68 protein-coding genes (2 of these 68 cut by a window edge) are annotated in these 52,397 nt (G+C 66.6%); 27 read left to right on the top strand and 41 right to left on the bottom strand.

Translation table 11 applies throughout. The annotated features are described in order from the left end of the window. The 3 genes in view from U5N23_RS07865 to U5N23_RS07855 are tightly spaced (at most 57 nt apart) and all read right to left on the bottom strand, a layout consistent with a single transcriptional unit that may run on beyond the window. A protein-coding gene (locus tag U5N23_RS07865; protein WP_322592247.1) for a ZIP family metal transporter crosses the window boundary here: on the bottom strand, nt 1-735 show its 5' portion. 198 nt of this gene lie to the left of the window's left edge; only the first 735 of its 933 coding nucleotides appear in the window; the start codon lies at nt 733-735; its stop codon lies off the left edge, out of view. A 57-nt stretch (nt 736-792) separates the two neighbouring features. Further along, complete coding sequence (locus U5N23_RS07860; RefSeq protein ID WP_322592246.1) at nt 793-1,416, bottom strand: superoxide dismutase; 624 nt, start codon at nt 1,414-1,416, stop codon at nt 793-795. A 36-nt stretch (nt 1,417-1,452) separates the two neighbouring features. Continuing rightward, nucleotides 1,453-1,953 carry a hypothetical protein gene (locus U5N23_RS07855; RefSeq protein WP_322592245.1) on the bottom strand — a complete coding sequence of 167 codons (501 nt, stop codon included), beginning with the start codon at nt 1,951-1,953 and terminating at the stop codon, nt 1,453-1,455. Nucleotides 1,954-2,162: 209 nt separating this feature from the next. Here U5N23_RS07855 and U5N23_RS07850 point away from each other — a divergent pair, with 209 nt between their 5' ends. Beyond that, nucleotides 2,163-2,609, top strand: coding sequence for a hypothetical protein (locus tag U5N23_RS07850; RefSeq protein WP_322592244.1), 447 nt, complete (start codon nt 2,163-2,165; stop codon nt 2,607-2,609). 289 nt (nt 2,610-2,898) lie between these two features. Here U5N23_RS07850 and U5N23_RS07845 read toward each other — a convergent pair whose 3' ends face one another. From U5N23_RS07845 to U5N23_RS07750, 20 genes are all read right to left on the bottom strand, one after another. Continuing rightward, the gene (locus tag U5N23_RS07845; protein ID WP_322592243.1) at nt 2,899-3,693 is read right to left on the bottom strand and encodes a DNA adenine methylase; all 795 of its coding nucleotides are present in this window, start codon (nt 3,691-3,693) and stop codon (nt 2,899-2,901) included. Then, on the bottom strand, nt 3,611-3,847 hold the full coding sequence (locus U5N23_RS07840; RefSeq protein WP_322592242.1) for a Com family DNA-binding transcriptional regulator: 237 nt from the start codon (nt 3,845-3,847) through the stop codon (nt 3,611-3,613). The genes U5N23_RS07845 and U5N23_RS07840 overlap by 83 nt, the downstream gene beginning before the upstream one ends. Before the next feature lie 146 nt (nt 3,848-3,993). Further along, the gene (locus tag U5N23_RS07835; RefSeq protein WP_322592241.1) at nt 3,994-4,563 is read right to left on the bottom strand and encodes a hypothetical protein; all 570 of its coding nucleotides are present in this window, start codon (nt 4,561-4,563) and stop codon (nt 3,994-3,996) included. Beyond that, a complete protein-coding gene (locus U5N23_RS07830; protein ID WP_322592240.1) occupies nt 4,563-5,090 on the bottom strand; it encodes a hypothetical protein in 528 nt (175 codons plus the stop codon). Before U5N23_RS07830 ends, U5N23_RS07835 begins: the two co-directional genes overlap by 1 nt. 10 nt (nt 5,091-5,100) lie before the next feature. Beyond that, nucleotides 5,101-6,702: a hypothetical protein gene (locus tag U5N23_RS07825; RefSeq protein WP_322592239.1), complete on the bottom strand. Its 1,602-nt coding sequence runs from the start codon at nt 6,700-6,702 to the stop codon at nt 5,101-5,103. A gap of 5 nt (nt 6,703-6,707) precedes the next feature. Then, the gene (locus U5N23_RS07820; protein ID WP_322592238.1) at nt 6,708-7,016 is read right to left on the bottom strand and encodes a hypothetical protein; all 309 of its coding nucleotides are present in this window, start codon (nt 7,014-7,016) and stop codon (nt 6,708-6,710) included. A gap of 3 nt (nt 7,017-7,019) precedes the next feature. Further along, nucleotides 7,020-7,595 carry a hypothetical protein gene (locus tag U5N23_RS07815; RefSeq protein WP_322592237.1) on the bottom strand — a complete coding sequence of 192 codons (576 nt, stop codon included), beginning with the start codon at nt 7,593-7,595 and terminating at the stop codon, nt 7,020-7,022. Between the two features lie 2 nt (nt 7,596-7,597). Beyond that, nucleotides 7,598-8,521, bottom strand: a complete 924-nt coding sequence (locus U5N23_RS07810; protein WP_322592236.1) for a hypothetical protein — start codon at nt 8,519-8,521, stop codon at nt 7,598-7,600. Beyond that, entirely contained in the window at nt 8,518-14,298 is a 5,781-nt protein-coding gene (locus tag U5N23_RS07805; RefSeq protein ID WP_322592235.1) for a phage tail length tape measure family protein, read from the bottom strand. The genes U5N23_RS07810 and U5N23_RS07805 overlap by 4 nt, the downstream gene beginning before the upstream one ends. A gap of 14 nt (nt 14,299-14,312) precedes the next feature. Then, a complete protein-coding gene (locus U5N23_RS07800) occupies nt 14,313-14,636 on the bottom strand; it encodes a DUF1799 domain-containing protein (protein ID WP_322592234.1) in 324 nt (107 codons plus the stop codon). 35 nt (nt 14,637-14,671) lie between these two features. Continuing rightward, the gene (locus U5N23_RS07795) at nt 14,672-15,124 is read right to left on the bottom strand and encodes a hypothetical protein (RefSeq protein ID WP_322592233.1); all 453 of its coding nucleotides are present in this window, start codon (nt 15,122-15,124) and stop codon (nt 14,672-14,674) included. Nucleotides 15,125-15,194: 70 nt separating this feature from the next. After that, nucleotides 15,195-16,124, bottom strand: a complete 930-nt coding sequence (locus tag U5N23_RS07790; RefSeq protein WP_322592232.1) for a hypothetical protein — start codon at nt 16,122-16,124, stop codon at nt 15,195-15,197. Continuing rightward, on the bottom strand, nt 16,117-16,371 hold the full coding sequence (locus tag U5N23_RS07785; protein ID WP_322592231.1) for a hypothetical protein: 255 nt from the start codon (nt 16,369-16,371) through the stop codon (nt 16,117-16,119). Before U5N23_RS07785 ends, U5N23_RS07790 begins: the two co-directional genes overlap by 8 nt. Further along, nucleotides 16,368-16,784: a hypothetical protein gene (locus U5N23_RS07780; protein ID WP_322592230.1), complete on the bottom strand. Its 417-nt coding sequence runs from the start codon at nt 16,782-16,784 to the stop codon at nt 16,368-16,370. The genes U5N23_RS07785 and U5N23_RS07780 overlap by 4 nt, the downstream gene beginning before the upstream one ends. 9 nt (nt 16,785-16,793) lie before the next feature. Then, nucleotides 16,794-17,333 (bottom strand): DUF1320 domain-containing protein, encoded by a 540-nt coding sequence (locus U5N23_RS07775; protein WP_322592229.1) that lies wholly within the window; start codon nt 17,331-17,333, stop codon nt 16,794-16,796. Between the two features lie 8 nt (nt 17,334-17,341). Next, nucleotides 17,342-17,515, bottom strand: coding sequence for a hypothetical protein (locus U5N23_RS07770; protein ID WP_322592228.1), 174 nt, complete (start codon nt 17,513-17,515; stop codon nt 17,342-17,344). A 124-nt stretch (nt 17,516-17,639) separates the two neighbouring features. Next, a complete protein-coding gene (locus U5N23_RS07765; protein ID WP_322592227.1) occupies nt 17,640-17,918 on the bottom strand; it encodes a hypothetical protein in 279 nt (92 codons plus the stop codon). Between the two features lie 53 nt (nt 17,919-17,971). Further along, on the bottom strand, nt 17,972-18,862 hold the full coding sequence (locus U5N23_RS07760) for a Mu-like prophage major head subunit gpT family protein (protein WP_322592226.1): 891 nt from the start codon (nt 18,860-18,862) through the stop codon (nt 17,972-17,974). A 37-nt stretch (nt 18,863-18,899) separates the two neighbouring features. Beyond that, nucleotides 18,900-19,310 carry a hypothetical protein gene (locus tag U5N23_RS07755; RefSeq protein WP_322592225.1) on the bottom strand — a complete coding sequence of 137 codons (411 nt, stop codon included), beginning with the start codon at nt 19,308-19,310 and terminating at the stop codon, nt 18,900-18,902. A 39-nt stretch (nt 19,311-19,349) separates the two neighbouring features. After that, on the bottom strand, nt 19,350-20,552 hold the full coding sequence (locus U5N23_RS07750; RefSeq protein WP_322592224.1) for a phage protease: 1,203 nt from the start codon (nt 20,550-20,552) through the stop codon (nt 19,350-19,352). Between the two features lie 109 nt (nt 20,553-20,661). Here U5N23_RS07750 and U5N23_RS07745 point away from each other — a divergent pair, with 109 nt between their 5' ends. After that, nucleotides 20,662-21,372 carry a DUF5677 domain-containing protein gene (locus U5N23_RS07745; RefSeq protein WP_322592223.1) on the top strand — a complete coding sequence of 237 codons (711 nt, stop codon included), beginning with the start codon at nt 20,662-20,664 and terminating at the stop codon, nt 21,370-21,372. Here U5N23_RS07745 and U5N23_RS07740 read toward each other — a convergent pair. The 14 genes from U5N23_RS07740 to U5N23_RS07675 all read right to left on the bottom strand — a co-directional run bounded on the left by U5N23_RS07740 (nt 21,329) and on the right by U5N23_RS07675 (nt 32,099). Next, nucleotides 21,329-21,895: a phage virion morphogenesis protein gene (locus U5N23_RS07740; RefSeq protein WP_322592222.1), complete on the bottom strand. Its 567-nt coding sequence runs from the start codon at nt 21,893-21,895 to the stop codon at nt 21,329-21,331. The two genes, U5N23_RS07745 and U5N23_RS07740, sit on opposite strands and share 44 nt — an antisense overlap. Nucleotides 21,896-22,009: 114 nt before the next feature. Next, nucleotides 22,010-23,251 carry a PBECR2 nuclease fold domain-containing protein gene (locus U5N23_RS07735; RefSeq protein ID WP_322592221.1) on the bottom strand — a complete coding sequence of 414 codons (1,242 nt, stop codon included), beginning with the start codon at nt 23,249-23,251 and terminating at the stop codon, nt 22,010-22,012. Between the two features lie 258 nt (nt 23,252-23,509). Continuing rightward, on the bottom strand, nt 23,510-25,129 hold the full coding sequence (locus tag U5N23_RS07730) for a DUF935 domain-containing protein (protein WP_322592220.1): 1,620 nt from the start codon (nt 25,127-25,129) through the stop codon (nt 23,510-23,512). 6 nt (nt 25,130-25,135) lie between these two features. After that, a complete protein-coding gene (locus tag U5N23_RS07725) occupies nt 25,136-26,800 on the bottom strand; it encodes a hypothetical protein (RefSeq protein ID WP_322592219.1) in 1,665 nt (554 codons plus the stop codon). Then, entirely contained in the window at nt 26,800-27,402 is a 603-nt protein-coding gene (locus U5N23_RS07720) for a phage protein Gp27 family protein (RefSeq protein WP_322592218.1), read from the bottom strand. Before U5N23_RS07720 ends, U5N23_RS07725 begins: the two co-directional genes overlap by 1 nt. Nucleotides 27,403-27,405: 3 nt before the next feature. Continuing rightward, the gene (locus U5N23_RS07715) at nt 27,406-27,726 is read right to left on the bottom strand and encodes a hypothetical protein (protein WP_322592217.1); all 321 of its coding nucleotides are present in this window, start codon (nt 27,724-27,726) and stop codon (nt 27,406-27,408) included. After that, nucleotides 27,719-28,063 (bottom strand): hypothetical protein, encoded by a 345-nt coding sequence (locus U5N23_RS07710; RefSeq protein WP_322592216.1) that lies wholly within the window; start codon nt 28,061-28,063, stop codon nt 27,719-27,721. The genes U5N23_RS07715 and U5N23_RS07710 overlap by 8 nt, the downstream gene beginning before the upstream one ends. Next, nucleotides 28,060-28,173, bottom strand: a complete 114-nt coding sequence (locus tag U5N23_RS07705) for a TraR/DksA C4-type zinc finger protein (protein WP_322592352.1) — start codon at nt 28,171-28,173, stop codon at nt 28,060-28,062. Before U5N23_RS07705 ends, U5N23_RS07710 begins: the two co-directional genes overlap by 4 nt. 103 nt (nt 28,174-28,276) lie before the next feature. Beyond that, nucleotides 28,277-28,798 carry a hypothetical protein gene (locus U5N23_RS07700; protein WP_322592215.1) on the bottom strand — a complete coding sequence of 174 codons (522 nt, stop codon included), beginning with the start codon at nt 28,796-28,798 and terminating at the stop codon, nt 28,277-28,279. Further along, a complete protein-coding gene (locus U5N23_RS07695; RefSeq protein ID WP_322592214.1) occupies nt 28,795-29,427 on the bottom strand; it encodes a transglycosylase SLT domain-containing protein in 633 nt (210 codons plus the stop codon). The genes U5N23_RS07700 and U5N23_RS07695 overlap by 4 nt, the downstream gene beginning before the upstream one ends. A gap of 1 nt (nt 29,428) precedes the next feature. Further along, entirely contained in the window at nt 29,429-29,794 is a 366-nt protein-coding gene (locus U5N23_RS07690) for a putative holin (protein ID WP_322592213.1), read from the bottom strand. 95 nt (nt 29,795-29,889) lie between these two features. Further along, nucleotides 29,890-30,507, bottom strand: a complete 618-nt coding sequence (locus U5N23_RS07685) for a hypothetical protein (protein WP_322592212.1) — start codon at nt 30,505-30,507, stop codon at nt 29,890-29,892. A 303-nt stretch (nt 30,508-30,810) separates the two neighbouring features. Then, nucleotides 30,811-31,335: a hypothetical protein gene (locus U5N23_RS07680; RefSeq protein ID WP_322592211.1), complete on the bottom strand. Its 525-nt coding sequence runs from the start codon at nt 31,333-31,335 to the stop codon at nt 30,811-30,813. Nucleotides 31,336-31,655: 320 nt separating this feature from the next. After that, nucleotides 31,656-32,099 carry a helix-turn-helix transcriptional regulator gene (locus U5N23_RS07675; RefSeq protein ID WP_322592210.1) on the bottom strand — a complete coding sequence of 148 codons (444 nt, stop codon included), beginning with the start codon at nt 32,097-32,099 and terminating at the stop codon, nt 31,656-31,658. A 91-nt stretch (nt 32,100-32,190) separates the two neighbouring features. Here U5N23_RS07675 and U5N23_RS07670 point away from each other — a divergent pair, with 91 nt between their 5' ends. Beyond that, nucleotides 32,191-32,463, top strand: a complete 273-nt coding sequence (locus U5N23_RS07670; protein WP_322592209.1) for a DNA-binding protein — start codon at nt 32,191-32,193, stop codon at nt 32,461-32,463. 243 nt (nt 32,464-32,706) lie between these two features. On the opposite strand, the gene U5N23_RS07665 is transcribed toward U5N23_RS07670, so the two are convergent. Next, nucleotides 32,707-33,141, bottom strand: a complete 435-nt coding sequence (locus U5N23_RS07665) for a hypothetical protein (protein WP_322592208.1) — start codon at nt 33,139-33,141, stop codon at nt 32,707-32,709. Nucleotides 33,142-33,245: 104 nt separating this feature from the next. Here U5N23_RS07665 and U5N23_RS07660 point away from each other — a divergent pair, with 104 nt between their 5' ends. The 19 genes from U5N23_RS07660 (at nt 33,246) to U5N23_RS07570 (ending at nt 44,111) form a co-directional block, all read left to right on the top strand. Next, nucleotides 33,246-33,722 carry a hypothetical protein gene (locus U5N23_RS07660; RefSeq protein WP_322592207.1) on the top strand — a complete coding sequence of 159 codons (477 nt, stop codon included), beginning with the start codon at nt 33,246-33,248 and terminating at the stop codon, nt 33,720-33,722. A 1-nt stretch (nt 33,723) separates the two neighbouring features. Further along, nucleotides 33,724-33,930, top strand: a complete 207-nt coding sequence (locus U5N23_RS07655) for a hypothetical protein (protein ID WP_322592206.1) — start codon at nt 33,724-33,726, stop codon at nt 33,928-33,930. Then, nucleotides 33,927-34,238 carry a hypothetical protein gene (locus U5N23_RS07650; RefSeq protein ID WP_322592205.1) on the top strand — a complete coding sequence of 104 codons (312 nt, stop codon included), beginning with the start codon at nt 33,927-33,929 and terminating at the stop codon, nt 34,236-34,238. Before U5N23_RS07655 ends, U5N23_RS07650 begins: the two co-directional genes overlap by 4 nt. 30 nt (nt 34,239-34,268) lie before the next feature. Next, nucleotides 34,269-35,237, top strand: coding sequence for a hypothetical protein (locus U5N23_RS07645; protein WP_322592204.1), 969 nt, complete (start codon nt 34,269-34,271; stop codon nt 35,235-35,237). A gap of 22 nt (nt 35,238-35,259) precedes the next feature. Beyond that, nucleotides 35,260-37,044, top strand: coding sequence for an integrase (locus U5N23_RS07640; RefSeq protein WP_322592203.1), 1,785 nt, complete (start codon nt 35,260-35,262; stop codon nt 37,042-37,044). An 8-nt stretch (nt 37,045-37,052) separates the two neighbouring features. After that, the gene (locus U5N23_RS07635) at nt 37,053-38,285 is read left to right on the top strand and encodes an ExeA family protein (RefSeq protein ID WP_322592202.1); all 1,233 of its coding nucleotides are present in this window, start codon (nt 37,053-37,055) and stop codon (nt 38,283-38,285) included. Further along, nucleotides 38,285-38,437, top strand: coding sequence for a hypothetical protein (locus U5N23_RS07630; protein ID WP_322592201.1), 153 nt, complete (start codon nt 38,285-38,287; stop codon nt 38,435-38,437). The genes U5N23_RS07635 and U5N23_RS07630 overlap by 1 nt, the downstream gene beginning before the upstream one ends. Beyond that, nucleotides 38,434-38,610, top strand: a complete 177-nt coding sequence (locus tag U5N23_RS07625; protein WP_322592200.1) for a hypothetical protein — start codon at nt 38,434-38,436, stop codon at nt 38,608-38,610. The genes U5N23_RS07630 and U5N23_RS07625 overlap by 4 nt, the downstream gene beginning before the upstream one ends. Before the next feature lie 145 nt (nt 38,611-38,755). Next, nucleotides 38,756-39,250 carry a hypothetical protein gene (locus U5N23_RS07620; RefSeq protein WP_322592199.1) on the top strand — a complete coding sequence of 165 codons (495 nt, stop codon included), beginning with the start codon at nt 38,756-38,758 and terminating at the stop codon, nt 39,248-39,250. Beyond that, entirely contained in the window at nt 39,247-39,462 is a 216-nt protein-coding gene (locus U5N23_RS07615) for a hypothetical protein (RefSeq protein WP_322592198.1), read from the top strand. Before U5N23_RS07620 ends, U5N23_RS07615 begins: the two co-directional genes overlap by 4 nt. Beyond that, entirely contained in the window at nt 39,459-39,650 is a 192-nt protein-coding gene (locus tag U5N23_RS07610; RefSeq protein ID WP_322592197.1) for a hypothetical protein, read from the top strand. The genes U5N23_RS07615 and U5N23_RS07610 overlap by 4 nt, the downstream gene beginning before the upstream one ends. Nucleotides 39,651-39,663: 13 nt before the next feature. Further along, entirely contained in the window at nt 39,664-39,939 is a 276-nt protein-coding gene (locus U5N23_RS07605; RefSeq protein WP_322592196.1) for a hypothetical protein, read from the top strand. Nucleotides 39,940-39,953: 14 nt separating this feature from the next. Beyond that, the gene (locus U5N23_RS07600; RefSeq protein WP_322592195.1) at nt 39,954-40,571 is read left to right on the top strand and encodes a DUF3164 family protein; all 618 of its coding nucleotides are present in this window, start codon (nt 39,954-39,956) and stop codon (nt 40,569-40,571) included. After that, nucleotides 40,568-41,203 (top strand): hypothetical protein, encoded by a 636-nt coding sequence (locus tag U5N23_RS07595; RefSeq protein WP_322592194.1) that lies wholly within the window; start codon nt 40,568-40,570, stop codon nt 41,201-41,203. Before U5N23_RS07600 ends, U5N23_RS07595 begins: the two co-directional genes overlap by 4 nt. Beyond that, nucleotides 41,200-41,559, top strand: a complete 360-nt coding sequence (locus U5N23_RS07590) for a hypothetical protein (RefSeq protein ID WP_322592193.1) — start codon at nt 41,200-41,202, stop codon at nt 41,557-41,559. The genes U5N23_RS07595 and U5N23_RS07590 overlap by 4 nt, the downstream gene beginning before the upstream one ends. A gap of 193 nt (nt 41,560-41,752) precedes the next feature. Beyond that, nucleotides 41,753-42,037 (top strand): HU family DNA-binding protein, encoded by a 285-nt coding sequence (locus tag U5N23_RS07585; protein WP_322592351.1) that lies wholly within the window; start codon nt 41,753-41,755, stop codon nt 42,035-42,037. A gap of 62 nt (nt 42,038-42,099) precedes the next feature. Continuing rightward, on the top strand, nt 42,100-42,759 hold the full coding sequence (locus U5N23_RS07580) for a regulatory protein GemA (protein WP_322592192.1): 660 nt from the start codon (nt 42,100-42,102) through the stop codon (nt 42,757-42,759). Beyond that, on the top strand, nt 42,756-43,127 hold the full coding sequence (locus tag U5N23_RS07575; RefSeq protein WP_322592191.1) for a Mor transcription activator family protein: 372 nt from the start codon (nt 42,756-42,758) through the stop codon (nt 43,125-43,127). The genes U5N23_RS07580 and U5N23_RS07575 overlap by 4 nt, the downstream gene beginning before the upstream one ends. A 246-nt stretch (nt 43,128-43,373) precedes the next feature. Next, nucleotides 43,374-44,111 carry an HAD family hydrolase gene (locus U5N23_RS07570; RefSeq protein ID WP_322592190.1) on the top strand — a complete coding sequence of 246 codons (738 nt, stop codon included), beginning with the start codon at nt 43,374-43,376 and terminating at the stop codon, nt 44,109-44,111. Nucleotides 44,112-44,124: 13 nt separating this feature from the next. Here the strand turns inward: U5N23_RS07570 and U5N23_RS07565 are convergent, their stop codons facing one another. Then, a complete protein-coding gene (locus tag U5N23_RS07565; protein WP_322592189.1) occupies nt 44,125-44,655 on the bottom strand; it encodes a hypothetical protein in 531 nt (176 codons plus the stop codon). A gap of 236 nt (nt 44,656-44,891) precedes the next feature. On the opposite strand from U5N23_RS07565, the gene U5N23_RS07560 reads away from it, so the two are divergent. Then, nucleotides 44,892-46,451 (top strand): EAL domain-containing protein, encoded by a 1,560-nt coding sequence (locus U5N23_RS07560; RefSeq protein WP_322592188.1) that lies wholly within the window; start codon nt 44,892-44,894, stop codon nt 46,449-46,451. 6 nt (nt 46,452-46,457) lie between these two features. Here U5N23_RS07560 and U5N23_RS07555 read toward each other — a convergent pair whose 3' ends face one another. Continuing rightward, nucleotides 46,458-47,111 (bottom strand): TetR/AcrR family transcriptional regulator, encoded by a 654-nt coding sequence (locus U5N23_RS07555; RefSeq protein WP_322592187.1) that lies wholly within the window; start codon nt 47,109-47,111, stop codon nt 46,458-46,460. Nucleotides 47,112-47,205: 94 nt separating this feature from the next. Between U5N23_RS07555 and U5N23_RS07550 the strand changes: the two genes are divergently transcribed. After that, entirely contained in the window at nt 47,206-47,655 is a 450-nt protein-coding gene (locus tag U5N23_RS07550) for a VOC family protein (RefSeq protein ID WP_322592186.1), read from the top strand. 2 nt (nt 47,656-47,657) lie between these two features. After that, nucleotides 47,658-49,031 (top strand): MATE family efflux transporter, encoded by a 1,374-nt coding sequence (locus U5N23_RS07545; RefSeq protein ID WP_322592185.1) that lies wholly within the window; start codon nt 47,658-47,660, stop codon nt 49,029-49,031. Here the strand turns inward: U5N23_RS07545 and U5N23_RS07540 are convergent. Continuing rightward, nucleotides 49,006-50,346 (bottom strand): protein kinase domain-containing protein, encoded by a 1,341-nt coding sequence (locus U5N23_RS07540; RefSeq protein WP_322592184.1) that lies wholly within the window; start codon nt 50,344-50,346, stop codon nt 49,006-49,008. The genes U5N23_RS07545 and U5N23_RS07540 overlap by 26 nt on opposite strands. 322 nt (nt 50,347-50,668) lie before the next feature. On the opposite strand from U5N23_RS07540, the gene adh reads away from it, so the two are divergent. Together adh and U5N23_RS07530 are read left to right on the top strand one after the other, a co-directional pair. Beyond that, nucleotides 50,669-52,189 (top strand): aldehyde dehydrogenase, encoded by a 1,521-nt coding sequence (adh, locus tag U5N23_RS07535; protein WP_322592183.1) that lies wholly within the window; start codon nt 50,669-50,671, stop codon nt 52,187-52,189. A gap of 11 nt (nt 52,190-52,200) precedes the next feature. Then, nucleotides 52,201-52,397, top strand: the 5' end (the start) of a protein-coding gene (locus U5N23_RS07530) for a DUF779 domain-containing protein (RefSeq protein WP_322592182.1). Its footprint extends 211 nt past the window's final position; 197 of the gene's 408 nt are visible here — the first part of the coding sequence; the start codon lies at nt 52,201-52,203; its stop codon lies off the right edge, out of view.

Here is a 52,397-nt window from a genome sequence, read left to right as displayed (position 1 = left end):
CGCGCCGATGGGCTCCACCAGGCCCGAGGCCATGCCCAGCCCCACGGCCAGCCAGCGCTTGTAACCCGCGGCCAGCAGCGCCACGGCCACCACCAGGCCCTCGGGCACGTCCTGGATGGCGATGCCCGTGGCCAGGGCGCCGGCCCGCATGGTGTCGCCGCTCGCATAGCCCACGCCGATGGCCAGGCCCTCGGGCAGGTTGTGCAGGGCAATGGCGAACACGAACAGCCAGGTGCGCCGCAAGGTGCGCGAGGTCTGGCCCTCCACGCCCTTGATGAAATGCTCGTGCGGCAGCAGGCGCTCCATCAGCAGCAGCACCAGCGCACCCAGCAAAATGGCGGCGCCCATGGTGCCGCCCGCCTCCCAAGCCCCTCCCCCGGCCGCGCGCGAGGCATGGATGCCCGGGATGATCAGCGAGAACGAACAGGCCGCGAGCATCACGCCGGCGCCAAAACCGAACAGCGTGTCCTGCGTGCGCTCGGAGATGCGCTGCGACAGCATCACCGGCAAGGTGCCCAAGGCCGTGGCCAGGGCGGCAACGCTGCCGCCCAGCAGGGCCGACAGCACCACCGGCTGGCCGGCAATCCACTGCCAGATCTGCCAGGTGCCGACCACGCCCCCGGTGACCACGATGGCCAGCCCGATCCACTGGCGCCAGTGCAAAGGCTGGCGGGGCGTCTCGGTCAGGCGGTTGGGCAAGGCGGCGTTGTCGGGTGACGGCGAGGGAACGGGCATGGTGTCGGCTCCGGAAGGCATCTGTTCAGGGTGCGAGGCGCAGCAGTGCGGATCGATTCAGCCGCGCGCCAGGGCGTAGCGGCGGGCCACCTCGGCCCAGTCCACTACGTTATAGAACGCCGCGATGTACTCGGGGCGGCGGTTTTGGTACTGCAGGTAGTAGGCGTGTTCCCACACGTCCAGGCCCAGGATGGGGGTGTTGCCCGACAGCAGGCCGGCCATCAGCGGGCTGTCCTGGTTGCCCGAACTCTCCACCACCAGTTGGCCGGCGCTGGTCACCGACAGCCAGGCCCAGCCGCTGCCAAAGCGCGTGAGCGCCGCCTTGGTGAAGGCCTCCTTGAACGCTTCGAAGCCGCCCAGCTCGGTGGCAATGGCCGCCGCCAGTTCGCCCTGCGGCTCGCCGCCGCCGGTGGGGGACATCACGGTCCAGAACAGGCTGTGGTTGGCATGGCCGCCGCCGTTGTTGCGCACGGGGCCCTGCAGGTTCTCGGGCAGTTGCACCAGGCCCGCCACCAGCTCGTCGATCGGCAGGCCGGCATGGGGCGTGCCTTCCAGCGCGGCGTTCAGGTTGTTGATGTAGGTCTGGTGGTGCTTGGTGTGGTGGATCTCCATCGTGCGGGCATCGATATGGGGTTCCAGCGCATCGTAGGCATAGGGCAAGGCGGGCAGCGAATAGGGCATGGGTTCCTTTCAGGGTGGGGAAGAAGAAGAAAAAACTCAGTGGGCCGCGCCTTGCAACACGCCCGAAGCAGCGGCCAGCACGGCGCTGATGTCGGGGTGCGCGCCATGCGCCTGCACATGGCGCAACAAGGCGGCGTGGGTTTCACGGCTGTGGCGCCATGCGGCCTGCTGCAGCGCAGCGCCCCGGCTGCCATCGGCCATCAGGCCCAGCAGCGTGGCGTGTACGCTGCACAGCAGTTGCGTGCATTCCTCCAGTGCGCCCGCCTCGGCCTGCAGGTCGGCCATGTTCAGGTGCGAGACCACCAGGGCGGCAATGCAATCGTCTTCGCGGCCGGCCGGGGGATCCTGGGCGATGCGCAGGGCTATGACCAGAGCCTGCTGCTGGTAAGCCAGCGCCATCACCGGCTGGTCCATGCGCAGGGCGGCATTGGCGCGCTGCAGCGTGCGCTCCCAATGGGCCAGTGTGGCGGGCTCGGGCGCCAGGGCGTCGCGGGCGGTGTTGGCGGTCGAAAGGCTGGCTGCGTGGCGCAGGTCCATGGCAATGCTCCTGGTGGGAGCCTTTTGCGGTGGACGAGGCGTAGCGTACTCAGGCAATTAAATGATACTCATTCTCATTCGCATTGTCTAGTGAGGGGGCTTTGGTGAAGCGCGCCGCGAAAACTTGACCCCTTCCGCTGCGATAAATCTTCCAGCGCTCCGTTTCAGCCCACGTAATGGAATTACGGTGGATGTAGTAGCCTTCGGCGATGAACGACCTACCGGGCCAGATACTCCAATCCTCTGGGGCTCCAGGGAGCCAGGCTGACATCCAGGCCCGACTGGATGGCGCCTGGCAAGGGCTTGTGCTGCGGCTTCGCTATGCCGGCGTCTACATGCCGGTGCAGATCCTTCGTGACCGACCTGTGGCCCGTGGGTACGTGGTGAGCCTCCAGTTCGACCGGGCCTGGTTCAGCAAGGTCTATGCGTCCGATGGGAAGGCCGAGCTGCTGAGGCAGCTCATGGACCCGGTGGTAAGGAAGAAGCGCGCCGATGGGTGCCTGCTGGTCGACGGCAAGGAGTGGGACGAGGGATACCTGCAGCAATGGGAGCAGACCTGGCTGTTGGCACCCACCCCTCAACTGATGCAAAGGGCTCTGAGCGGCATGGAGAGCTGGCTGAGGGCGAGATACACCGGCAAGCTTCACATGCCTTGAACTCGCGCGAGCCGGTGCTGCTTACTCGCGGGGCAACAGGCCCTTGGCATTGTGGTCTGGAATATCCCAGCGTTGTGCGTGCAGAATGCTCGTCAGTTTGAGCCCGATATGAGGGAGCCAGCCATCGGGGTTGGCCTCCCAGCATGAATTGCAGCACGGGAGCCCGCAGTAGAGTTCGAGCATGCGCCCATGGCGGTGACCCGTTTCAAAGCGGAAGTCTTCGCCGCAAATCGTGCACTTAAAAACCTTCGGTATGGCCATCACTGTCACCCCCTAATTCGTGGCCTGGCTAGAAGAGTCCAGCCGGTTCTGCCTGTCGGTCCCAACTGTATATGACCAGCTCGCCTCGCTCAACCCGGTTGGCGCCGCCGCCCACGGTGTAGTCGATGCGCAGCTCCTCCATCTCGTAGGCGGCGAAGCACTGGCGGATGGCTGGGTGGTCATTGATGCTGATCACGGCCTTGCCTTTGATTGCTTTGAGCTTGGCGGCCATCAGTTCGTACTGGGCCCAAGGGAACGGCACGCCATAGCCCTCGGTTTCCCAGTACGGGGGGTCGAGGTAAAACAGGGTGTGGGGGCGGTCGTAGCGGTCGACGCAGGCGGCCCAGTCGAGCTGCTCGATGTAGACGCCGTTGGCCAGGCGCAGGTGGGCGGCGCTGAGGTTCTCTTCGATGCGCAGCAGGTTGATGCTGGGGGCCGTGGTGGCGGTGCCCCAGGTCTGGCCGGAGACGCGGCCGCCGAAGCTCTCCTGCTGGAGGTAGAAGAACCTGGCCGCGCGCTGGACGTCGGTGAGGGTCTCGGGGCGGGTCTCCTGCATCCATTTGAAGATCTGGCGGCTGGAGAGGGCCCATTTGAACTGGCGGACGAACTCCTCCAGGTGGTGGGTGACGACGCGGTAGAGGTTGACCAGGTCGCCGTTGACGTCGTTGAGCACCTCGACCTCGGCAGGGTGCCGGGTGAAGAACACGGCCGCGCCACCGGCGAAGACCTCGACGTAGCAGCTATGGGCGGGGAAGCGGCTGAGCAGCAGCTCGGCCAGGCGGCGTTTGCCGCCGATCCAGGGAATGATGGGACTGGGGGCCATGAGAGGGTCCGTTTGGCGCTCTGTGGCGCTCGGATGGGGGGCTCATGGCCCTCAGGGTGTTGACGGCCCCGCAGCGGGGGCATTTGATGATGAGGACGGTGTATTCGCCCTCGCCGAGCTTCTTGCGGCAGGCGCCGCACCTTATTTCAGTCATTGCAAGCCAGTTTCTACGGTTGAAACGTCCGGTAGACTCGCCGCACTCTGATCAGGGTGGCGGGCCTTGCCGGGCTTGCAGGGTATCTCTGCAGGTTGGGGGCTCGGGCTGGTGTTAGCGCACCAGCACGGGTCGCCCGTCTTTTTTCAGTAGGGGATGTCCTCCCCTGCGGCCGCCAGCCATTGCAACGAGCTGCGGTAGCGGTCTTCTGCGGCTGCTGACTCGTGCAGGGTGCAGGGGTCCACGCGCCAGCCTTCGCGCTGGCCGCCCGCCTCGGCGCACAGCTCGGAGCATGTGCTGCGGGATGCCTTCTGGGGGATCACCCAGGCCACGAACCCCAGGATCAGCTGCCAGTCGTAGAGCGAGCCTTCCAGGCGCTTGACGTGCTCGGCGGCCGCGAGCGGGTCGCGGTGGTAGCGAACGACATCCCAGTGGGCCGGATCGAGCGCGATGCGCTTGAAGCGCACGCCGCCCTTGCGGCCGGCCCGGCGTGGAGAGTGTGCCGGCAGGCGCTCGGCGGCCACGCTGCTGGCGCACCACAGGGCTCCCGAGGCGTCGGGCTGGCAGGTGCCGTCGGGCATGAGGTGGTCTACCCCGTCCCCGGGCTCGAACACCACTTCGTTGTGGCTGTAGATGCCGGCGAGGCGCCAGCGGATGATGCGGTTGGCGATGCCCTGCAGGCCGGGCCTGGTGGACTTGTACGAAGCGAGCAGCATCACGCGCCTCCCACGCCGAGCTGTGAACGCACAGCGGCGACAAAACCCGCCCAGGTGGCCATCACAGCGGCCAGGCCGGCTGGGCCCAGGGCAGCGCGGGCTTGTTCCTTGCGCAGCAGACGTTGCGCGCGGATGGTCTCCTGTGCGCCGCGCCAGATGGCGGCCTGCTGCAGTACGTCGTCGGCCGCCACCTGGGCGGTCCAGCCCTTGGCCGCCGCCCAGCTCTGCACCATGCCTGGCACTGGCCCTTCATAGGCGGCATCGGCAAAGGCCTTCGCCTGGCGCTCGGCCATCTCGTACTCGGCCTGGCGCAGGCCGATGGCAGAGCCATAGATCGCGTCGACGTCGGCATCGATGCGCGCAATGGCCACCGCGATCTCTGCCGGCCAGTCGTCGTAGGTCCAGGTGCTGTGAGGGTCGCCGTAGAGCAGGTCACCGCTGACCCACCCCCGGCGCTCTGGACTGTAGGTGCAGGCCCCGGTGCCCTGCGCCATCACCTCGCCTTGATCATTCTTGAGGGTCCACATAGATCGCACCTCAACCGTTGATGCCGTTGAGCACTGCGTTATTGCCCAGCGTCATGCCCTTGGTCCCTGGCGGGGTCGAGGCACGACGGTCGAAGGCAGGCGAGGTCAGTGTCTGATTCATGGTCAGCTTGCCTGCAGTGGCTACCTTGACCTGCTGGCCCAGCGCTACGGCATTCTGGGCTACACCCAAGACAGAGGCGCCTCCTGGGAATGCAAGGTGGTGATACTGGCCCACAGTGGAGGACACACACCAGGTTGAGAGAATCAGACCCGAGGCCAGCGGCTCTAGCCAGTAGGACGAAATCGCGTTGCTACCCAGGTTGAAAATCACCAGTGATCCGGGTTCGATCACCAGGTTCGCCTGCAGCGAGTACATGGTCATGGAGGAGCTTGGAGTACCAGGGATGAAGCTGGTAGTTGCCACAACAGGTCCATTCCCAGGACGGTCAATGATGCGCGTGCCGGATGAAAAACCCTGAGTGCTCACGCGCAGCAATTGGCCAGCGTTGTTGTACTCCCGAAGGTAGTAGGCGGTGGCACCGACTGCACCGATCCCGCAGAGATAGAAGCCGCCGCCGTACTTCGCCGTCAGCTGAATGTTGTCCTGATTCGTGGCGATACCTGTGCCGGTGCTCACCGTAAGCAGCAGGGTCAGAGTGGAGTCATAGACCTTGAAGCCTTGTGCAGTAGCGGAAGAAATATCAGTCGAGACGATGTTGCCGTTGGCAAGCTCGATCAGTTTGCCCTCCATGGCCCCAGCGTAGTAGGTAGTGCCGGCCCCGTCGTAGGCATCCGCACCACTGCTGATACCCACTACCGCGCCCTGCAGCACGCCCGCTGCGTTGAAGCGGGCCATCCGGTTGCCCTGGGTCGCGGTGGTCTTGGCCCAACGGATGATGAAGCCGCCAGCGGCCAGGGGCAGCACGGTGATGAACTTCGGCGTCTGCGTAGCCTCTGCCTGCGTCTCCACGCCCTGCAGCACACCAGACGCATTGAAGCGCTTGAACACCATGTTGCCGCCGCTGTCGTAGGCCAGCACGACTTCGCCATTCGCCAGGGTTGCAAGGCTCTGGCCTTTCTCGTCTTGCACGGAGGTGCCCACGCTGGTGGAGGCCAAGACCACAGCGCCCGTGGTGTAGTTGACAACCGCGATTCGGAGATCGGTGCTTTCGGTCCAGGTCACCAGCAGGTTGTCTGTGCCTGCCCGAACAACGCGCATCGTGCGGATAGTCGTGCTCGCACTGAGAACTACCGTCTGCCGCGCAACACCGTTGGGGCCGTACAGCGTCAGATTTGCGCCTGTGCTGCTCGTGGTGCCATTGCCGGGGTACACCAAGGCATACCCGCCATCCGGTAGTGCTTGAGCAGTTTTGATGCCCAGCAGGTAGTTTGCGCCACCGTAACCGTAGTTGCTGCCGAGTGCCGCAGTGCCCATAGCCGCCGTGGGTCCTGTTGCCGAATTTTGAGCGCTGACAGGGTATGCCTCCATGACCTTCTGTACCCAGCCACCCATGTCGATCTTGACCAGATCGTTGGCGGCAATGGGGCCCTGTGCAGTGGCGGTGATGGGCTGGTCGACCGCGTCGATGCCTTGTGTGATGTGGCGTCCCATGATCGTCAGTCCTCAAATCCAAATGCAACCGCAGAAACGCCCGAGGCACTCGCCCGGGCAACCAGATACTGACCAGGCCCGACCACTATGGCCGAGCGCTCCAGCACGCCAGATGGCGGCAAGAACACGTCGAACTCGATCCACTCGGCCGATGTGGGGGCGGCGGCCGCCGCGAGCGCCACACGCACCGCGACACCCACCGCGTTGCGGTTGCACAGGCTCAAGGTGACCGTGCCGGCGACGGCGGCCGGGTTATAGACGGTGGTGTTGACGTTGGCGGCCAGGTCGGCCGCGCCCAGTTTTCCGATTGCCATAGGTCAGGCTCCTGCGAAGTAATAAAGGCGTTTGCGGGGGGTGTTGTCAGGCGGGCCACTGAGGGCCAGCGTCCACGCGCTGTAGGTGCCGGCGCCGCGCGAGCCCAGCACCAGCATCTGGGCCTCGCCGGTTACCTTGCTGTAGGAGAGCAACAGGCCATGCATCACGTTGTCGGCGCAGGCCAAGGTGACGTACGAGCCGGGGGCGAAGTCCTTGCCCGTCTGGATGAAAAAGCCAGGCTCAGCGCCTTCTCCCTCAATGGTCAAGGGCGTGGTGCTGGTGGCAGAGGTGCCCGGCGCGTTGATCGCAATCAGCGCGTAGCCCTGGGCTTGGTCTCGCGCCGCCAGGGCCGTCTCGGCCGCAGGCACCGCGACCTGGGCCGCCACATAGGCGGCGTTGGCGTTTTGGTTGACCTTGGCGTTCTCGGCGTTGAGCAGGGGCACCTGGGCCACCACCTCGGCCACGTGCGTGTCGGCGCGTTCGGCGAAGTTCACCGGGTTGGTGAGGCTCGGGGGCGTGGAGAACGCCGGCAGCGCAGTGGGCGCGACGGGAGCGATCAGGTCTGAGAGTCCTGGCATGGTCACATTTCCTCGATTTCAAGGTCGGCAGCGGCGTACAGCTTGTTGCTGGGCCGGATGGGGAAGCGGCGGTAGATGCCGTAGAGGAGGAACGCCTCGGCATAGGGGCTGTTCGGGTAGCGGGTCCACCCGGCCCAGAGCGCCGGCACGGCATTGAGTTGCTCGCGCAGCTTCAGCATGCGGGGCACGTTGCCCGCGTCGATCCGCACGCGCAGGTTGGCCTTGGGCACCGAGCGGCGGGCGATCAGCGTCACGTCGGGTGTCAAGGTGCCGTCGAACTCGCGCTCGATGCGCGAGAAGTTCAAGGCGTCGTTCTCTGGCTCCCATTCGACCTCGCCAACTTGCACGCCCATGCCCACGGACAGCCGGCCGCACGAGGCCACGCCCGAGGCGGGCTCGATGGTTACCGTGATCTTGGCGTCCCGGAATGGCGGCAGGTCCCACAGGACCAGGCTGGGCCGTTGCTCGGGGTCGCCGGTGAAGTACTCGTACCAGTTCTGGGCGCTGTGCTGGATCAGGCTCTGCTCACGCTCGGTGATCAGGGTGTCACCCTGGTGCACCTGGATCAGGGCCCGGGAGCCCACCAGGTTGAGCAGGCCCAGGCTGTCGGCGCGCTGCCCGGGCTGCACAACCACGGTGAGGGGGCCGCCCGACACCGTGGTCTGCGTGGACCTCAGGTGGTCGAACATGGCCCATTTGTTGGTGGGGCGGATGGCTTTCCAGTTGTCCGCGTCCAACTCGGGGGCGGTGGCCGTGGTGCCGGCAGTGATGCGGCGATAGACCAGGTGGGTTTCCACCCTGTGGCACAGGTCATCCTTGAGCCAGGCCGTGGCGGCTGCCCATACGGGCGATGGGTCCTCCACGGCCACGGTGGTGGACAGCAGCATGGCGGGCGTCACGGTGAGGGATGGGAGGACGCGCATCATGATGGGGTCACCGAAAGGGTCAGATCGCCCCGGGCTACTGCTTCAAGCACGTCCCGGCTGCGTTTGGAGGCATCGCGGATCTGCACGCTGGTGTCGGCCAGGCGCTCAATGCCGGCGCCGAGCTGCTCGACGCTGCGCCCGAGGGTGGTGATGACCGAGGACACGGCCGCCTCGCCCCCGGCGCGCTCGCCCGAGCGCTGCAGGCGCGCGCTGATGGCTTGTGCCCCCGTCCACATGCCGGGGTTGGCGTTGGGGTTGTAGCGCTTGGGCCTGATCTCCTCGCCCTCATGGATCAGGGCGATCATGTCCCGTGGGACATAGGGCGTCCCGACGTCGAACGACGGCAGGCCATTCGCTTTGGCCCAGTCATTGATGCTGGTGGCGCTGCTGCCCGTCCACTCGGCCAGCATGGCGGCGGTGATGCCATTGGCCTGGGCGATGTCGTACAGGTCCTTGGCCTGGCCGGCGTTGACCATGTCCACGGCCGCAGCGCCCAGGGCCGAAGCCTGGTAGGGCAAGCCCGTGCTGCCGGCGTAGAAGATGCCGCTGCTGCTGTCGTACTGGGCCCCATTGGGGCCGTCCAGCACCACGCGCGGGGCGTTGGGTTGGGGCGCGCCGCCTGGCGTGGTGGTGGCGCCGCCCGGGCGGTAGCTGTTGGCGGCATTCGCCGAGGCGAGCGCGGCCAGGGCCGCCGCAAAGTTGGCCGTGGCCGCGTCGATGTTCTTCAAGGACGCATCCATGCCCTTGGCCAGCTCCAGCTGCTCCTGGGCGTTCTTGAGCTGGTCGTCCAGCGCCTTGAGGGACTTCTCTGTGCCCTCCTGGATGGTGGTGATCTCCTCTTCGAGCAGCCGGGCCTGGTCCTGGGTCGCCTGCAGGTGCTGCTCGGCCACGGTTTTCTGGCGGGCGCCGAGCTGCTCCAGCTGGGCCAGCTGGTTGGCCTGGTCGAGCTGGGCGATCTCCCAGTCCACCGCAGAGGCGTAGCGCTGCTTGTTGTCGGCGGTGACCGATGCGATGGCCTTGTCGAGTTCGTCGGCATCGGGCAGCGCGCCGGTGGTCAGTGCTGCGGCGACGGAGTCCTGCACGAAGCGGCGGGCCTGTGCCAGGTCCTGCAGGGTGGTGCTCTCCACCTGGCCGCGCAGGTTGCGCACCGCCCGGGTCAGGGACTCGGTGATCTGGGCAACCGATGCCAGCGCCTCGGTCGCTGCCTGCTCGGCCTTTTTCTGGGCCTCGGCCTCCTTTTGCAGGGCGTCAATGCGGGTGTTGGCGGCCGAGCTGATGGCCTCTTTCTGCGCTTCGATGGCCCGGCCCAGGTAGTTCAGGGCGGTGTCGGCCGCCGCGCTGGCGCTGTCGACCGCCGCCTGCTTGAGGTCGGCCAGGCTGCTGGCGGCGCGCATCACGGCCAGGCGCGTCTCGTCGGAGGTGGTGCCCAGGGCAGATATCGCCATGGCGAACTCCGCGATCCCTTGCTTGGCGCCTGCGGCCAGTTGCTCCCCGGTCACGTTGATGCCGGCGGCGGCCAGGTCGGCGCTGATGGTGTCGTACTGCGCGGCCGTGCGCTGCTCGGGGGTGCGGTACTTGTCGAGCAGCGCGGGCATCTCATCCTGGATGGCCTTGCGCGTCTGGGCCGCCTGGACCTGGTCCCACAGCGAGCGGTTGCTGGCGTCGATGGCGTTGCGCTCTTTTTCCAGCAGCTCGATGCGGGTCATGGTCAGCTCGTCGAGCTGATCCTGCAGGGACTTGCGCTGGTCGGCAATGCGCTTGGCCTCTGCCTCGGCCTCGCGCTGGCCGTCCGAGGTCGTGGGCACCGTGGGTGCCGGGGTGGGCGCAGAATTGAACAGGGGGACCAGCCCATTCACGAGGTCCATCGCATCGGCGTACAGCGCCGGGTTGTCCTTCAGTGAGTTGACCGCATCCTTCACCGCCTCTTTGTTGCCGGTGGCGGCGAGTTGCAGGATGCCTTCTGCTGTAACCCCTTTGAGTCCCAGGCGCTCGGCCTCACGCTCGCCGCGCCGCGCGAGTTCCTGGCGCTGCTCTTCGTCGGTGTAGAAGTTCTGGAAAAACGCGTTGGTGCTGTTGGTGAGGCGCTCCAGCCCCCCGAATTGCTCGATGAAGTTGTCGGCGAACGCGGCCACCGCCAAGCTGCCTTGATGGATCCCGAAGCCAAGCGCGCTACTGGCATTGTTGAGCGCGCCGAAGCTGGTGGACAGGCGCTCCAAGGTCTGGATCGCAGTCTCGCCGACCTTGGCGTGCACGCTGGCGACATATTCCAAGCGCGTGTTCGTCGTGGTCTCTGTCGCGAACACCGGATTCTCGGAGTTCGTGGTGTCCACCCAGGTGTTGACGATGGTGTCTGTCACCTCGCGCCAGTGACCCATGATGCCTTGCACCATCGCCGTGCCGGCCTCGCCGAAGGTTTCCTGTATCTTGGCCTGGATTTCTTCCGGCTTGAGGCCCTGAAAGTTCAGGTCCTGGGCGCCCAATGTGTGGACGAAGTTCTCCAGGCTGTCGCCGGCCAGGCCCAGGCTGTTGGCCATGTCGACCACGTTCGAGCGGTACGCGCCGAAGCCCTTCTGGATCTCACGGTTCCAGATAGCGGTGCTGGTCTCCAGGCCAGCGGTGACCTTTTCCAGGTTGGTGACGCTGGCCTGGAGTCCGACCGCGTAGTTGCTGTCCCCCTGGCCGCTGTCGCGCAGGCGCTGCAGCTCTTCGCGCTGGTGCTTCAGGACCGCCAGCGGGTTGCCGGTGGAAAACTCCGGCCCGCTGATCAGCGTGCCGCCTTCACGCCATTCTTCCCATGGGGTGAGGCTGTCAGGGCCGCCAAGCGTGCCCGCCAAACCGCTGCCCACAATGGTCTCGGTGCGCATGCCACCGAACGCATTGATCACGGCAAGCGCTATGGCCGTGAAAACACCGGCCCCCGCCATGGCGGACATGCCGCCGCCAGCGGCCGCGCCGCCACCGGCAGTTCCGTACGCGCCATTTGTGGCCAGCAGCGCGTCCAGGCCACCGCCCGTCGCGTTGGCGTACAACGTGCCCATGGCGTTTGCACCCGACATGGTCCCGCCAAGCCACTGCGAGCCTACGGTAAATGCGCTGCTCGCGCCGTTGTAGAGGCTGTAGGCATTGGAGGCCATGCCAAACAGGTTTGAGCCACCTCCAGCGGCACCGCCTGCACCACCGCCGCCCCCGCCCATCACGGTCGCCATCAGGCCGCCCAGGGCGCCCATCACCGGCTGCAGCACGACCTCGAACGCCCGGCGCTTGAGCATGTCGGTGATGTACCGCTCCAGGCTGTCACCGCCTTGCATCGCGGCATTCACCAGGCCCTGGGTGTAGTGGTCGGCCGCGCGGTCCAGCTCCTTCAGGGCCTCATCGCCGGCCTTGCGCGCAGCCTCCTTGGTTTCCCTGCTGCCGATCTGCGCGGCCAGGCGGCGGCGGGCCTCGATCTCGCGGGTGGCGGCGTCGTAGCCCTCGCTGCCTTCATAGAACTTGGCGTTGCGCTGCTCTTCGAGGCGGGCGATGGTGACCAGCTCGATGGCCTCGGCCAGGCTGATGTTCTTGGCGGCGGCCAGGTCGGCGGCCTTCTCCTCATCGGCGAGCGAGACGATGCGCTCCTCAATGCTCGAAAGGTTTTCGCGCTGGGCGGCCTGCTGCTCTGCCATCCATTGCTCGATGCCGGCGGATTCCTTGCGGCGCAGCTCGATGCGCTGGGCGGCCATGTTCGCCTCCAGCTGCAGCACCTGGTCCTCATAGGTAGTCTGGATCGCCAGCTCCTGGCCCACAAGCGTGGCCAGCTGCTTGCCGTACTGCGCCCGGGCGCGGGCCTTCTCGGCCGCCGAGCCCTTGGAGGACTCCACCGCCTCCAGCTCCAGCTCCACAATGGCCTGCTGGTCGGCGTTCGCCTGCAGGGCCAGGTCGCGCTTTTGCACGTAGTAGGCCGCTTCGCTGACCAGGCCGGCCTTGTGCTGGGCCTCCAACTGGGCTTGCGCCCGCGCAGCGATGCCGGTGGCTTCTGCCTGCAGCTTCTCCAGCTCGCCGATCTCGCGGGCCAGGGCCGCGCTTGCGGTGCCGGTGCCGGCGCCCTTGTCGGCGGTGCGGGCCTTGTAGGCGTTGACCTGGTCTTGAATGACGGCAGGGTCAACCTTGTAGGCTTTGCCCGCTTCGCGGATCTTCAGAATCTCCAGCTCGTCACGCTTTTCCTTCGTGCGGTTGGCTTCAAGGACCTTGTCCCAGGCAACGCGGGCTTCAGTCTGCTTGGCGGCCTTTGCTTCTGTCTCGGCCCCTTGCTTTTCCAGCTCAAGGGTCTTGCGCAGGGCAACTTCCTGCTTTTCGAGCATGGACAGTTCAGCCTGGCGGCGCGCCTTGGTCAGGTTGGCGCCGGCCATGATGGCTGCCTTGCCTTCGGTCTCCGAAACCGCAGGCCGGGGGTCATCGCCAATTTCTGCCCTGAGTTTGGCGATCTTGGCGGTGGTGGCATCGAGCTGTTGCTGCGCAGTCTCGGCCCGGCCCACGTTCAGGATGGCATCCCAGCCCTTTTTCGCGGCTCCGCTGACTGCCAGCCACCCGCGCTCGATGCTGCCCAGGTTGGCGACCAGCTCGTTCTTGCGCGACTCCATGGCGCTGGCGAAGGACTTCTGGGCCAGAGCGGCGGCATCTTCCTTGCGCCCTTGTTCGTCCAGGGCCTTGATCTGCTCGTAGACCGACTCGGTGAGGTAGCGGTACTGCTCATTGAGCTTGAGGCTGGCCTGCAGGGGCGCCTTGCCCAGCTCTTCCAGGGCGTTGACCGTGTTCTTGATGGGCACGCCCGCATACTTCTCCAGACCGAGCGCCACCTCGGTGAAGTACTGCAGGTTGTCGCCCGAGACGCGGCCCATGGAGGCCATCTCGGCGAGCGCGCCGGCAGCGGCCGACTGGGTGCCCGTCGTCGTGGCGATGGCCCTGGCCATGTCGGCCATCTGGCCCACCGTGGTGCCGGCTGCGTTGCCAGACATGACGATGGCCTGGCGGTAGTTGTCGGCCTCCTTGGAGCCCAGGTAGTAGCCAGCGGCCAGGGTGGCCGCGCCGGCTGCGGCCACGGTGTAGGGGTTGACCATGCCCAGCAGCGAGGCGCTCAAGGCCCGCGCTGCCGGCACGATGCCGCCGAACATGTCCTTGAGCTGCCCGCCCTGCTGCAGGGCCACGGTCATCGGGTTCATGCCGGCCTGCAGGCTGACCACGATGTCGGTGATCTGCGCCGGCACGTTGCGCAAGGCGGCCGCCGTCTGCGCTGACGACACGCCTGCGCTGCGCGCCGCCTGTTCGGTCCGGCGCAGCGCGGCAGCAGCACGGTCTGCCGCTGCGGTCGTTTCATTGCCGGCTGTGGTGGCCTGGGTGCCAGTGGTCCGAAGGGTGGTGCCCAGGCCCTGGGCGGCGGTGGTGGCACCCGTGAGGCTGACCTGGGTGACGCCCGCCTGGCGCGACACACCGGCCAGGCCGCCCTGTGCGCTGGTGAACTGAGCTGCGACGCCCTGCAACTGGCGCGGGATGGCGCTGACGGCCGCGCCTGCCGTGGTGGCGGCTTGGCTGGCCTGGTCGAGCGCTGCGGCTGCGGCGCTGGCGTTGGTGGACGCGGCGCCTACCGCCTGCAGCTCGCTGGTGACTTTGCCCAGGCTGGCCGAGGCGGTCGACGAGCTGCCCGCGACCTGGGCGCTGAATGCCTGGTGCTCGGCGCCGGTGGCCTTGAGATCGGCCACGTACTGGCCGTTTTCCAGCCGCAGAACAACCTTGACTTCTGACATGCCGCCCTATCGTTTCATCGTTCGTTGAGGATCTCTGCCGCTTCGTCTTCCAGCACCATGAGCTGGGAGCGCACGCGCTTCCAGTCCTTGCGGGGCACGCCCTGGATGCGAAAGCTCGACTCCACGGCCGTGGCCTCCAGCCCCTGGAAGTACACGCCGCCCATCCCGGCGATCACGCGCCACTGGCGGCCGCAATCGAGGAACACTTCCCAGGCCTGCTGGTGCTCGGGCCACAGCTCGAAATCACCGCTCTCGTTCTCGCCGCTGGTGGCACTGGCGCCGGCCGCCAGGCGGGCCCCTTCGGGGTCCACCCCCAGCAGCGCGAAATCGGCCTCCATCTCTTCGCTGCTGGCCTGGCGCCTGCTGCCGGCCGTCAGGTGGTGGCGGGCAGCGCCTCGGAGTTTTTTTCCGCGTCCTTGAGCACCTGCGACGGGTTGCGGGCTTCGAGGTAGGCGCGGCAGAAGGAGGAGTCGAGGCCCGGGGTATCGGCGCAGGCCTGGTCGCGGGCGGCCGGGGTATAGGGCACGGGCTTTTTCTCGGCGTCGGTGAAGCCTTCCCAGTCCACCAGCACCAGCGCGGCGATTTCCTTGTCGGTGATCGCGGCCTCGAACTTGGGCACGGGTTCGCGCTTGAGGATGGCCTGAAAGTGGGCCCGCTGGCGTTCCTGGTTCAGCGCCATCTTGTCGTCCAGGTCTTTCTGCTCGGCCTCGCTCAGGTGCCGAAAGCGCGCCTTGTACTTGAAGACGAATGGCTTGTCGGGCTGATCAGGGATCACCAGGTGGCCGGGGGCCCAGAAGGCGGGATGCGGGTTGATGACGACGGACATGAAAAGCGTGCTCCTCTTGAAACGGGTTTGCAGGGGGTGAAAGAACAAGGCGGCCGGGGCCGCCTCGTGGTCAGACGGTGATGACGAGTTCGTCGTTGCCGGCGTCGCTCGGGATGAAGCGCAGCGGCAGCGTGACCATCTGGATGCCATCGGCCTCGCCGAAGGTGGGCTTGCCGATCTGGGCCAGGGGCGCCTCGACCTTGACGGTGTTGGTGGCGGCCAGGCCGTGGACCAGCTCGAAGGGCACGGTCTGGTTGACCATGCCGATCCAGTCCTTGGTGCTGGACAGGGTGTCGCGGATGGTGATGGAGCCCACGGCCTTGCGGTCGGTGATCTCGGTCTCGTCGACCTCGGTCAGGTCTTGCTTGACCACCACGTTGCCCAAATCGACCGTGAAGGCGTTGCATGCCCAGTACGAACCATCGAGCCTGACGCGGGTGTTGGCCTTGTTCACGCCCAGCGGGAGCTGGAACTCGGTGGTCGTCGTCGCCGGCATGGCGCCCACGGTCTCCACCGGCACGAAGGCGCCGGTGAACTCGAAGTTCATCCAGGGCAGTTGCTTGGCCGAGCCTTCGATCTTGCAGGTGCCTGCTGCGCCGGGCATCTTGTAGACGTTGCGGTCGATCACCGCATAGATGGACATGCTCTCGATGGCGTCGTCGACGGGCTCGAACACGGTGTCGGCGCCCACCGTGTTGGTCACGCTCATGGCGCAGCCGCGCAGCAGCTTGGAGTAGCCCGGGATCTCGCCGGCCGTGCCCACGCCCGCAAAGCCCACGCGGAAGGCCATCTTGCGGTACTGGGTGACCAGCACGGACTCGGTGCTGCCAAAGTGCGCGCGCACGATGTCGTAGTCCACCTCTTCGCCCTCGATGGGCGTGATGGTGACGTTGCTGACTTCGAGGGCATCGGCCGCCACCGGCACGACGAAGGTGCCCTTGACGGTCTCGATGGCGGCCAGGATGGCCATCTTGCGCAGGCGGATGACTGGATCAGGCATTGCTGGTTTCTCCTTCGGTGGTGGTGCCGGCGTCCGTCACGGGGACGCGCACACCGTTGACGCGGGTGTAGGCGCCGCCGCGACCGTGGTGCTGGTCGGGCGCTTTGGTGGCCTGGCTGGCCGGCGCGGACTGAACCACGGCTCGGGCGTTGTCGGCAGGGGCGGCAGCTGCGGTGCTGGTCTGCGCCCCGTCCGGGTGGGTGGAGGTGGTGGCCGCAGGTGTTTGCTTGCCATTGGTTTTGCTCACGGGGTGCTCCTGTAGTAGCTCTTCACAAAAAACTCATCAGCCCACCACAGCTGGCCGGGCTTGAGGTCGACCAGCTCGCCGCCGAGGAACAGCACGGGCTCGCCCAGCTCCTCCTCGGGCTCCCAGCCCACCAGGGCCGCGCGCGTCTGGCGGCGGCACTCGACCAGGCCGGGGACGCCTGGCGCGGGCCTGGGCTGGACCACCTGGATCACGGCGAAGACCTGCAGCAGCTCCTGGTCGACGTCGCCCGTATGGCGCATCTCGGCGCCGCGCTCGGACATGGGCACGACGAAGGCGGCCGGCGTGGTGCCCCGGAACTCCTGCATCGCCTGCTCCAGGCCCGCAGCCGAGTCGAGCAGCCGGAAGGCGGTGCTCTCGGCCTTGAGGCGGTCGAGGAAGGGCTGGACGTCCATGGCGGGCGATCAGCGGAAGGCGCGCAGCTCGCTGCGGCCGAAAACGTTGGGGGCGCCGTCAAAGCGCACGTCGGTGCTGCTGCCAGCGCCGGCACTGGTGGACGGGTCCTCGGCGCCCAGCTTGAGCTTGCCCTGGGCGACCTGGCCGAGCAGGCGCAGCGCGTCGCGGTAGTCGCGCACCACCGGGTCTTGCCCCTCGGTGGAGATGCGGTTGGCGTTGAGCAGGTAGCGGCTGATGGCCCGGGCCCAGGCCGTGAGCATGGTCTTGCCGGCACTGCTGGGCGACAGGACCAGCGGCAGCGCGTAGCCGCCTTGGGCCAGGTGGCCGTCGATCAGGGCGCCGGCCTCGGCCACGGCGTCCTGGATGCGGGCCAGCGCCGCATCGGCCCCCGCGACCTGGTCGGGCGTCCACGCGCTGCGGTCGGTGCCGCGCAGCGTGGCGTCCATCAGCGCGACGTCGACCAGGGGCTGACCGTCGCTGCTGGCGACCTGGGACAGCTCCTGGGCGCCGGGGCGCTCGGCCAGTTCGAGGGGAGTGATGTAGGGCATGTGGCAGTTCAGGCAGTACGGGCGGTGGCAGCGGCACGCAGGCGTTGCGCCAGGCGGGCCATGCCGGCCTGGCTGACGACCAGGCCGGGGACCTGGCGGCCTTGCGGCGGGGCCTGGACGCGCGCGGCGGCCGATGGATCACGCCAGCGCTGCTGGCCGAATGCGAGGAGCTTTTTTTTCATGGCGGGATCCAGAGGTGGGTTGATCGAAGCGCCGGGGCTTTCCTGCAGTGGTCCCGTTATCCAGCCCCGGCTTGAAAGAGGTTGGCGGGTCGGGCGGTTGCCCTTCTTCGTCGCTGGTGGGAGTTCAGTCCTGCGCCTGGCCCGCGCCTTCTTCGAGGTCGACCAGGTGGGTGACCAGGGCGGGCTCGGTGGTGAGGGCCTCGTACTGGTCGTCGGTGAGGTCGTCCAGCGGGATCACGCTGCCGGCCGGGTCGTCGAAGGCGTAGCCGGCGCGGCGGAAGCCCGGGCGCTTGGGCACCACCTTGAGGCCCTGGGCCTTGTCGGCCGTGGGTTTGGTGACGGGGGCAGCAGTTGGCGCCTTGGCGGCCTGGCCGCGCTTGGTGGTGGTCTTGGTGGTTGCCATGGGTGATGGGCTCCGTTGGGTGGTGATGAGGCGGCAGGCCTGGTCGGGTCAGGTCAGATCAGCCAGGGGCAGACGACGACCTTGGAAAGGTTGCGCATGACGTTGGTGGCGCCGTTGGCCAGGCGCTCGGCCTGCACGACTTCCAGGGCCTCCTGCTCCAGGCTGGGCGGCACCCACAGCTCGGTGCTGCGGATCGCCAGCGGCTTGCCGTTGTCGCCCACCAGGCTCTGGTGCGCGGCGCGGGCGTCGGCGTAGGAGCTGGTGCTCAGCGCTTCCTTGCTGCCATAGCCCAGTTGCCACAGGCCCAGGCCCACGTTGCCCCGGCCATCGGCTCCCCAGATGAACTCGTTCTGCTTGAACACGTTCTCGTCGCTGAGGTTGGTCTTGGACTGGAAGGCGTAGTCGCGGCGCTTCTGGTAGATCAGGGGCTTGAGCACCTTGGACGTGTCGAACAGGTACCAGGCCGTGCCACTACCGCCCTGGAAGTTGCTCACGCTGACCTGCTTGCCGGGCGGGCCCACGGGGTGGTCGGTGTCGAAGAAGTACTGGCCGTCGTAGCACGGGGTGGTGAAGCCGGCCTTCAGGAGGGTGAACACCAGCTCGTCGGGGTGCTCGGCGGCGTCCTGGCCCAGCTGCTGGATGACGGGCTTGTAGATGCCGTAGTGGTCGTCTTCGATCTCGTCGCGGCTGACCGTGACGGTGTTTTCCCAGGTCTTGTTCTTGACCGCGTAGTCGTGCTGGGCCAGGTTCTGGTACTGGCGCTCGCCGATCCACTCGCGGAACTTGGTGAACTTGCCCAGCCAGGCGTACTTCTGCTCGGCCGTATTGCTGGGGATCAGGGTGGCGATCTGGCCCCACATGGGCTGGGCGCCGCCCAGGCCGATCTGGAAGGCCGCGCTGAACGCCTGGTTCAGGATGGAAAGGTTGGCTGCATTGAGGATCATTGCGTGCTCTCGGAAGTTGCGGGGTGCTGCGGGCGGGTCAGGCGAAGTTGACCCAGACGCCGTCGGCGTCCACGTCGGCCACCTTGCCGGCCACGCTGCGCGTGTTGGTGCCGTTGGTCTTGGCGACGGTCTGGTCGTCGACGATGAAGCAATCGGCGCCCACGTCGGCCAGGGTGATGGCGTCACCCGAGGCGCTGTTGGCGAACTGGTGCCAGCCCTTGCGCAGCGGCACGCGGATGGCGCCAGCGGCACCGCCCGTGTTGTCTGCCCGGGCCTCGGCCACGCCTGCCGCCTTGAGGGTGGTGGACGTGGCGCCGGGCACGGCATAGCCGGCCGCGTTGATGGCCACGAGGGAGCCCGCGAAGATGACGGTGGCGGCCGCGACGGGCGGCTCCATCTGCCGGCCGTCGCGGCGCAGGGTGTTGCGGTCTTTGGTGAGTGCTGCCATGGGATGTGCTCCTGGGGACTGGGGTGGGGGCCGGCCGGGTCAGGCGGCGGCTGCGACGGCGGTGGCGCCGGCCTTGTACTGCTCGGGCGTGAGGCCCAGTGAGCTGCACACGGCCAGCTCGGGAGCGCTCAGTTGCGCATCGCCCTTGGCAAGGCCGCCAGGCGGCAGGCCGCCCGTCTGGGTGCCTGCGAGCGCGGCGATGGGCTGGGCGGCGCCCAGGTACGAGGTGAGCGCGGCCATGTTGGTCTTGCCCAGATCGCGGGCCCAGGCTTCCATGGCTGGCAGCAGGCGGCCGTCCTTGAGTGCGGCGCCCACGGCGGCGTCGATATCGCCCTGCTGCTGGCGGGCAGTGAGCGCGGCCAGGTTGGTCTGCAGCTCGGTCACCATGGCGATGGGAACGTACTTGGCCGGGTCGGGGGCGCCTGTAGTGGCGGTGCGCAGGCTGGTGCAGGCGGCCGTGACGGCGTCAGGGCTGGCGTCGACGGGCAGGGCCAGGGCCGAGCAGGCGGCAACAGCGCGGCCCTGCAGGGCGGTCAGGGGGCCGAGGGCCGTGAGCGCAGTGATGGCGTTGGCTTCGGTGGTGGTCTCGGGCAGGCCGAGGGAGGCCAGCAAGGCCTTGAGCAATGGGGTCACGGATGGCTCCTGTTGGGGCGGGACGATGAAAGCGGCCGTGGCGGCCGCGAGGAGGGAAAGCGGCTCCATGCCGTGGATGGCCGGTGCGTTGGTGAGCGCGCCCATGTGCAGGGCCAGCACCTGGCCGGTGGCCTTGGAGTACTCGAAGACGGGCGAGAAGTAGAGGTACTCGCCGTTGGCGATGTAGTCCTGGGCGCGCTGGGTCAGCTCTGCGACCGCGTAAAGCCCCTTGCCGTCGATCCAGCGCAGCTCACGGAACCAGCCGGCAGCGGGCGCGGGCTGGCCGTTGGTGGCCTTGTTGAGGGTCTGGTGCTCGTAGTCCAGCACCAGGGGCTGGCTGGCGGTCGCTGCGGCAAAACGCTGGATGACGGCCTGGGCGCTCGCCGCGTCGATGTTCCACGGTGGCGAGTCCATCTCGCGGCCGTCGCTGGGGGTGAAGCTGCCGGCCGGGGTGACCTGCAGAAGGATCTGGCCGCCCTGCAGGCGGGTCTTGGCGGGCACCTGGTAGGTGCAGGCCGAGATGGCCACGGCCGTGGCCGCAGCGAGGGCCGAGCACACGGCGATGCCGGTGCGGCCTGGGCGGTTACGGGAGGTGGTGCGCTGGTGCATGCCGCAATGGTCTGCGGCGGGGCGCTGCGGGTCTTGTTCCCGCGTCCACTATTTATCTTGCTGTCGGACGGGCTTTCGACACAATGGCCGCTCTCAAACAGGAGGAATGATGACTACGCAACCACAACTTACCGTGCCGGGGAAGACGCTGGATGAACTGTATGAAATAGCCGATGCCGCTCTGGAAAATGCGCTTGAAGCCTTTCCATTGGGCGCGCCGGAGGGTATGGCGGAAAACAAGGGGTGGATCGGCGGCTTGGCGATGTGGTTGCGCGCCATTGAGTGCGCTGAAGCCACTCTGTTGCTCGTTCGACAGGGTATGGGTGGTGCCGCTTGGTCAACTCTGCGTACTGGCTACGAGTGTCTATTCTTTGCAGGCGCGCTTTGGAACAAGCCCGAAAACCACACGCGTTTGGAAAGCAATCACCATTTCGAGCGTCTGAAGCAGGTAGGCGAGTTGCTCAAGCCAGGCCAGATCGAACTTCTGGACGAAAAAACCAAGCAGATGCTCCAGGAACTCGCCGCTGCAGACGCTGGACCCCACAAGGGTTGGTCCGCTCAGGAAGCTGCAAAGGATGCAAAGCTGTTGACTGCCTACCAGTGGATTTATCGTGGCTCCAGTCTCGCAGGCGCCCATGGCTCGCAACGCAGCTTAGATGGCCACTTCAAAAAGTTGGAAGACGGCACTCACGAATTCTCCTACGAGAAGAACTTCATGGCCGCGCCCATCCAAGTCTCATGGATCGCGCATCTGTTGGTGCTTGGAACCAACGCTCTCAAGGGGCACCACCAGCCCTCCCCACCACCCAATCCAGAATGATTTGCCTGATCTCCTGATCGTCCGCCGCGCTGATGCCCAGGTATGGCCGCGCCGGCATGGTGACCTGGTGCTTGCCGATGCTGACCGTGCGCTCCGTGGCTCCCTTGGTGCCGCGTTTGGCAAACAGCTTTCGCCCGGCCTGCGTCTTGAACCGCACCGTCGCCTGGCGCGCCGGCATGTCGATATCGCCCCCGAGCTGGTGGATGGCAGCGTAGGCCAGGTTGGCCCCCACCTCGACCGAGGTGTCGCCGGTCACCTGGTGGCGGATGCCGCTGCGCAGGTAGCCGCGCAGGGTGAGGATCTTGTCGGGGTTGTACTTCTTGCGCCTGGCGTAACGCGCTTTCAAGGGTTGCCAGGGCGTGCCGTCCGGGGCGGTCTGGGTCTTGAAGCGGTCTTGGGTGGACGCCTGCAGGTACTCGCCGAGGCGGTTCATGATGTCGCTGCCAGGCGGCTGGGCCTGGCGGGCGAGCAGCTCCATCACCTCGCGGTCGTTGACGTCAAAAGCGATACGGGTTCCAGCCATGCATCTATCTCCTAAAATGCCCAGACATCAGGCAAGAAGGCCGCGCCAGGCCCACCGACCCTTGCCCCGATGGAAGCCAGCCCGTGGCGCCGGGCTGGCTTCGCTGTTTCTGGCCTATGGCTCGACCAGGCGCTGGTACAGCAGCACCCCAATGCGCCATTCGTCCTCGGACTGCGTCACGCCCTGGAAGGTGGTGATGCCGCTCCAGCCATCGGCGCCCAGCTCGAACACGGCCAGGGCGGGCGTCTCTTGCCCTTCGACCAGGTAGCGCGCCACGTAGCGGCGGCGCACCACGGCCTTGGCCTGGGCGTGCTGCCATTCCAGGCGGGCCCAGATCTCGTCGGGGTCGATCAGCGCCCGGGCCAGCAGGCGCATGTACTGCTCGCGGCCGCGCTTGGTCACCTTGAGCTGGCCCTTCGTATCCGTGAACAGCTCCTCGCCCACCACCAGGCGCTCGCCGATAGCATCGCGCACGATGGCGGGGGCGCCTGGCTGCACGCCCAGCGCCTGCAGGTAGGCGTTGAGGTAGTCGCGCTCGGGCAGGCCCTGGGGCAGCAGCTCGGTCGCCGGCAGCGGCCGGGGTGGGGGCAGCGGATCGAGCGGGCGGCGGTTGGGCAGGCCGGGGCCGCCTGCGCTGCCTGGCAGTGGTGGGTCGGGCCGCTCGGGCGGGATGGCGCTGCGCAGGCGGGCTGCGCCTGGCGCGTTTTCAAAACCGGGGTCGATGCCTTCGGGCACGCGGACCATGCGCGGGCCGATGGCGCTGCGCTGGCCGATGACATGCTCGACCAGGTTGGTGGCGGGTGCCTGGTCGGGCCCGGACTTGCCCAGGCGCTGCAGGTCGCGCGGCCACAGGCCCCGTACCTTGCAATGGCAGAACCAGCCGTTGGGCGGGAAGTGGCTCTCCCACCAGGGGTGGCCGCGTTCGAGGACGAGGCCGTCCCAGCTCACATGCTCGGGCCGGGGGTTCTGCACCCAGTCCTGGTGGTCGTACTGCCAGAACGGGGCGGCCTGCAGCTGCTGCCAACGCCCGGCCGCATAGCTGGCGGCCAGGTTCGTCTCGTAGATGACGCGGCTGCGCCAGGCGCGGCCGCCGTTGTAGTCCCAGCCGTGCTTGGCGACGATGGTGTCGAAGTCTTTGCGGAAGTCTTCGAGCGTGGCGCCGCCGTCGATGGCCTTGGCGACCGCTGCGCGGAAGTCGGAGACGATGGCATCGCGGTTGGCCCCGGCGACGACGAACGCATAGTCGTGCTCGCGGGTGTAGATGTCGGTCCAGCCGTCGGTCGGCAGGTTGACCTTGCGCCGGAAAAATTCCGACTGCTCGGCGAAAGGGAGGGAACCGAAGGCGGCAGTGGGCATGGAAAGGGGCGACGAGGCGTTTATAAACGGCGTGGAGCCGGGGAAGGCGGCGCCGACGTCCGAAGGCCGCCCCCAGGGGGTCGAGGGGCCTTCACGGCGGCGGCGGTCAGCGAGTGCGCCGGACCCATCGCCATGCGTCCTTGCGCACCTGGCGAGCGGCACGCCAGAGCAGCCAGCAGAGGAACCATGCGGCCATGAAAGGTGGCAGTAGCCAGAGCCACCATCGGTTCCATCTGGAGGCCACCAGGCGCCGCGCGTTCATCGCACACCCGCTGCTTCGTCGAGCACGTCGGCGCGGCCTGCCAGCTCGGCGGCGCGCAGGGCCTCGGCCATGAGGGCGGCGTACTGGTCGAGCGTCATGCCGGGCAGCAGCTGGTCCAGGCCGTCGCGGATGGCCTCCAGCGAGGTGGCGCTCTCCACCAGGTTGCGGATGGGCTCGATCCAGGCCTGCAGGGCCGGGGCCATGTTGCGGGCCAGCTGCGGCTGCATGAGCACCGGGGGCGGCAGATCGACGCCGGCAGCGGGCAGCACTGCCGTCGCAGCGGCTTTGCCTACTGGCAGCGCTGGCGGTACCGGAGCACCTGCAGGAGGTTCTGGCGTCGGCGGCGCTGCGGGGGCACCGAGCACCGCTTCGCCAGCCTGTGGCATGGGGATACCCAGCTTTTCGTGGGCCCAGGCCACCGTGGGTGTGACGCCGATCTTGACCAGGGACGGCAGCGCCGAGGCAAAGGTGGTGAGGTCCTCGGGCTCCTGGGCATTGAGCCGCATCTGAGGGCTGCGGCGCAGGCCACCAGGCAACAGGCCGTTGATGGCGCCGATGGCGTAGACCAGGTCGCGCGTCAGCGTGCTGTTGGCCTGGCGCACATCGCCATCGCGCAGATCCTTGCGCACCTCGTTGTGCACGTTGCCCAGGGCGTTGGTGCTGCTCTTGCCGTCTGCGCCGCTGGTGAGGGTGCCGCCCAGGATCACCTTGGACTGGGTGCGCTCGCACCAGGTGATCATCAGCTCGAAGGCGGCAGGGTCACCCGTGGCCGCGTCCAAAAAGTCCAGCTCCATGCCCTCGGGAATGATGCCGGCCGCGTTGTGGCCTATGCCGACCAGGGCGCGCAGCAGCGTGCTCTTGTCCTTCTCGCTGGCGCTGGCCGGGTATTTGCCCAGACGCAGGGGGATGCCGTAGATCTCCAGGAACTCGGCCAGGTCGCCCACTGAGTAGTTTTTGAAGAGGTAGGTCCACACCAGTTGGCGGAACAGCGAGGCGCGCTCCAGGTAGCCGCTCTTGGCTTTGTGGACGTGGGTGATCCAGCCGAAGGGCTGCAGGGTGTCGCCCACGGTGCCGTCGACCACGTTGTGGGTGCGCAGGCGCAACTCTTGCCGGTAGCCCCGGTGCAGGTTGAACCAGCTCTGGGGGCGGTGGGTGATGGTCTTGGGGAGCCAGTAGCGCTCGACCCGGTGCCACTCGATCTCCTGGCAGGCAAAGCCTTTGCCGATGGCGTCGGTCAGGTCGAACACGACGTCTTCAAAATCCGGGATCTCCAGCATCATTTCGCCGAGTTGCTCGGTGGCCTTCTTCTCGGCCGCGCTGGCGTTGACCGGGGCGACCAGCTCCCAGTCGAGCACGCATGCGCGGCGGCGCTTGCTCATCTCGCTGGCGATGTGGCCGTCTTTTTCCTCCATGTCCTCGAACAGCTCGAACTGGGAGATCAGGTCGCCTTCCTCCGCCTGGTCGAGGATGCGGGCCAGGCGCGAGGGCGTGAGGCCGCGTGTGGGGTGCCGCTGCAGCTCGCGCTGCAGGTGGGTGAGGCGCGAGGTCTGCGGCTCTGCCAGGTCGGGCGTAGTGATGGGCTGGCCGTCTGGGCCGAGGATGCGAGAGGTTGCCATGGGGGGTCACCAGGTAGCGGAGTGCTCGGGCATCTGCAGGTCGCCATCGTCCTGGCTGTCCGAGCGGAGGTTGTCGAAGCCACGGGGGAGCTGGGGCACGGAGGTGAACTCGATGGTGCCGCTCATGTTCAAGGTGGCGAACCAGCCGAGGGCCAGCATGACGGCGCTGTCGCCGTGGCGGAGCAGGTCCGGGTCTTTGACGTCCTTGCGGCGCACCTTGCTGACCATGGCGATGCCGTCGACCTCTTCGATGGCGCGCAGATCGCCCGCGACGTCGGGGTCGGCCGGGATGTCGATCATCCCGTCCTCGAAGCCCTGGACGAGCTTGGGCATCCAGGTGCCGTACCAGAGGCGGCTGAGCTTGATCTGGTGGACGTGGCTGCGGCCGAACTTGTCGGCGGTCTCTTCGGCCAGCGGTTCGCCGGAGCCGCCAGCGTCCATGGCGCCGCCGCAGCGCCTGGGCAGATGCTTGATGGCGTACCAGGTGATCTGCTTTTGCTGGGCATAGGGCACCTTGTGCATGTCGATGGCCAGGGCCAGCTGCCGGCGCATGCCAAGCCCCAGGCTGAGCGCGCCCCAGCTCGAAAAATCCCGGTGCCGCGCGTAGTCCTGCGCGAAGACGTGGCGCAGTTGCGGGTCCAGCCGGGCGAGGGCCGGGTCCAGATATCGCTGGATCCAGTCGTCTACCCACGAGGTGCGCTCCTCGGTCGTGAGACGCACGAAGTCATCGTCCAGCGCCAGGCGCAGCACACGCTCGGGCTCCAACGTGGCGGCCTGCTCGATCCACACGCCTGGCAGGCACACGCCGTTGCCGTCGCGGGGGATGGCGTCCAGCTCTTCGCGCATGGCGGCCTTGCGCACGCCATAGCCGTTGCGGATCTTGCTGTACCAGGCCTTCTTCGCTTCCTCGGTCGGCTCCGTGCCGGACATGAGGCAGACGCGTTCAAACAGGCCGTTGGCGACGGCGTCGTCGAAGGTGACGGTGTAGACCACGGCATCGGTGCCGTACCGGCCGGCCTCGATATCGCGGCAGAACTGGGCGAACGGGTTGTTCTTGCCGTTGTGCGAGCTGATGACGGTGATCTGGCCGCCCCAGATCAGCAGCGCAGCCGCTGCATCGAGCACGCCCTGGACGTCGGGGTGGAACGCGGCTTCGTCGATCACCACATGGCCCTGGAGCCCGCGGATGTTGGCCGGGCGGCTGGACAGTGCGCAGACCTGGAAGCCCGAGGCGAAGCGCACCCGGTAGGCGGTGATCTGGCGGGTCTTGCCGGTGACGGGGTCCTGGTCCTCGAACAGGAACTCTTCGACGCCGGACACCTCGCCTTGGGCCTTGGCGATCAGGCGTGAGAACTTCGCCACGTAGCCGATGGCTTCGAGACCTTTTTCTTTGGTGTCGCCGATGTAGAAGACGTTGGCGCCGCCGAACTCCTTGCGGGCTGCGGCCACCAGGGTCTTGCGCAGCATGGTGCCGTAGGTGATGCCGGTGCGGCGCCCCTTGGGAATGGCGATGATGGCGTGGGGCAGCGCGGCGGCCTCACGCTGGTGCAGCATGAGCACGCCCTCGGCCAGCAGGTTGAGGTTGGCCGGGATGGACCGCACGCTGGCTGGGAGGTCATCCCATTCCAGCGTGCGCAGGGTAGTGCCGAGTGGCTGGATCAGCGAGGCCATCAGCTGTCGGCCCCCTTGGGCTTCTTGATCCCCAGGAAGTCGCGTATCCAGAAGTCGAGCTGCTCCTGACCCATGCCCTGGGCTTTGGCGATTTCCTGCAGGTTGGCCTGCTGCTCGGCCAGCAGCTTGGCGCGAGTGTCGCGCTCCACCTTGGCCTGGAACTCTTTCAGGTTGATGCTCGACCTGGTCAGCGTGGCCACGTTCTTGGCGGCCTTGGACAGGATGGCGACGCGCTCGGCATGGTCGGCGTCTTCGGCGTCGGCTGCGGCCTCCTGCATTGCCAAGATCGCTTCGAACAGCTCGGTCTGGATCATGGCGGTCAGGGCGCCGCTGCGGGCGTCCTGGTCGTCGCCGGCATGGGCCTGGATGATCTTGGCCGCCTCGGTGCTGGCGCGGATCGCCTGCAGGCGGCGCTCCAGCTTCTGGCCATAGCGGCCGATGGCGCTGCGACTGGGCAGATCGCCAGCCTCGCTCTCCAGCGGGAAGCGCTCGCGCAGGTCGGCGATCAGCTCGTCCAGGGTCTGCGAGCCCGTGGCCAGCATGGCCTGGATGTACGCTTTGACCTCACCTGACAAGCGGTCGATGCTGCTTTTGCGGGCCATGTGTCAGGCCTTGGGTGGACGGGCGATGCCGGGCTCGACGGGGACGGTGTACTCGGCGATGTCGATGCCGTAGCGGGTGAGGTCTGCGCTGACCTGGCCGATTGGGTCGGTGAAGATCTTGACCAGGTCGCGGCTCTCCAGGTAGTCCAGCTCGCGGCGGATCTCCATCTCGGTGGCGTCGGGGTACTCGCCCTGAACCACCTGCTGCAGGAAGCGCAGGGTGGAGTGCGTGGGTCGGTTGATGTTGGCCGCCAGCAGCAGCACCCAGCGGATGAACTCGCGCCGGGCGCGGGCGGCCTGGATGATCAGCGTTTGCTCATTCATGGTTCTTGCCTCGCAGCAGGATGTTTTCAAAGCGCATGTTGATGGCGTCCAGCCTGGCCATGATGGTTGCGAAGGCCTGGACATAGTCTTCGCGGCGCACGTAGTTCAAAGGCAGTTCGGCCTTGAGCTGCAGGATCTCGCGCTCGAGGCGCTGCCAGTTGGCGGCCTCGATGCGGCTTGCGGCTTCGATACTGTCCAGCCGGGCGATGAGTTGGGCATGGGTTGCGTCCTGGTGGCGCTGGGCCTGGGCGGCAGCGACCTTGATCACGCCCCACAGGGCGCCGAGCCCGCTGAGCAACAGCCCCACCAGTTGCCAGAAATCGATTTGCAAATTCACGCGTTTCCCCTCCGTTCGGCGTGCACCTTGCACGCCACACACATCTGGCAACCCGGCACAGCACGGCGGCGCTGAGCCGGTATGGTTTCTGCGCACCTGGTGCAGCGCACGGCCGAGTCGGCCTCGGTCTTGCCGGCCAGGCCGGCGCGGAGCGCCTGGCTTGCCAGGGCGTCGGCGAGGATCTCGGCCTCTCGCGCGCTGGCGCGGTCTACGTCATCGCTCAATCGCGGCCCCCTGCAAGGTGGGGGCGCCGATGACCTGGTGCACGAACTGCTGCAGGCCCCCTACCTGGTCGCGGAGTCCGTCAGCCTCTGCTGCCAGCCCTTGATATGCAGCTGCGCTTTCGCTGAATAGCTGCCGGGCGGTGGTGGCTTCGCGAGCGCAGGCGGCAAGGCCGGCATCTCCTGCTGGGTAGGGATCACGGCGGGCGTCGAGGCGGGCGAGTTGGTCGCGCAGGCTGCGCACAGCAGCAGCGGCACCAGCAGCATGAGCCTGGCGCTCGGTTTCACGTTGGGCGGTTTCATGGGCGACTCTCTCGGCGTTGCGGAACTTGAGGACGTTGTCGGCGGCGGTGGCGGCGCTGCGCTCGGCCTCCTGGCGGTCCCAGTCGGCCTGGACGCGGGCGGCGCCCTGGGTGTCGCCCTTGGCGATGAGGTGGCCTTCCCATGCCTTCACCCCGAAGATCGCCGCGCAGATCAGCACGGCGATCAGGATCAGTCGGTATTGCGCGCTCACAGGCCCGGCCCCCAGGACAGGTAGCGGGGCTGGAGCACCACCAGGATGCGGTGGGGGTAGCCCAGGTTTTCACGGCAGTGCAAGGCTGCGCGGCGGGCTTTGCCGCATGCCTCATCGACCTGGGCGCGCGTGGGCTGGGCCAGCCCGGTACTGGCGGCCTCCGCTTGCCAGTGGCCGAGCCCGCCGTTGTAGCTGCGCAGGGCGACCCACATGCGGTCGCGTGGCGTGTATCGGGCGGGGGTGCGGGCGTACAGCCAGTGGTTGTAGGCCGCCAGGGCCTGCAGGGCCCACGCCGGGTTGAAGGGTTGGGGGTCTGCCAGGCTTGAGCGTACCGAGGGCATCCAGCGGGCCGTGGCAGGCATGAACTGGGCCAGGCCTGCAGCACCCACGCGGGATACAGCGTTGGGGTTCCACGCCGATTCCTGGTGTACCTGGGCGGCAAAGACCGCGACCGGCGCGTCCAGGCCCCACTCGGCCTGGGCAACGCGGATCAGCAGGGCCTTGTACTGCAGCGCAGGCTCGGGCACCTGGGCGCGGCAGCTCTCGGCCACGCCCAGGGCCAGCAGGCACGCGAGGATGGCCCAGGCCAGGGGCTTGCGCAGCAAGCGGGCGATGATGGGGCTGCGCACGTCAGAGGCCCGAAGCCACGCCGGAGATCACGGCAGCGACGATGATCGCGCGGCGCAGCATGGCTGCGGCAAACGGGAGGGTGTAGCCCGGCGCGATGGGGTGGTCGGCCTCGTCGGTGGGCTCGGTGGAGCCCAGGCGCCAGTCGCGTGCCAGGTAGCCGTCAGGCCGTGCGTACGGGAACAGTGCGCGGTCGAGCCAGTACGCCATGACGGCGGCCAGGGCGACCAGGGAGGCCTTGTAGACGGTGACCTCGAACTTCTGCGGGGCGACAGCCGCGATGATCGCGACCAGCACCACGGCGAGAACGAGCCAGGTCGAGGTGCGCGGGACGCGCAGCCAGGCGGGAACGGAGTCTCTGAGTTGCATGGGCCCCTCCAAGGGCAGGACAGTGATGAACAAACCCCGGGGGGTGAGTCGTCAGTGTCTGCAGGAGGGAATGCGGGGTCTTGTGGACGAGGGAACTATTCGTCCGAGGGGCAGGCGCTACGGGCTTTGCTTCGCATCATCAGCCGCGCCTCCACCGGGTCAATCGTGCATCTGCACGCTGGATGCGCATGGGCTGGATTCTGGAGGTGCACCATTCCCTCTTCAACTGGCACGATCCTATCGATACCAATACCGCAGGGATCACCCCGCCAACCTGCATTTCTATTCAGATGCAGATGGCTGTAAACCACGTCTCCCGATGGATAACGATGGGAAAGCAATCCGAGCACTTGGGGATCGCGGAACATCCGGTGGGTCAAGTGCATGAGGCGCTGAAATAGCAACTCCAGGAGTGTCGGCCCGTCGTATGCATCCATCCATTCGGCTTGAGCTTCGTCGACACCAACAAACTCATCTGCAGAACGCCAACCCAAGGTTCTTAGGTATGCCTCGCCTCGCTGCCAGTGTGCACCGTCGGGCCAGTGGCCCTCAAGCATCCGCACAGCCTTGTCATGGCCTTCACCGTAGATGGACAAGAATGCATGACGTAATTCGTCCAACGCCTTCCGCGTTGGCATTGCCAGCTCGAGCGCAACCAAATCGAAAGCGCCCGCCGGAGTCCCCTCAAAACGCTCCGCGTCTGAATCAGTCATGGCCGTCCTCACGCTTCAACCGCGCTGCATTCCTGCAGAGCAAAACATCAAACCGCGTCTTGTCCCTATGCTCTTGGACCGTGAGCCACTGCAGGTTGTCGACCTGATCAGCGCCACCCGAGCACAGGGGCGAGATGTGGTCCACCTGGTGGCCTGGACATGGCCCGCGGCGGGCACCGTTCACCGGGCACGGGTAGAGGCGCTTGAACTCAGACACCACCGAAGACGAGCGTGGAATGCGGGCGTGCGCGTCGGTGGCGAAGAGCATCCCCGCCGCCACCGCGAATGCCAGCCCAAACAGCCTCACAGGTCCTTCTTTGCGTTGCGGCGCTCGAATTCGGTCAGCTTGAGGTCCCATGCATCCTGCAGTGGAGACTCCACGAACAAAACGGCTGACGAGCCAAGGAAGTGGAAGCGCATGCGCGAATCCGCGAACCGCCACGAGACGCCTGGATACTTCCCGCTCTCCGTGGCAGGCGAGCCGTACTTGTCACTCAAGGCCTGCTGCACATCCTTCCCATAGAAGTCGTGGAACCCGATGTTCAATGCACCGAGCTTGTCCTCGTAGAACAGGAATCGGGTGTCTTTGGCCTCTTTGGCGGCCACCGTAAAGCTCGGCACGCTACAGGTGCGCACTGGAGAGATTGAGCTGTCCCAAGCCTTGTCACGGACAGAAAAGGAACACTTGGCTTTCGGGTTGACCTTCTTGAACTCAGCCTCGCTCATGCCAATCTGCAGGCCCTTGATCTCCAGCTTATCGGGCCCTGCCCAGGCAGCCCAGCTGGCCTGAGCGACGATTAGCGCGATGGTCAGATTGACTGCTTTCATTGCCCCCTCCATCGTTGATTTTCGTCAGCACCTGACTGCAGTGCCCGGCAGCTGCCGCAGCAACCCTGCGCGGGCATGACCAGATTGACCACGGTAATAGTGCCCCGATTGCACCCCACGAGAACCGATCCTTCAGCCTGGTTCTTCATCCTCACCTGCGGCTTCAAGCCATCGACCAGTCGCAGCACCCAAGCCCATTCGATCAATTTGTATCTCCTTCGTTACATCCATTGTGACGAAAGAAGCGATCCGCAGCGGTGCGATTGGGCCGGGAAATCAGCTCTGTTTTGAGGTTCCCCCATTTGGGTGATGCGAAGCCGCTACTTCCTCTTGCGGACGGTCGTGACCGATCCGCCTGACTGGATGCCAACCTGGACACCGCCAGGCGTAGTGTTGTGCATGGTGAGGTCGCGAACGTGATTCGTTGCCTGGGCCGACGGTGCAACGCCGATCAATGCGCCCAGCGCTGCGCGGCGCACCTCAGATGTCGCTGCGCGAAAGTAGCCCAGCAAGGTCTGCTCTTCAGGCGAGAGCGACCCGGGGCCGATCTGCCCCGTCATGACGAACCACACGTCCATGCCTGCAGGAACCAGCAACGCCAGTTGCTGCGCGGTCGGGGATGAGCTGCCCTTCTCCCAGTTGATGACGGTGGTCTTGCCCACCCCAAGCATTTCTGCCAGCCGGGGTTGGGTGAGACCCAGCCGCTCCCGCTCCTGCTTCAAACGCTCGCTGAATATCATAAATATGGACCAAATGCGTTGCATGGTTCAATTATTTGAACCATAATCAGCGCCAACACGTTTCAACAACACGCCACAAGCGCCAACTTGCGGCAACAACATAGGACGCACCACCATGCCTCTTAAGACCCGCCAACAGGTACGCGACGAATTCGCGCACCAAGGCTTGTCCTTCAGTGCCTGGGCCAAGCAGCGCAGCTATTCTGCAGCACTGGTCTGCGCGATCCTCAACGATGACCAAGCCAAGCCCGCGCGCAAATGCCTGCGCGGGGAAAGCCACAACATCGCTGTGGACCTGGGCCTCAAGGTCGGCGTGAAGACGGCTTCCGTTACCAGCTCGACGGCCTTCCGCTCGTCTGCGAGCCCACGGATGGCGGCCGCAGCATGACGGTTTTGTCCTACCCCCATCTTACTGGGCCTGCACTGGTGGCCCGCATCAACGAGCTGTCGGCAGGATTTGCTTGCGAAGCACGGGAAGCCTTTGCTGCCGGTGTGGGTCGCGAGGACGATGTGTTGACCCTGCTGCTGGTCGATTCCGGGGTGTACGGACGCAACCCGGCCATGGATCAGCTGCGTGCCGAGCTCGGCCTGCCTGACCCTGTGCTGCCCTCTGCCCGTGAACACGGCGAACTCAGTCGCAGGTTGTATACGGTGCGCGACCACGGTACAGCATCTGCGACAGCAATTGGAGGCTGACATGGTCCGTCAATCCTTCACTGTACGAACACGGCACGCGCGACTGCGCTGGCCTGGTCAGCAGGTCGTCGCGGGCCAGCAGCCAGCGGACGCCGATGAGCGTGAGCAGCTCGGCCTGGTCGGGGTCGCTGCGCGCCTTGGCAACCCAGAGGTCCAGCCCGCTGCCCTTCATGCTCAGGGGGTACTGCAGGTAGCGGCTGATCTCGTCGTCCAGCTCGAATGCGGCGGCTTTGGCGACGTCGTGGTCGCGGCAAAGGGCCTCGAACGCGGCGGACAGCACGTCGGCGCCGAAGCGGATGATGAACGCCTCGTATGCCACGGCAATGGCTTCGTGAATGGACCAGCTGGTCGGCTCTTCGATCTCGGACATATCGGCTCCCTCTTGTTGGTGTCGCCACTGTATCGCCCCCAAACCCTGCGCCAGCAAGGCCAAACCGGCATTTGTTTGGACCTGGCGGTGGGGGGCCTGCGGCCATGAGTTCCAAGCCCACACGCAATTGGAAGCGCCTGCAGCCTACGAGCCTGCGCCACGCGCTGGAGCTGTGCAAGGACCACGCCCGCGAGCGGCTGAACAAGTCGGTCGAGCGCGTTGGCGAGGACATGGGCGTCTCGGACCACTGGACCCTCTACAAGTGGCTGAGCACTGGCCGTCTGCCCACCAACATGATCCGCCCCTTCGAGACCGCCTGCGGCATCGATTACGTGACGCGCTGGATCGCGGCGAGCAGTGGCCGGCTGCTGGTGGATGTGGCCACGGGCCGCAATCTGAATCACTCGGACATCGCCGAGCTGCATGAGCACTTCGCTGCCACCGTGAAGCTGCTCAGCGCCTTCTATGCCCGTCCAGGAGACCCGGCCGAGACGCTGGCCGCGATGGCGAAGCACATGGAACACATGGCCTGGCATCGCAGCAACGTGGTGCAACACGCCAACCCCCAACTGGAGTTCTGAGATGGACGCATTCGGCATTACCTACGCCCTGTCACGGCAGGTGCCCGCAATGGAGCGCGGCTTTGCTATCTGCACCGGCTATGGCGAGCTGGTGATCAACGACGGCCCGATGGCAGACCGCATCCAGGCACTCGTTCGCCAGGAGCTGGAGGCTGAACTGGCCCGGCTCGATCCCGGCCAGGCCGGCCAGGGCGAGGTGCGGCCATGAGCGGTGCATTGCCCCAGCAGCAGTCTGCCCGCCGCGCCTTGCGCCTGCTGTGGGTGCTGCAGGGCCACAGCTTCGATGGCCTGCGGCTCAAGCAGATCGCGGAGGCCATGAAGGTCTCGCCCCCAATGGCGCTGCGCGATCTGGAGATGCTGGCCGAGGAAGGCGTGGCCGAGCGCCTGCCGGGCAACCTGGAGTGCTGGCGCCTGACGCCCAAGGTGGTGCAACTGGCCCGCGCCCACGACGACTGCATGCGCCGCACCCGCCAGCGCATCGAAGACATCGACAACCGCTTCACGCGGGTCGACTGAACCGTTTCCCTTTCAATCACTGGAGCATAGATGACCGATAAAACAACAAGGGGGCGCAAAGCCCTGCCAGCAGCCGAGGTGGTGGGCCCGGATTTCGTGGGGGCGACGCCGCCCGACATGGCGGCACAGGAGGTGCAGGCGCGTGGGGCGCTGGCGGTGGTGGAGGCGAACGCAGCCGCGATGGCATTGCAGCTTGGCTATGAAGGAGCGCTGAGCGTAGGCACGTTGGAGGACGGCATCCGCTTCTACCAGCGCCGCTCGGTCGAGGCCATCCTTGAAGTGGGAAAGCGCCTGCTGCTGTTGAAGGAAGTTGCAGCACACGGTGAGTTCCTGGATCGCGTGGAACTACTCGGGTTCTCCCGCAGCACGGCTCAACGGTTTATGCAGGCAGCGGCAAAGACCAGCAAATCACCCAATTTGGGTAATTTGGCGACCCAGGTCAAAAGCTCATCAGCCTTCCTGGAACTGGTTACACACGACGACGAGGTGCTCGAAGACCTGTCGAAGATGGATGACATCGACCGCCTGAGCGCCAGCCAACTGCGCGAGCGCCTGCGCCAGACCGAGCAGGACGTGAAGTTTGCCCAAGAGAAGCGCACCAAGGCCGAGGAGCGAGCCGACAAGGCCGAGAAGAAGCTGGCTGGCAAGCGCCCGGTGGTGGTACCCCTGGACGAGCGGATCACCCCTTTCCAGACGGAAATCACCGAGCGGCAATCGCTGATCGAGAAGTCGTTGGCTGCGCACCTGGAGGCGTCTGCCGCGCTGGAGGCCTGGTGGACCGAGGAAGTGACCCAGCAGCCTGACTACGACCCCACGGTGGCTGTGCCTCTGCCACGCAGCGTGGGCCTGGTGCTGATGCATATGGTGGATGCGGCCGAGCGCGCTGCGCTGCTGGTGGGCCGGCTGCAGCACGACCTGCAGGAGCGCTTTGGCGCGGACATCGACGAGGCGCGCCAGTACCTCATGCAGCCTGGGGCCGACGATGCCGCAGCCGCCTAACAGCAGCCAGGACCACGAAGAGATGGCATCGCTCTCCCCCGAAGTTTGCGATTATCTGCGCGGCCTGGCTCGGCGCCTGGATGCGGCTGAGCACGGGGGCGCCAGCGCGCTGGTGGCCGAGGCCAGCGGTTTCCTGGGCTTCTCGACCCAGACCGTGTACCGCCATCTGCAGCGTGTTGCCGGCTGGAGCAGCGGGCGCAAGGCGCGCAGCGACAAGGGCAGCACCAGCGTGGCGCCTGAGGCGCTGGTGTCCCTGGGCTCAGTGCAGCGCATGGCAGTGCGGGAGAACAACAAGCAGACCCTGTTCACCACCACGGCCCGGGGCATGCTGGAGGCGAACGGCCAGGCCTTTGGCGTGAGCAACGGCCAGTTGAACCGGCTGCTGCGCGACCGCAAGCTGAATGTGGCGGCCCAGCGCGCGGCAACGCCGGCACAGGCGCTGCGCGCTCCATTCCCGAACCATACGCACCAGATCGACCCGTCGCTGTGCCTGGTGTACTACCTCAAGGGGCGGCAGTACATCATCCGCGACGACGAGTTCTACAAGAACAAGCTGGACAAGATTGCCCAGTTGAAGTTCAAGGTGTACCGGTACGTCTGCTACGACCGGGCCACAGCCAGCCTGATCCCCTGGTACACGGAAGCGGCGGGCGAGAACCAGCACAGCCTGTTCCAGTTTTTGATGTTCGCATGGGGCCAGCAGGCCGGCCGGCCGATGCACGGTGTGCCACGCTATCTGCTGTGGGACAAAGGCAGCGCGAACCAGAGCACGGCCATCAAGTCGCTGCTGGACGCCCTGGGTGTGACCTACCTGGACCACGAGGCCGGCAACTCGCGGGCCAAGGGCGGTTCGGAGAACGGCAACAACATCGTTGAAACGCAGTTCGAGAGCCGCCTGAAGTTCGAGCCGGTGGACAGCGTGGAGGAGCTCAACGCGGCTGGGTTTGCCTGGGCCAATGCCTACAACGCCAATCTGATCCCTGGGCAGGATACGCGCCTGCGCCGGCCGGGCCTGGCCGCGCCGGTAGCCCGGTTCGACCTGTGGCAGCTGATCACGGCCGAGCAGCTGCGCGTGCTGCCGCCGCTGGAGGTGTGCCAGGCGTTCATGCGCAGCAAGGAGGAGCCGCGCCAGGTGCGTGGGGACCAGTCGATCACCTTCAAGCACCCAGCGGCCGAGCGCACGATGGCCTACAGCCTGCGTGGCTTTGACGGCATCAACGTGGGCGACACGGTGCTGGTGCGCGGCCTGGTGTACGGCGACTGCGCGGTGCAGGTCCAGGTGCCCAGGTACGACGGCGAGATGCTGACCTACCGCGTGGAGCCGGTGACGGACTTCGACCGCTTCGGTCAGCTTGCATCTGCAGCGGAGATCGGGGCCGAATACAAGTCTGCGCCCAAGACCGAGGCCGAGCACGCGGCCACGGCGATGGACGAGGCGGCCTACCCAGGCCTGTCGGTTGACGAGATCAAGAAGGCCCGCCAGAAGCGCGTGACGCCCTTCGAGGGGAAGCTCAAGGCCCACAGCTACCTGCAGGACGTGGAGTTGCCGGCCTACCTGCCGCGCAGCGGTACCGAGATTGCCACGCCAGAACATGCCAGCGCGGCGCCCGCGCTACTGGAAGCCACCGACGCCATGTTGCGCCTGGTGAACGGTATCGGCCGCAACCTGACACCCGACGAGTTCGCCTTCATGACGGCGCGCTACTCGGCGGGTGTGCCCGAAGACCAGATCGAGGCGCTGATCGCGCAGTTCCTGGCACCTGTTGAACAACCCATGCGGGCCGCTGGTGGCCTGCGCGCCGTGTAAAGGGCGACATGCTGAATCTGAAAAAAGACCTGGCCCTGCTGAACCTGAAACAGGCGGCGATGGCGCGGCACGTGGGCATCAGCACCGCGAGCGTCTGCCTGGCCTGTAGATACAACAAATGGCCCAACGGCCAGGAGGCGGCGCTGAAAGACCGCATCCGCAAGTACCTGACGGCGAATGGCGCCACGCCAGAGATGGTGGCGGCGACGTTTGACGAAGCACCTGCAGCACCGCGCGACAACGCGGCGCTGCAGGCGATGGCGAAAGCCACTAACTCCGGCCCCCAGCCCGGCAACGACCAACCCGAGGACCCCTTCATGCTACTACGCAAGTACACGATCAACCGCGAGGCGCGCCAGCACTTCCGAATTCCACGCGACCCTTTCACGGACGAGATGCTGTGCGAGGGGGATGTTTTCCTGTCCGATGACATCCGCTATGTGCGCTCGGCCATGCGCCAGACGGCCAAGCACGGGGGCATGCTGGCGGTGGTGGCTGAGTCGGGCGGAGGCAAGAGCACGCTGCGCCAGGATCTGGCCGAGTGGATCAACAGCAGCGGCGAGCCGATCACGGTGATCGAGCCTTTCGTGATCGGCATGTCCAAGAGCGAGCGCGAGGGGCGGCCCCTGAAGTCGGCGGACATCACGGGGGCGGTGATCCGCGCCGTGGCGCCCAGCGCCACGCTGAAGATGCGCCACGAGGACCGGGCGGTGCAGATGCACAGCGTGCTGCGCGCGAGCGCTCAGATCGGCCGCAAGCATGTGCTGATCATCGAAGAGGCCCATGACCTGGCTGTGCCCACGTTGAAGCACCTGAAGCGCTTCTACGAGCTGCAGGACGGGTTCAAGAAGCTGCTCGCGATCATCCTGATCGGGCAGACGGAGCTGGGCGGCAAGCTCTCGGAAAAGAACCCCGAGGTGCGCGAGGTGGTGCAGCGCTGCGAGGTGGTGCATCTGCCGGCACTGGACAACCATGTGGAGGCGTACCTGCGCCACAAGCTGAAGCGGGTGGACATGGACTACGACGCGCTGTTCGCGCCCGATGTGGCCGACGAGATCCGCAACCGGCTGCGCCACAGCGTGCTGGAGGTGCATCGCGGCGAGCGCCAGCAGCGCACGGAGTCGCTGTGCCACCCGCTGGCGATCAACAACCTGGTGAGCGCGGCGTTGAACTCTGCGGTGCGGATCGGGGCACCCAAGGTGACGGGCGCCCTGATCGCGGCTGCGGCGAGGTCGGAATGATGCGCCGCTATCTCATCCTGATCTGCATGGGCGATGGCTCCATGGGCCGGCTGCGCGGCGAATTCGCCTCTGATTGGGAGGCGATCGACACGGTGCTGGGCTCGTTTGGCGATGCCGTTTCGGTGGTGGCGCGCCGGGAGGGCGCAGCATGAAGCGCCTGCACCCGATGACGGCGCTGGCCTGCTGGCTCGGCGTGATGGTGCTGGCCGTGCTGCTGGCCCTGGTCTACGTGGTTCATTCGGTGCACGTGAGCGATGCACGCTTGGACGCGGCGCACCTGGCCGGCATGGCCCAGGGCGCCACCATGTGCCCGGGAGGTCGGTGATGGGCGCCGAGTTTGTGAACGTGTGCGCCAGCTGCGGGGCCGAGGAGAGCATGGACGCGCTGCTGGCGCGGATGATCGACGACGAGGAGGCGCGCCACCTGGTGGCAGATGTGGTGAGCATGTCGCTGCCGCTGGGCCACCAGGTGTGCGCTACCTGCGCCTGCACAAGCCCGAGAAGCAGCGCCTGCGCATGTCGCGCGCCAAGACGATCCTGGGCGAGTTGGTGCCGGACATCATGCGCACGGCCGTGACGCGCGGCGGGCGCACCTACCTGGTGACGGCCGACGACTGGCGGGGCGGCTTCGAGGCGGTCTTTACGGCGGTGGCCAAGGGCACCCTGGCGGTGCCGCTGGCCCACAACAACTACCTGTACACGGTGGTGCTGCGTGCATCGGACCGCAGTGAGGCGCAGATCGAGGCGGACCGGGAGCTGCAGCGGCGCCTGGGCCCACGGCCGAACGTGGTGCAGATCGACGGTGGCCCTGCGGTGACTGCCGGGGCTGCGCTGCTGAGCCACCTGGACCCGGCGCTGTTGGACCTGCAGGAGCGGGACCGCCAGGCGGCAGGCCCTTCGGAAGAGGTGCGGGCCAAGATGGCGAAGCTGCTGGGCAAGTCGCCTGCGGGAGGGCCCAAGCCATGACGCGCGCCGAGATGCTCACCCTGCGCGTGGTGCTGCTGGCGCTGCTGCCGACCTACGGCCAAGCCGCAACGACCCTTGAGCTGGCAGCGACGGCCAGTGCCAGCCGCCGCGATGTACACGAGGCCCTGGAGGAGCCTCTGCAGGCCGGCCAGGTGCGCTATGACCTGTTGGCCGACACGTATGCCGCCGTGAAGCAGGGAGACGCCCTGTGAACGAACTCAATCCAGGCCGCCCGCTGGCCGAGCGCTCGGGCTTCATCACCACGCCCGTGCTCGACCTGGTCAAGCCACAGCAGTACGACCTGATGCGGGCGCCCGTGTGGACGCCCCCAGCCGCCGCGCCCGCACGGGCCGGATCTCTCAACTACAAGCGCATCGAGAGCCGTGGCTTTCGGTGCTGAGCAGGAGCAAACCATGCCAACACCCAATGATGCAGCGCGCCAGCTGAAAGCAACCGACGAGCAAGCGCTGGCCGCGTTGATTCTTGAACTGCTCGCTTTCGTGTGCACGAAGGGGCTGAACCCTTGCGTCGTCGCTGATGCGCTACTGAATGCCTATGCGCACACCGTCATCGGCACGGGAGCGCAACGCCACGCGCCTCGTGCGTTGTCGGTGATCGGTGACGTCATTGCCAGCACTGCTGGTGCCCCCAACCACGTTGCGCCTACCGCCGCACGCCACATCCATTGAAAGGAGACCACCCCATGGACATCCCCAATATGCCAGAAGGCTTCATGCGCAACGCGCAGGGCCACCTGGTGCCCCTCGACCTGGTCAAGCCCGTGGACCAGGAGCGCGACCGCCTGGTGCGCGAGCTGGTGCAGATCGCCCAGGAACTGAACGCCAAGCTGGTGGCGGCCAAGGGCAAGATTTTCGGCGACGTCGCGGCCTTTGCCGAGCTGAGTGCCGAGCAGTACGGCGTGAAGCGCGGCGGGCACAAGGGCAACATCACGCTGCACACCTTTGACGGGGCCTACAAGCTGCAGCTGGCCACCGCTGACACGATCACCTTCGACGAGCGCCTGCAGGCCGCGCAGGCCCTGGTCGATGAGTGCATCAAAGACTGGGCGCAGGGGAGCCGGCCCGAGATCATCGCGCTCGTCCAGCAGGCCTTTCAGACCGACAAGGAGGGCAAACTCAACGTCGGCAAAATCCTGGCGCTTCGTCGCCTGGAGATCACCGACGCGCGCTGGAAGCAGGCTATGCAGGCCATTGGCGAATCGATCCAGGTGATCGGCACCAAGCAGTACATCCGCTTTTACAAGCGCGTGGGGCAGACGGAGCGCTACGAGGCGATTCCGCTGGACATGGTGGCGGTATGAGCGGCGGCAGCTACTCCCCACGCGAGGGCTCTGTTACCTGGAAGGTGATCCAGTACCTCACCACCAACCCAACAGAGCACCTCTCGGCCGAGGTGATCTCGGCGAAGTTCGACTGCACCCGCACCAACGTGCACACGCTGCTGGCCCAGGCTGTCCAGGCCGAGCTGCTCAAGCGCACTGACGATGGCGAGGACGGCGAGCTGGTGTACCGCATCGGCAATGGACACTCGGAGATCAAGCCATCCGCTGCGCGGGCGCCTTCGCTCGCTGCTGCCCTGTCGCCGCTTGACACCGCACCAGATGCGGCTTGGCGTGTCCAGTCCACAACGCCTCGCGCTGAGGCGCTGGCTGCGGCTCGGGCTGGGCGAGCAGCCCCAGCGAAGCCGTTTTACACCGACCTCTCCAAGGTGGTGATCGAGAAGGGCGTGCCGCTGGTGAATCCCAAGACCAAGGTGTCTGCAATGGAATGGGCGGCGCTGTTCAACAAGATGGAGGTGGGCGACAGTTTTCCGCTTCCCACCGAGGGACGCCATGCCATAGCCCATGCAATGACGACCTACCACAAGACGTCAGACCGCAAGCTGGTGTGCCGCACCGTCGCCGATGGCCTGCGCATATGGAGGAAGGCATGACCAACGACCACATCCAGAAGTGGCTGGCGCAGGTTGGATCGGCCTATGCGGTGATCCCTCTGGTTTCCGAAGCCGCCGAGATCATCCGCTTCCTGGCCGGGCCCGATGGCGCTCTGCAGATCGCCGACCAGGCTGCGGCCGAGTTGATCTTGTCCGAGTGCTACTGCCAGGTGGATGGTGGAATCCACTACTGGCAGGTTGCGCCTGCGCAGGCAGTGATGGCCCTCGACGACGAGGATGCTGAGACAGCCCGTGCCCTGGGCTCGGCCGTTCGGTATCTGGCCTCGCGCGGCCTTCTTGCCGCCCATCCGACGAATGCGCTCCTTGTCCGCCCATTGTTGCCGGACTGGGGGTGATTTCGCAGAGGGGCAGGCGGTGGGTGCCCCGGTGTCTCCAGCACCACAACTCCCGCAACCATCGGTGCCGCCGTATCGGAGCCCTACAGCAGGCCGGCCGACGCGGTCTCCCTCCCTTCCGGGAAGGCGCTGAGATGGTCGGTTTCCCGGTGTCCGTCAACACCGGGGCGCTTCCTCAACTTTCTCTTTACGGATTTCTCAGACCATGAACAAGACTGAACTGATCGAACAAATGGCCGACAAGGCCGGTATCTCCAAAGCCGCCGCTGGCGCCGCACTGGATGCAGCCACCGAGGCGATCAAGGCCACCTTGAAGAAGGGCGGCGCGGTGACGCTGGTGGGCTTTGGCTCTTTCACGGTGACCAAGCGCGCGGCGCGCACGGGGCGCAACCCGAAGACGGGAGAGCCGCTGAAGATCAAGGCGCGCAAGTCGCCGAAGTTTTCGGCCGGCAAGGGCTTGAAGGATGCCCTGAACTGAGCCAGCCGGCTTTCTGAAGCCCCCGTATGGGGGCTTTGGTGATCCACCTGGAGCAAATGACCATGACCGCAGCCACTTCCGCCGCCACCTCTGCAGCCAACCGCCGCGCCACCCTGATCAAGCTGATCCATGTCGCCAAGCGCGAGTTGGCCCAGCACGGCCTGGACGATGTCGCGTACCGGCAGATCCTGGTGAGCGTTGGAAAGGACTCGTCGCTGAAGACGATGGCCGTTCCAGGGATGGTGGCTGTCTTGGAGCACCTGAAGGCAAGGGGGTTCGTGGTCCGTCCAAAGGCTGGCGACCGGCGCCAGGCTACCGATCCAGGCGCCCGAAAGGTGCGTGCGCTGTGGCTGTTCCTTCACCAGCTCGGTGAGGTGCGCGATCCCAGCGAGAAGGCCCTGGCGGCCTACGTGAAGCGGATCGCCAAGGTGGATGATCTGCACTGGGCCAGCAGCAGGGCGACCGACGTCCTGATCGAGACGCTCAAGAAGTGGGCGATGCGCCTGCTGCCTGGCGCGATCAAGGCGCTGGCCGACGAGGTGCTTGTGCGCCATCGGGCGCAGCCGTTCGATGCGCTGCAGCTGGCAGTGTTCTTGCGCGCCGCGAATGCGACGGTCAACTATGAGGGCTTCGACCACCACCTGTGGGCCTGGCAGGACCTCATGGAGCTGCTCGGCCGGCCCGTGGGCGGCATCGCTCAGACGATGGAGGCCAAGCGGTGATCCGTCCTGAGACGCGCACCTCCATTCGGCGCCATGAGCTGCTCGCCGACCTGGTCGACGTCGTCACGCGCCGGTTGAGGGAGAACGGCGTGTCGCCCAACGAGGCAGAGATCGTGGCCAACGACCTGGCCGACCACCTCGCAAAGCACTGGGGCGGCCAGGTGATCCCGTTCCCAAAGGATCTGCGACGCGAGCTGACGCGACTGGAGCTGGAGATCTACGGCAAGTTCCTGGGGGACAACTATGATGATCTGGCACGCCAGTACGACATGACCATGAGCGGCATGCGTAAGCTCATCGCCCGCATTCGTGCCAAGTTGGCGGCAGACGTTCAGAACGATCTGTTCGACCCAATCCGCGCCGCCTGAGCGGCTCCCGCCGCTCGTTACAGCCTCTGTAACGTCATTTCAAACCCCGTCCCGGCATTTCGCACCACGTCCCGGCGAATCCCGCATTTATCGCGACGTTTTGGGTTGGTTTATCTCAACTCCCTTCACTTTGGGGTAGACCTGCTTCTCGAAATGGGTCAATAGCACGCAGCTCAGTACGCGTTGTACAGTTTCCGCCTGGGGCGGCTCAGCTTTGCGAGCCGCTCATGGCACAGGTCAGGCACCATGAAGCCACTGGTTTCCCATCTCCATCGCTACAAGGCCCTTTTGTTCGACATGAACGAAACGTTCATGTTCGGCGGCGACCGCCTGGGGCCCGGCGAAGACTTCCATGCCACCTACCGGACGGTGGGCGGTAGCGCGCTGTCGGCAGAGGCGGTTGCGCATTGCGTTGGCGCATGTGTGGCGGGCTTCCTTGCCGACTATGCCAACCCGGCCCTCATTGACGACTTCCCATCCCTGCAAGAGACAATTGCCAGGCACTGCGCACAGTCCAGGCATGAGATCCAGCTTCTGGAACTTGTCATTGCAAGGCACGAGGTGGGTGCGGTCCCGGGATGGGCAGCGCAGGTGATCCTCACGCTGGCCCGGTCACACCGGCTGGGGGTGGTGAGCAACCTCTGGGCGCCCGCCCACCACTGGGAGCCCGAACTCCGCCGGTCACAGGTCGCGTCCGTATTGGAATGCCAAGTGTTCTCTTCAGACCAGCGGTCCATCAAGCCCTCCCACCGGTTGTTCCTGCAAGCGCTGCGAACGCTCGACCTGCCGCCCGAGGAGGTCCTCTTCGTCGGCGACAGCCTCGAACGGGACATTGCCCCGGCAAAAGCACTAGGGATGGCAACATGCTGGGTCACAACCTGCGACCGCTGCGCGGACGTGGCGGACTTCTGCATACCCTCGATCGCTGCGCTGACCGAGGCGCCAGACCCGGCGCTCAGGTACGTCCCGGACTGCAAGCATTGACTGTCGGGTGAGGTCAGATGCTGCGGCGATCCGATGCAGCGAAACTGGCCAGTTGCTTGATGAAATCCGCCGCCCGGATGGCCACCTCCCTCCCCCCATTCGGCCCCATCGAGATATTGACCTCCAGCATGTGCTCGAAATGCTGGATGGCGTCCATCGGCGCATAGGGGTCCAAAGGCGGCTCGTAGGCCATGTCGGTGCCGATCAGGGGGCCTGAATCCTCCCTGGAGATCATGCCGGCAGCGAACATGGTCACCTGCACCAACCCAAGGTCCTTCGGGCTGATCGCGTTGAAGTCGAACTTCGCCAGGAATTGGCGGGCGCTTTCCGGGTCGCCCATCTTGACGCCGGCCTTGTCGAGCACGGCGGCCTTCATGGCCTCCTGCGAAAAGGCGACCATGCTTTCAGGCACCGCCATGCGCTTGATCGCAGCGTCCGTCATCGCATCCCGGATTGCATCCCGCACGCGGTCCCCCGCCACCACGGGCTGGTGGCGCACGGGCTGGCCCTGGGCCGGTTGCAATGTGGGGGTGCGGATAAACATGCCGAGTCTCCTTCGGGGGCGCTCCTCGCTTCTTCGGCCATTCTGCCCAGTCCTTGAACTGCCTGGCGGGAAACAGGCCCAACATCATTAACAGGTAGTAACATTCAAACCTAGGGGAGAGGCCGAGCCGGGGCATGGACACCCATCCGGCGGCAGGGTACGGCCGATTGCTCAACGTCCCAAAACACGCCAGCATCGACCCTCATTGCAAGGCCCCTGCCCTCACCGCCGCACCCATGAAACGCTTCTACGTCGTTGCCTCGGTCCCCCTGCTGCTGGCGGCGTTGATTCCCATTGCGGCGTCGCTCTACCTGGCCCAGCGCAAGGCCCATGACGACCAGATCGCCTACCTGACCTCGCTGGCGGACGAGGTGCTGCGCCGGGGCATCGCTTCGCGCCAGCAGCTGGTGGCGGCGTTGAACGAGTTGGACAAGGACGCGAGCCCGCCCTGCAGCCAGGCCAGCCTGGCACGCATGCAGCAGATGGTGGGTACCTCGTTCTACCTGCAGGGCATGGGCTCGGTGGTGGACGGTCAGTTGGTCTGCAGCACGCTCACCCTGGGCAGCGGGCCGGTGCCGCTCCCGGGCAAGCCCATGGTCACCTCGACCGGCATCTCCAGCTGGATCGGGGCGCGGCTGCCGTTTGCGCCGGAACAGCCCTTCAACATCTATGCGCGCAACGGCCACGCAGTGATCATCCACCCGGGCATCGTGATCGACATGCCGGTGCTGCATGCCGACGTGTCGCTGGGCCTGGCGATCATCGCGCCCAAGGCGCTGATCCGCTCCCGGGGGCCGCTGCAGGAGACCTGGCTGGACCTTTACCAGGCGCCAACCCACAGCCTGGTGGAAAGCGACACGCACCACATCGTGTTTCGCAGCTCGAAAGAGAACAACATCGTCGCCCTGGCCGCTGCGCCCAAGGCCCTGGCCTACGAGGGCCTCGCGGACCAGGCGCTGGTACTCGCGCCGCTGGGGCTGTTTGCCAGCGCCACCCTGGCGCTGGGGGTGGCGGCGCTCACGCGCTGGACCCTGTCCTCCCGGTCGCGGCTGCGCGCGGGCCTCAGGCGGCGCGAGTTCTTCGTGCTCTACCAGCCCATCGTGGACCTGCAGACCGGCCAGTGGGCAGGCGCCGAAGCCCTGCTCCGCTGGCGCCGCAACAACGGTACGCTGGTCCCACCCGACGAATTCATTGCCGAGGCCGAGCGCACGGGCGTGGTCGCGCACATCACCCGCTACGTGATGGACCGCGTGCTCGAAGACCTGCCCGATCTTCTCAAGGCCAGCCCGGGCTTCCACGTCAGCCTGAACCTCTCGCCCCAGGACCTGGTGGCCGATGGGCCCGTGCAGTACCTGCAGCAGCGCTTCGAAGCCATCGGGATGCCGCCCGGCTCTCTGATGCTGGAGGTCACCGAGCGCGGCCTGGTGGACATCGAGGCTGCCAGGCCCGCGCTGCAGGCGGGCCGGCAGATCGGCGCATCGATCGCCATGGACGACTTCGGCACCGGCTATTCGAGCCTGTCCATGCTCGAATCCATCGACATCGACACGCTCAAGATCGACCGCATCTTCATTGCCAGCATTGGCGCGCAGGCGGCCATCAGCCCGGTCACCACGCACATCATCGAGATGGCGCAGAAGCTGGAGCTGGACTTGATCGCCGAAGGGGTGGAAACCCAGTTCCAGGCCGACTTCCTGCGCGAGCGCGGCGTGCGCCATGCGCAGGGCTGGCTGTTTGCCAAGGCCATGCCGCTGGCCGAACTGTTGACGGGCTTGAAGACCCAAGCCGGCCGGTAGACAGACTCAGGCGCCTTTTTTCGCCCTCGCCGCAGGCGGTAGCACGCTGGCACACACCCGGTGCAGCGCGGCGACAGCCGCCGCCCGTGCGCCGGGATGCTCGCCGGCCGGATGGCGCGCGAGCCAGCGCGCCAGCTCGTTGATGGCGCCGTTCAAGGCCGAAGCGCAGGCATCGACCTCCAGCGGTGCCAGACCCGCGGGCGCCAGAATCTCGGCAACCACGGCATGCAGCTGCTGGTAGCCATGGCGCCCGTCAAGCTCTGCCCAGGCCTGCGCGCCCAGCACCGAGGGGCCGTCGATCAGCAGCACCTGGCGCGGGCCGGGGTGGGATACGGCGTCGATCCAGGCCAGCGCGCCCGCCATCAGTTGGTCTGCAGGATCGGCCTGGCCATCGGCCGCCCCGTCGATGGCGGCACTGAGCTCAGCATGCACGGCCTCGCAGACGGCCACGAACAAGTCCTTCTTGTCGCGAAAGTGGTGGTACAGCGCGCCGCGCGTGAGGCCCGTGGCCACCAGCAGGGCTTCGGTGGAGGTGGCGGCATAGCCGTCCCGCTCGAACAAGGCGCGCGCCGCCGCAATGAGTTTGGTGCGCGACTGGGCGCCCTGCTCCAGCCGCCGGTTGCCCGCCGCAGAGTTGGAAATGGATTTTCCTGTTGACATACAGACTGTATGTATCTATATTTGATTGAACATACAGACAGTATGTACCCGATTGATGTCCGCAGTCCATCCGTTTCACACCCCAGGAGCCACCATGCCCACCCCCTCCCCCACCACCCTTTCGCAACTGACCTCCGCCTACCCCCTGGTCACCACCGCCAGCGTGCAGGCCTCGCGCGACTTCTTCGTGCAGCACCTGGGCTTCGAGGTGGTGTTCGAGGCCTCGTGGTTCGTGCTGCTGTCGCGCGCCAGCACCGAAGGCGGTGCCACCTCGATCGCCTTCATGGCGCCCGACCATCCCTCGCGCCCGCCGGGCCCCGAGGTCTTCAGCGGCCAGGGCCTGCTGCTCACCCTGCAGGTGGACGATGCCCGCCGCGAAGAAGCCCGCCTGCGCGCGGCCGGCGTGGAAATCGCCTACGCCGTGCAGCATGAGCCCTGGGGCCAGGTGCGCTTTCAGGTGCGCGACCCGTCGGGCCTGGTGCTCGACATCGTGGAGCAGGCCGAGCCTGCCGAAGGCTTCTGGGACCCGTACATGGCTGGCTGACCATGGCTGATGCAACCACCCCAGGGCCCGTGCGCGCCCTGCTGGCCATCTCCTGGCCGCTGATCGCCACCTACTCGCTGCAGGCCGTGATCGGGGTGACCGATACCTGGTTTGCCGGCCGCATTTCTGCCGACGCACTCGCGGGGCTGGGGGCGCAGACCTTTCTGAACCTGGCGGTGTTCGTTCTTTTGGGGGGCGTGGCGTTTGCCGTGCAGGCGCCGGTGGCCCAGGCCATGGGCGCCGGCCAGACGCACGTTGCGCGGGGATACCTGCCCGCAGGCCTGCTGGCTGCGGCCTGCACCCTGCCCTGTTTTATGGTGCTGGCATGGGCCGGGCCCTGGCTGTTTGCGCTGTGGCAACTGCCTGCGGAGTCTGCCGGGCAGGCCGCAGAGTACTGGCAGCCGCGCATGGCGGGCGGCATAACGGTGGTGCTGCTGTTCGCGGTGTCGAGCTACCTGGCTGGCCTGGGAAACACGCAGGGCAGCCTGTGGGCCAACCTGGCGGCGGCCGTGGCCAATGTGCCGCTCAACCAGTGGCTGATCTTCGACGCGGGCCTGGGCCTGGCGGGCTCGGCCCATGCGTCCACTTTGGCCAACCTGATCGGCGTGGCGGTGGGGTTGGCCTGGGTTGCACGCGCGGGCTGGAGGTCGTCCTTCGCGGGCTTGCGAGGCCGCACTGCGGAGCTATGGCACACCGGCATGCCCATCGGCGTGGCGGCCGCGGCCGACGTGCTGGCGATGGCGCTGTTCCAGCTCATGATGTCGCACATCGGCCCGGCCGAGGGGGCGGCCACCTTGCTGCTGCTGTCACTCACCGGCCTGGCCTTCTGGCCCGCGCTGGGCCTGGCCACGGGCAGCGCCACGCTGGTGGGGCATGCCTTGGGAGCGGGCCAGCCGCACCAGGTCGGTCCCCTGGTACGTGCAAGCCTGTGGCTGATGGCGGGCTGGATGGCCCTGGTGGGCGCCGCCATGGTGCTGGCCGGGCCGCCCTTGCTGGCAGCACTGCTGGGCAGCGATGCCGGACCCGCCGGCCAGGCCGCGCTGGCGCTGGCCACCTCGCTGCTCGGGCTGGTGGCCGCGTACCAGGTGCTCGATGCCATCAACCTGGGCAGCGCCTTTGCGCTGCGGGGGCTGGGCGACGTGCGCTGGGCCAGCGCCGTCAACACGGTGTGCTCTCTGCTGCTGTTTGTGCCGCTGGCGGCATGGTTGTCGCTTGATGCGCTGGGCACCGGCGTGCCGGCCATGGGCTGGGGGGTTTGGGGCGGCTGGGTGGCCGCGGCACTGCTCAGCGCGGTGCTGGCTGCGGCCTTCCACGCACGGCTGCGGTGGGTGCTGCGCGGCTTGCAGTCGGTCAGCGCCGCTCGTCGTCCGGCGTGAACACCTGGCCGGCCACCATGTCCCATTCGGCGATCTGCTCGTTGGCAGCGATCAGCCGGCCCACCAGCAGCTTGATGAAGGCCTTGTCGAAGCGCGACTGCAGGTCTTCGGACGCCTCGCGCAGCGCGGGGTTGCGGATCTTGAGCACCAGCACCTCGGTCTCGGCGACGGCGGTGGCGGTGCGCTGGCGGTTGTCGGGGCGCAGGTAGGTCATCTCGCCCAGGGTCACGCCCGCGCCCAGGGTGCTCAGGGTCCAGCCCTGGCGGCTCACGGTCACCCGGCCTTCGATGAGGATGCAGAACGAGTCGCCGGGCTGCCCTTCGCGCATGAGCACGGTGCCCTGCTCCAGCCGGCGCCAGTTGCCCAGGCGCATCAGCTCCCACAGCGCCACGTCGTGAAAATCGGCAAAGAAGGGCAGCTCGCGCAGGCGCCCGAAGCGCTCGGCCTCGGTGTCCTGCGAGCGCTGGCGCGGCAGGTCGCGGTGGGCATCGAGCAGCGCCTGGGCAAAGTCGCCCCAGGTGGCGAAGCGGTCGGCCGGCTTCTTGGCCAGGGCGCGCAGCAGCACCGCGTCCACATGCCCGGGCAGCGAGGCGCGCAGCAGGCTCGGGGGCGTGGGCTCTTCGTGGCTGATCTTGTAGAGCGTGGCGAAGTCGGTCTCGCCGTCGAACGGGCGGCGCCCGGTGAGCAGCTCGTACACCACAATGGCCAGCGAGAACATGTCGCTGTGGTGCGTCAAATCTTCCTCGCGCACCTGCTCGGGCGACATGTAGGATGGCGAGCCCACCATGCCCGAGAGCTGCGTGGCATCGCTGCGCAGCGACAGCGCGGCGCCGAAGTCGGTGAGCTTGACGTCGCCGTTGGCGGCCAGCATCAGGTTGGCGGGCTTGATGTCGCGGTGTACCAGGCCTTCGCGGTAGGCGTATTCGAGCGCATTGCAGCACTTGAAGGCGATGTCCAGCACCTGGGGCACGGGCAGCAGCGCATCGGCCCGGGCATGGGCCGCCAGGGCCTGGCCGTCCACATATTCGAGCACCAGGTAGGGTTGGGCGGCGTCCTCGTCGGCATCGAGCAGGCGCACGATGTGGGGGTGCTTGAGCCGGCCGGACATGGCCGCCTCGTTGCGCAGCAGGCGCCGGTAGCGCTCGGCCTGGTCGGGCTGGGCCAGCAGGTGGGCATGCATCTGCTTGATGGCCACGCGCTTGCCGCGGAACCCGTCGAGCCCCAGGTACACGATGCCGCTGGCGCCGCGCCCGAGCTCGCGCTCGATGCGGTACTTGCCGATGGTCGGGGGAATGAGGGTGGGCGTGGCGGTCATGGGCATCCGGGTGGCGATGGCCTCATTGTGGCAAAAGCAGCAGCCTGCAACCGTGTTCCGCCCGCGCAACCGTGGCTTTTTGCACGCAGGCAGCGTTCCACGGTGTGCCGCCCCCTGTTCCGTTTCTGAACAAGGGCTGTGCCATGGCACACCCCGTACAGGGCCCAGGCGCCGCTGCCCGGCACCGCTACAGCCGCATGGATGCTGGGTTTGCGCGTGGGTGCCACATCTGCCCCCCGGCTGGCACGGGCATTGCGCCCATCAGCCGGTGCAGGCCCGCACCCGGGCCCGGCACAACCCAACCACCGCAGGAGACAAACACATGAACATGGCAGAAATCGCGAGCCTCGGCATCGCCAATCCCTACAAGAAGCAATACGGCAACTACATCGGCGGCCAGTGGGTGGCCCCCATCGACGGGCAGTATTTCGAGAACAGCTCGCCCATCAACGGCCAGGTGTTCACCGCCATCCCGCGCTCCAACGACAAGGACATCAACGCCGCGCTCGACGCCGCGCACAAGGCCAAGACCGCCTGGGGCAAGACCTCGACCACGGACCGGGCCAACATCCTGCTGAAAATCGCCGACCGCATGGAGGCCAACCTGCTGACCATCGCCGTGGCCGAGACCATCGACAACGGCAAGCCGCTGCGCGAGACCATGGCGGCCGACATCCCCCTGGCCATCGACCACTTCCGCTACTTTGCGGGCTGCATCCGTGCGCAGGAAGGCGGCATCAGCGAGATCGACCACGACACCATGGCCTACCACTTCCACGAGCCGCTGGGCGTCGTCGGGCAGATCATTCCCTGGAACTTCCCGATCCTGATGGCGGTGTGGAAGCTGGCCCCGGCCCTGGCCGCCGGCAACTGCGTGGTCTTGAAGCCCGCCGAGCAGACCCCTGCCTCCATCCTGGTGCTGCTGGAGATCGTTGGCGACCTGCTGCCGCCCGGTGTGCTCAACGTGGTCAATGGCTTTGGCCTGGAGGCCGGCAAGCCGCTGGCCAGCAGCCCGCGCATCGCCAAGATCGCCTTCACGGGCGAGACGACGACCGGCCGGCTGATCATGCAGTACGCCAGCCAGAACATCATCCCGGTGACGCTGGAGCTGGGCGGCAAGAGCCCCAATGTGTTCTTCGAGGACGTGATGGACGCCGACGACGGCTTCTTCGACAAGGCGCTCGAAGGTTTTGCCATGTTCGCGCTGAACCAGGGCGAGGTCTGCACCTGCCCGAGCCGCGCGCTGGTCCAGGAGTCGATCTACGAGCGCTTCATGGAACGGGCGCTCAAGCGCGTGGCCGCCATCAAGCAGGGCCACCCGCTGGACAAGGGCACCATGATCGGTGCGCAGGCCTCGCAGGAGCAGCTCGAAAAGATCCTCTCCTACCTCGACCTGGGCAAGCAGGAGGGCGCGCAGTGCCTGATCGGCGGCGAGCGCAACCACCTCGCAGGTGACCTGGCCGGCGGCTACTACATCAAGCCCACGGTGTTCAAGGGCCACAACAAGATGCGTATCTTCCAGGAAGAGATCTTTGGCCCCGTGCTGTCGGTCACCACCTTCAAGACCGAGGAAGAGGCGCTGGAGATCGCCAACGACACGCTGTACGGCCTGGGCGCAGGGGTGTGGAGCCGCGACGGCAACCGCGCCTTTCGCATGGGCCGTGGCATCCAGGCCGGGCGCGTGTGGACCAACTGCTACCACCAGTACCCGGCGCACGCGGCCTTCGGCGGCTACAAGCAGTCGGGCATCGGCCGCGAGAACCACAAGATGATGCTGGACCACTACCAGCAGACCAAGAACCTGCTGGTGAGCTACACGCAGGCGCCGCTGGGCTTCTTCTGAGCACGCGCAGCATGGCCCACGAGGCACCCCGGCAAGGCCATGGCACGGACCCACCGGTCCGTGTCACGACCACGCCCGCGGCCCTGGAACTGATCGCGCGGCTGCGCGAACAGCACGGCCCGCTGATGTTCCACCAGTCGGGCGGTTGCTGCGATGGCAGCGCGCCCATGTGCTTTGCGCGCGGCGAGTTCCTGGTGGGTGATTCCGA

Origin of the sequence: Acidovorax sp., from assembly GCF_034519795.1 — a bacterium.
Classification (GTDB): domain Bacteria; phylum Pseudomonadota; class Gammaproteobacteria; order Burkholderiales; family Burkholderiaceae_C; genus Acidovorax.
This window is presented reverse-complemented; position numbering and strand designations above follow the sequence as displayed.

Excerpts from the sequence above, each read along its gene's own strand:
- U5N23_RS07860 (WP_322592246.1), bottom strand. The coding sequence starts at position 1,416 with ATGCCCTATTCGCTGCCCGCCTTGCCCTATGCCTACGATGCGCTGGAA.
- U5N23_RS07855 (WP_322592245.1), bottom strand. The coding sequence starts at position 1,953 with ATGGACCTGCGCCACGCAGCCAGCCTTTCGACCGCCAACACCGCCCGC.
- U5N23_RS07850 (WP_322592244.1), top strand. The coding sequence starts at position 2,163 with ATGAACGACCTACCGGGCCAGATACTCCAATCCTCTGGGGCTCCAGGG.
- U5N23_RS07845 (WP_322592243.1), bottom strand. The coding sequence starts at position 3,693 with ATGGCCCCCAGTCCCATCATTCCCTGGATCGGCGGCAAACGCCGCCTG.
- U5N23_RS07840 (WP_322592242.1), bottom strand. The coding sequence starts at position 3,847 with ATGACTGAAATAAGGTGCGGCGCCTGCCGCAAGAAGCTCGGCGAGGGC.
- U5N23_RS07835 (WP_322592241.1), bottom strand. The coding sequence starts at position 4,563 with ATGCTGCTCGCTTCGTACAAGTCCACCAGGCCCGGCCTGCAGGGCATC.
- U5N23_RS07830 (WP_322592240.1), bottom strand. The coding sequence starts at position 5,090 with ATGTGGACCCTCAAGAATGATCAAGGCGAGGTGATGGCGCAGGGCACC.
- U5N23_RS07825 (WP_322592239.1), bottom strand. The coding sequence starts at position 6,702 with ATGGGACGCCACATCACACAAGGCATCGACGCGGTCGACCAGCCCATC.
- U5N23_RS07820 (WP_322592238.1), bottom strand. The coding sequence starts at position 7,016 with ATGGCAATCGGAAAACTGGGCGCGGCCGACCTGGCCGCCAACGTCAAC.
- U5N23_RS07815 (WP_322592237.1), bottom strand. The coding sequence starts at position 7,595 with ATGCCAGGACTCTCAGACCTGATCGCTCCCGTCGCGCCCACTGCGCTG.
- U5N23_RS07810 (WP_322592236.1), bottom strand. The coding sequence starts at position 8,521 with ATGATGCGCGTCCTCCCATCCCTCACCGTGACGCCCGCCATGCTGCTG.
- U5N23_RS07805 (WP_322592235.1), bottom strand. The coding sequence starts at position 14,298 with ATGTCAGAAGTCAAGGTTGTTCTGCGGCTGGAAAACGGCCAGTACGTG.
- U5N23_RS07800 (WP_322592234.1), bottom strand. The coding sequence starts at position 14,636 with ATGGAGGCCGATTTCGCGCTGCTGGGGGTGGACCCCGAAGGGGCCCGC.
- U5N23_RS07795 (WP_322592233.1), bottom strand. The coding sequence starts at position 15,124 with ATGTCCGTCGTCATCAACCCGCATCCCGCCTTCTGGGCCCCCGGCCAC.
- U5N23_RS07790 (WP_322592232.1), bottom strand. The coding sequence starts at position 16,124 with ATGCCTGATCCAGTCATCCGCCTGCGCAAGATGGCCATCCTGGCCGCC.
- U5N23_RS07780 (WP_322592230.1), bottom strand. The coding sequence starts at position 16,784 with ATGGACGTCCAGCCCTTCCTCGACCGCCTCAAGGCCGAGAGCACCGCC.
- U5N23_RS07775 (WP_322592229.1), bottom strand. The coding sequence starts at position 17,333 with ATGCCCTACATCACTCCCCTCGAACTGGCCGAGCGCCCCGGCGCCCAG.
- U5N23_RS07770 (WP_322592228.1), bottom strand. The coding sequence starts at position 17,515 with ATGAAAAAAAAGCTCCTCGCATTCGGCCAGCAGCGCTGGCGTGATCCA.
- U5N23_RS07765 (WP_322592227.1), bottom strand. The coding sequence starts at position 17,918 with ATGGCAACCACCAAGACCACCACCAAGCGCGGCCAGGCCGCCAAGGCG.
- U5N23_RS07760 (WP_322592226.1), bottom strand. The coding sequence starts at position 18,862 with ATGATCCTCAATGCAGCCAACCTTTCCATCCTGAACCAGGCGTTCAGC.
- U5N23_RS07755 (WP_322592225.1), bottom strand. The coding sequence starts at position 19,310 with ATGGCAGCACTCACCAAAGACCGCAACACCCTGCGCCGCGACGGCCGG.
- U5N23_RS07750 (WP_322592224.1), bottom strand. The coding sequence starts at position 20,552 with ATGCACCAGCGCACCACCTCCCGTAACCGCCCAGGCCGCACCGGCATC.
- U5N23_RS07745 (WP_322592223.1), top strand. The coding sequence starts at position 20,662 with ATGACTACGCAACCACAACTTACCGTGCCGGGGAAGACGCTGGATGAA.
- U5N23_RS07740 (WP_322592222.1), bottom strand. The coding sequence starts at position 21,895 with ATGGCTGGAACCCGTATCGCTTTTGACGTCAACGACCGCGAGGTGATG.
- U5N23_RS07735 (WP_322592221.1), bottom strand. The coding sequence starts at position 23,251 with ATGCCCACTGCCGCCTTCGGTTCCCTCCCTTTCGCCGAGCAGTCGGAA.
- U5N23_RS07730 (WP_322592220.1), bottom strand. The coding sequence starts at position 25,129 with ATGGCAACCTCTCGCATCCTCGGCCCAGACGGCCAGCCCATCACTACG.
- U5N23_RS07725 (WP_322592219.1), bottom strand. The coding sequence starts at position 26,800 with ATGGCCTCGCTGATCCAGCCACTCGGCACTACCCTGCGCACGCTGGAA.
- U5N23_RS07720 (WP_322592218.1), bottom strand. The coding sequence starts at position 27,402 with ATGGCCCGCAAAAGCAGCATCGACCGCTTGTCAGGTGAGGTCAAAGCG.
- U5N23_RS07715 (WP_322592217.1), bottom strand. The coding sequence starts at position 27,726 with ATGAATGAGCAAACGCTGATCATCCAGGCCGCCCGCGCCCGGCGCGAG.
- U5N23_RS07690 (WP_322592213.1), bottom strand. The coding sequence starts at position 29,794 with ATGCAACTCAGAGACTCCGTTCCCGCCTGGCTGCGCGTCCCGCGCACC.
- U5N23_RS07685 (WP_322592212.1), bottom strand. The coding sequence starts at position 30,507 with ATGACTGATTCAGACGCGGAGCGTTTTGAGGGGACTCCGGCGGGCGCT.
- U5N23_RS07680 (WP_322592211.1), bottom strand. The coding sequence starts at position 31,335 with ATGAAAGCAGTCAATCTGACCATCGCGCTAATCGTCGCTCAGGCCAGC.
- U5N23_RS07675 (WP_322592210.1), bottom strand. The coding sequence starts at position 32,099 with ATGCAACGCATTTGGTCCATATTTATGATATTCAGCGAGCGTTTGAAG.
- U5N23_RS07670 (WP_322592209.1), top strand. The coding sequence starts at position 32,191 with ATGCCTCTTAAGACCCGCCAACAGGTACGCGACGAATTCGCGCACCAA.
- U5N23_RS07665 (WP_322592208.1), bottom strand. The coding sequence starts at position 33,141 with ATGTCCGAGATCGAAGAGCCGACCAGCTGGTCCATTCACGAAGCCATT.
- U5N23_RS07660 (WP_322592207.1), top strand. The coding sequence starts at position 33,246 with ATGAGTTCCAAGCCCACACGCAATTGGAAGCGCCTGCAGCCTACGAGC.
- U5N23_RS07655 (WP_322592206.1), top strand. The coding sequence starts at position 33,724 with ATGGACGCATTCGGCATTACCTACGCCCTGTCACGGCAGGTGCCCGCA.
- U5N23_RS07650 (WP_322592205.1), top strand. The coding sequence starts at position 33,927 with ATGAGCGGTGCATTGCCCCAGCAGCAGTCTGCCCGCCGCGCCTTGCGC.
- U5N23_RS07645 (WP_322592204.1), top strand. The coding sequence starts at position 34,269 with ATGACCGATAAAACAACAAGGGGGCGCAAAGCCCTGCCAGCAGCCGAG.
- U5N23_RS07640 (WP_322592203.1), top strand. The coding sequence starts at position 35,260 with ATGGCATCGCTCTCCCCCGAAGTTTGCGATTATCTGCGCGGCCTGGCT.
- U5N23_RS07635 (WP_322592202.1), top strand. The coding sequence starts at position 37,053 with ATGCTGAATCTGAAAAAAGACCTGGCCCTGCTGAACCTGAAACAGGCG.
- U5N23_RS07630 (WP_322592201.1), top strand. The coding sequence starts at position 38,285 with ATGCGCCGCTATCTCATCCTGATCTGCATGGGCGATGGCTCCATGGGC.
- U5N23_RS07625 (WP_322592200.1), top strand. The coding sequence starts at position 38,434 with ATGAAGCGCCTGCACCCGATGACGGCGCTGGCCTGCTGGCTCGGCGTG.
- U5N23_RS07615 (WP_322592198.1), top strand. The coding sequence starts at position 39,247 with ATGACGCGCGCCGAGATGCTCACCCTGCGCGTGGTGCTGCTGGCGCTG.
- U5N23_RS07605 (WP_322592196.1), top strand. The coding sequence starts at position 39,664 with ATGCCAACACCCAATGATGCAGCGCGCCAGCTGAAAGCAACCGACGAG.
- U5N23_RS07600 (WP_322592195.1), top strand. The coding sequence starts at position 39,954 with ATGGACATCCCCAATATGCCAGAAGGCTTCATGCGCAACGCGCAGGGC.
- U5N23_RS07595 (WP_322592194.1), top strand. The coding sequence starts at position 40,568 with ATGAGCGGCGGCAGCTACTCCCCACGCGAGGGCTCTGTTACCTGGAAG.
- U5N23_RS07590 (WP_322592193.1), top strand. The coding sequence starts at position 41,200 with ATGACCAACGACCACATCCAGAAGTGGCTGGCGCAGGTTGGATCGGCC.
- U5N23_RS07580 (WP_322592192.1), top strand. The coding sequence starts at position 42,100 with ATGACCGCAGCCACTTCCGCCGCCACCTCTGCAGCCAACCGCCGCGCC.
- U5N23_RS07570 (WP_322592190.1), top strand. The coding sequence starts at position 43,374 with ATGAAGCCACTGGTTTCCCATCTCCATCGCTACAAGGCCCTTTTGTTC.
- U5N23_RS07565 (WP_322592189.1), bottom strand. The coding sequence starts at position 44,655 with ATGTTTATCCGCACCCCCACATTGCAACCGGCCCAGGGCCAGCCCGTG.
- U5N23_RS07560 (WP_322592188.1), top strand. The coding sequence starts at position 44,892 with ATGAAACGCTTCTACGTCGTTGCCTCGGTCCCCCTGCTGCTGGCGGCG.
- U5N23_RS07555 (WP_322592187.1), bottom strand. The coding sequence starts at position 47,111 with ATGTCAACAGGAAAATCCATTTCCAACTCTGCGGCGGGCAACCGGCGG.
- U5N23_RS07550 (WP_322592186.1), top strand. The coding sequence starts at position 47,206 with ATGCCCACCCCCTCCCCCACCACCCTTTCGCAACTGACCTCCGCCTAC.
- U5N23_RS07545 (WP_322592185.1), top strand. The coding sequence starts at position 47,658 with ATGGCTGATGCAACCACCCCAGGGCCCGTGCGCGCCCTGCTGGCCATC.
- U5N23_RS07540 (WP_322592184.1), bottom strand. The coding sequence starts at position 50,346 with ATGACCGCCACGCCCACCCTCATTCCCCCGACCATCGGCAAGTACCGC.
- adh (WP_322592183.1), top strand. The coding sequence starts at position 50,669 with ATGAACATGGCAGAAATCGCGAGCCTCGGCATCGCCAATCCCTACAAG.